Origin of the sequence: Shewanella submarina (genome assembly GCF_042646185.1) — a bacterium.
GTDB classification, from domain to species: Bacteria; Pseudomonadota; Gammaproteobacteria; order Enterobacterales; family Shewanellaceae; genus Shewanella; species Shewanella corallii.
In genome coordinates this window covers 1-57,671 of the sequence record NZ_JBHRTD010000014.1, presented here as the reverse complement: position 1 = coordinate 57,671, position 57,671 = coordinate 1, and the positions used below count along the sequence as shown (strand labels likewise).

54 protein-coding genes, 1 rRNA gene, 1 other RNA gene and 1 pseudogene (1 of these 57 running past the window's edge) are annotated in these 57,671 nt (G+C 50.5%); 32 read left to right on the top strand and 25 right to left on the bottom strand.

Going from position 1 to position 57,671, the window contains the following annotated elements; genetic code table 11:
- From ACFOE0_RS11605 to ACFOE0_RS11595, 3 genes are all read right to left on the bottom strand, one after another.
- Positions 1-417, bottom strand: the beginning of a protein-coding gene (locus tag ACFOE0_RS11605) for an HNH endonuclease (RefSeq protein WP_248937458.1). 432 nt of this gene lie to the left of the window's left edge; only the first 417 of its 849 coding nucleotides appear in the window; it begins with the start codon at positions 415-417; the stop codon falls past the left edge of the window.
- A 193-nt stretch (positions 418-610) separates the two neighbouring features.
- A complete protein-coding gene (locus tag ACFOE0_RS11600) occupies positions 611-1,069 on the bottom strand; it encodes a thermonuclease family protein (protein WP_248937457.1) in 459 nt (152 codons plus the stop codon).
- Positions 1,070-1,160: 91 nt separating this feature from the next.
- Entirely contained in the window at positions 1,161-1,409 is a 249-nt protein-coding gene (locus ACFOE0_RS11595) for a hypothetical protein (protein ID WP_248937456.1), read from the bottom strand.
- A gap of 182 nt (positions 1,410-1,591) precedes the next feature.
- Between ACFOE0_RS11595 and ACFOE0_RS11590 the strand changes: the two are divergent.
- Positions 1,592-3,025 (top strand): annotated as a pseudogene (locus ACFOE0_RS11590) (YifB family Mg chelatase-like AAA ATPase); the annotation flags it as partial.
- Positions 3,026-3,100: 75 nt separating this feature from the next.
- Positions 3,101-3,760: a uracil-DNA glycosylase gene (gene ung, locus ACFOE0_RS11585; RefSeq protein ID WP_248937455.1), complete on the top strand. Its 660-nt coding sequence runs from the start codon at positions 3,101-3,103 to the stop codon at positions 3,758-3,760.
- Positions 3,761-3,764: 4 nt separating this feature from the next.
- Here ung and ACFOE0_RS11580 read toward each other — a convergent pair whose 3' ends face one another.
- A complete protein-coding gene (locus ACFOE0_RS11580; protein WP_248937454.1) occupies positions 3,765-4,982 on the bottom strand; it encodes an HD-GYP domain-containing protein in 1,218 nt (405 codons plus the stop codon).
- A 392-nt stretch (positions 4,983-5,374) separates the two neighbouring features.
- Between ACFOE0_RS11580 and ACFOE0_RS11575 the strand changes: the two genes are divergently transcribed.
- The 5 genes from ACFOE0_RS11575 to ACFOE0_RS11555 all read left to right on the top strand — a co-directional run bounded on the left by ACFOE0_RS11575 (position 5,375) and on the right by ACFOE0_RS11555 (position 11,051).
- On the top strand, positions 5,375-6,061 hold the full coding sequence (locus ACFOE0_RS11575; RefSeq protein WP_248937453.1) for a DUF969 domain-containing protein: 687 nt from the start codon (positions 5,375-5,377) through the stop codon (positions 6,059-6,061).
- The gene (locus ACFOE0_RS11570) at positions 6,061-6,966 is read left to right on the top strand and encodes a DUF979 domain-containing protein (protein WP_248937452.1); all 906 of its coding nucleotides are present in this window, start codon (positions 6,061-6,063) and stop codon (positions 6,964-6,966) included. Before ACFOE0_RS11575 ends, ACFOE0_RS11570 begins: the two co-directional genes overlap by 1 nt.
- A 14-nt stretch (positions 6,967-6,980) precedes the next feature.
- The gene (pcp, locus tag ACFOE0_RS11565; protein ID WP_248937451.1) at positions 6,981-7,619 is read left to right on the top strand and encodes a pyroglutamyl-peptidase I; all 639 of its coding nucleotides are present in this window, start codon (positions 6,981-6,983) and stop codon (positions 7,617-7,619) included.
- 293 nt (positions 7,620-7,912) lie between these two features.
- Positions 7,913-10,054 (top strand): M3 family metallopeptidase, encoded by a 2,142-nt coding sequence (locus ACFOE0_RS11560; protein WP_248937450.1) that lies wholly within the window; start codon positions 7,913-7,915, stop codon positions 10,052-10,054.
- Between the two features lie 187 nt (positions 10,055-10,241).
- Entirely contained in the window at positions 10,242-11,051 is an 810-nt protein-coding gene (locus ACFOE0_RS11555) for a tetratricopeptide repeat protein (RefSeq protein WP_248937449.1), read from the top strand.
- A gap of 52 nt (positions 11,052-11,103) precedes the next feature.
- On the opposite strand, the gene ACFOE0_RS11550 is transcribed toward ACFOE0_RS11555, so the two are convergent.
- Positions 11,104-11,874, bottom strand: coding sequence for a complement resistance protein TraT (locus ACFOE0_RS11550; RefSeq protein WP_248937448.1), 771 nt, complete (start codon positions 11,872-11,874; stop codon positions 11,104-11,106).
- Between the two features lie 269 nt (positions 11,875-12,143).
- On the opposite strand from ACFOE0_RS11550, the gene ACFOE0_RS11545 reads away from it, so the two are divergent.
- From ACFOE0_RS11545 to ACFOE0_RS11525, 5 genes are all read left to right on the top strand, one after another.
- The gene (locus ACFOE0_RS11545) at positions 12,144-12,512 is read left to right on the top strand and encodes a tetratricopeptide repeat protein (protein WP_346347871.1); all 369 of its coding nucleotides are present in this window, start codon (positions 12,144-12,146) and stop codon (positions 12,510-12,512) included.
- A 171-nt stretch (positions 12,513-12,683) separates the two neighbouring features.
- Positions 12,684-13,166, top strand: a complete 483-nt coding sequence (locus ACFOE0_RS11540; RefSeq protein WP_248937446.1) for a glutathione peroxidase — start codon at positions 12,684-12,686, stop codon at positions 13,164-13,166.
- A gap of 10 nt (positions 13,167-13,176) precedes the next feature.
- Entirely contained in the window at positions 13,177-13,638 is a 462-nt protein-coding gene (locus ACFOE0_RS11535; protein ID WP_248937445.1) for a MarR family winged helix-turn-helix transcriptional regulator, read from the top strand.
- A 182-nt stretch (positions 13,639-13,820) separates the two neighbouring features.
- On the top strand, positions 13,821-14,702 hold the full coding sequence (locus ACFOE0_RS11530; protein ID WP_248937444.1) for an acyltransferase: 882 nt from the start codon (positions 13,821-13,823) through the stop codon (positions 14,700-14,702).
- A gap of 24 nt (positions 14,703-14,726) precedes the next feature.
- Complete coding sequence (locus tag ACFOE0_RS11525; protein WP_248937443.1) at positions 14,727-15,674, top strand: acyltransferase; 948 nt, start codon at positions 14,727-14,729, stop codon at positions 15,672-15,674.
- Between the two features lie 68 nt (positions 15,675-15,742).
- Here the strand turns inward: ACFOE0_RS11525 and ACFOE0_RS11520 are convergent, their stop codons facing one another.
- Positions 15,743-16,204: a DUF523 domain-containing protein gene (locus tag ACFOE0_RS11520; protein ID WP_248937442.1), complete on the bottom strand. Its 462-nt coding sequence runs from the start codon at positions 16,202-16,204 to the stop codon at positions 15,743-15,745.
- Positions 16,205-16,494: 290 nt separating this feature from the next.
- On the opposite strand from ACFOE0_RS11520, the gene ACFOE0_RS11515 reads away from it, so the two are divergent.
- From ACFOE0_RS11515 to ACFOE0_RS11490, 6 genes are all read left to right on the top strand, one after another.
- Positions 16,495-17,223, top strand: coding sequence for a GntR family transcriptional regulator (locus ACFOE0_RS11515; protein ID WP_248937441.1), 729 nt, complete (start codon positions 16,495-16,497; stop codon positions 17,221-17,223).
- Between the two features lie 10 nt (positions 17,224-17,233).
- Entirely contained in the window at positions 17,234-18,106 is an 873-nt protein-coding gene (gene prpB / locus ACFOE0_RS11510) for a methylisocitrate lyase (RefSeq protein WP_248937440.1), read from the top strand.
- 151 nt (positions 18,107-18,257) lie between these two features.
- Positions 18,258-19,385 carry a bifunctional 2-methylcitrate synthase/citrate synthase gene (gene prpC / locus ACFOE0_RS11505; RefSeq protein WP_248937439.1) on the top strand — a complete coding sequence of 376 codons (1,128 nt, stop codon included), beginning with the start codon at positions 18,258-18,260 and terminating at the stop codon, positions 19,383-19,385.
- A 100-nt stretch (positions 19,386-19,485) separates the two neighbouring features.
- Complete coding sequence (gene acnD / locus ACFOE0_RS11500) at positions 19,486-22,086, top strand: Fe/S-dependent 2-methylisocitrate dehydratase AcnD (RefSeq protein ID WP_248937489.1); 2,601 nt, start codon at positions 19,486-19,488, stop codon at positions 22,084-22,086.
- 181 nt (positions 22,087-22,267) lie between these two features.
- Entirely contained in the window at positions 22,268-23,452 is a 1,185-nt protein-coding gene (prpF, locus tag ACFOE0_RS11495; protein ID WP_248937438.1) for a 2-methylaconitate cis-trans isomerase PrpF, read from the top strand.
- A 379-nt stretch (positions 23,453-23,831) separates the two neighbouring features.
- Positions 23,832-24,236, top strand: a complete 405-nt coding sequence (locus ACFOE0_RS11490; protein ID WP_248937437.1) for an energy transducer TonB — start codon at positions 23,832-23,834, stop codon at positions 24,234-24,236.
- Positions 24,237-24,307: 71 nt separating this feature from the next.
- Here the strand turns inward: ACFOE0_RS11490 and ACFOE0_RS11485 are convergent, their stop codons facing one another.
- Positions 24,308-25,399, bottom strand: a complete 1,092-nt coding sequence (locus ACFOE0_RS11485) for a branched-chain amino acid aminotransferase (RefSeq protein WP_248937436.1) — start codon at positions 25,397-25,399, stop codon at positions 24,308-24,310.
- An 85-nt stretch (positions 25,400-25,484) separates the two neighbouring features.
- A complete protein-coding gene (locus ACFOE0_RS11480; RefSeq protein WP_248937435.1) occupies positions 25,485-26,276 on the bottom strand; it encodes a TetR/AcrR family transcriptional regulator in 792 nt (263 codons plus the stop codon).
- Positions 26,277-26,555: 279 nt separating this feature from the next.
- Here ACFOE0_RS11480 and ACFOE0_RS11475 point away from each other — a divergent pair, with 279 nt between their 5' ends.
- From ACFOE0_RS11475 to ACFOE0_RS11460, 4 genes are all read left to right on the top strand, one after another.
- Positions 26,556-28,067, top strand: a complete 1,512-nt coding sequence (locus ACFOE0_RS11475) for a flavocytochrome c (RefSeq protein WP_248937434.1) — start codon at positions 26,556-26,558, stop codon at positions 28,065-28,067.
- Positions 28,068-28,081: 14 nt separating this feature from the next.
- Positions 28,082-28,447, top strand: coding sequence for a cytochrome c3 family protein (locus ACFOE0_RS11470; protein WP_115138650.1), 366 nt, complete (start codon positions 28,082-28,084; stop codon positions 28,445-28,447).
- A 686-nt stretch (positions 28,448-29,133) separates the two neighbouring features.
- Positions 29,134-30,264 carry a hypothetical protein gene (locus ACFOE0_RS11465; protein WP_248937433.1) on the top strand — a complete coding sequence of 377 codons (1,131 nt, stop codon included), beginning with the start codon at positions 29,134-29,136 and terminating at the stop codon, positions 30,262-30,264.
- 564 nt (positions 30,265-30,828) lie between these two features.
- Positions 30,829-31,572 carry a cupin domain-containing protein gene (locus ACFOE0_RS11460; protein WP_115138651.1) on the top strand — a complete coding sequence of 248 codons (744 nt, stop codon included), beginning with the start codon at positions 30,829-30,831 and terminating at the stop codon, positions 31,570-31,572.
- Between the two features lie 81 nt (positions 31,573-31,653).
- Here ACFOE0_RS11460 and ACFOE0_RS11455 read toward each other — a convergent pair whose 3' ends face one another.
- Entirely contained in the window at positions 31,654-32,388 is a 735-nt protein-coding gene (locus ACFOE0_RS11455; protein WP_248937432.1) for a DUF1223 domain-containing protein, read from the bottom strand.
- A gap of 137 nt (positions 32,389-32,525) precedes the next feature.
- Here ACFOE0_RS11455 and ACFOE0_RS11450 point away from each other — a divergent pair, with 137 nt between their 5' ends.
- The gene (locus ACFOE0_RS11450; RefSeq protein ID WP_248937431.1) at positions 32,526-32,813 is read left to right on the top strand and encodes a Rho-binding antiterminator; all 288 of its coding nucleotides are present in this window, start codon (positions 32,526-32,528) and stop codon (positions 32,811-32,813) included.
- Here the strand turns inward: ACFOE0_RS11450 and ACFOE0_RS11445 are convergent.
- Positions 32,810-34,282 (bottom strand): Na+/H+ antiporter NhaC family protein, encoded by a 1,473-nt coding sequence (locus tag ACFOE0_RS11445; protein WP_248937430.1) that lies wholly within the window; start codon positions 34,280-34,282, stop codon positions 32,810-32,812. The genes ACFOE0_RS11450 and ACFOE0_RS11445 overlap by 4 nt on opposite strands.
- Positions 34,283-34,547: 265 nt before the next feature.
- Between ACFOE0_RS11445 and ACFOE0_RS11440 the strand changes: the two genes are divergently transcribed.
- On the top strand, positions 34,548-34,751 hold the full coding sequence (locus tag ACFOE0_RS11440) for a cell division protein ZapB (protein ID WP_248937429.1): 204 nt from the start codon (positions 34,548-34,550) through the stop codon (positions 34,749-34,751).
- A 61-nt stretch (positions 34,752-34,812) separates the two neighbouring features.
- On the opposite strand, the gene ACFOE0_RS11435 is transcribed toward ACFOE0_RS11440, so the two are convergent.
- The 7 genes from ACFOE0_RS11435 to ACFOE0_RS11405 all read right to left on the bottom strand — a co-directional run bounded on the left by ACFOE0_RS11435 (position 34,813) and on the right by ACFOE0_RS11405 (position 40,283).
- Entirely contained in the window at positions 34,813-35,025 is a 213-nt protein-coding gene (locus ACFOE0_RS11435) for a DUF1107 family protein (protein WP_115138656.1), read from the bottom strand.
- 482 nt (positions 35,026-35,507) lie between these two features.
- Positions 35,508-36,122 (bottom strand): thiol:disulfide interchange protein DsbA/DsbL, encoded by a 615-nt coding sequence (locus ACFOE0_RS11430; protein WP_115138657.1) that lies wholly within the window; start codon positions 36,120-36,122, stop codon positions 35,508-35,510.
- Between the two features lie 149 nt (positions 36,123-36,271).
- Positions 36,272-37,267 (bottom strand): serine/threonine protein kinase, encoded by a 996-nt coding sequence (locus tag ACFOE0_RS11425; protein WP_380712004.1) that lies wholly within the window; start codon positions 37,265-37,267, stop codon positions 36,272-36,274.
- 1 nt (position 37,268) lies between these two features.
- Entirely contained in the window at positions 37,269-37,583 is a 315-nt protein-coding gene (locus ACFOE0_RS11420; RefSeq protein WP_248937427.1) for a DUF3630 family protein, read from the bottom strand.
- A 49-nt stretch (positions 37,584-37,632) separates the two neighbouring features.
- On the bottom strand, positions 37,633-39,069 hold the full coding sequence (locus ACFOE0_RS11415; RefSeq protein ID WP_248937426.1) for a protein adenylyltransferase SelO: 1,437 nt from the start codon (positions 39,067-39,069) through the stop codon (positions 37,633-37,635).
- A gap of 25 nt (positions 39,070-39,094) precedes the next feature.
- Positions 39,095-39,385, bottom strand: coding sequence for a hypothetical protein (locus ACFOE0_RS11410; protein WP_248937425.1), 291 nt, complete (start codon positions 39,383-39,385; stop codon positions 39,095-39,097).
- A gap of 115 nt (positions 39,386-39,500) precedes the next feature.
- Positions 39,501-40,283 (bottom strand): hypothetical protein, encoded by a 783-nt coding sequence (locus ACFOE0_RS11405; protein WP_248937424.1) that lies wholly within the window; start codon positions 40,281-40,283, stop codon positions 39,501-39,503.
- Positions 40,284-40,563: 280 nt separating this feature from the next.
- Here ACFOE0_RS11405 and ACFOE0_RS11400 point away from each other — a divergent pair, with 280 nt between their 5' ends.
- Both ACFOE0_RS11400 and ACFOE0_RS11395 read left to right on the top strand, forming a co-directional pair.
- Entirely contained in the window at positions 40,564-40,947 is a 384-nt protein-coding gene (locus tag ACFOE0_RS11400; RefSeq protein ID WP_248937423.1) for a nitrous oxide-stimulated promoter family protein, read from the top strand.
- Between the two features lie 106 nt (positions 40,948-41,053).
- On the top strand, positions 41,054-41,932 hold the full coding sequence (locus tag ACFOE0_RS11395; protein ID WP_248937422.1) for a hypothetical protein: 879 nt from the start codon (positions 41,054-41,056) through the stop codon (positions 41,930-41,932).
- Positions 41,933-41,982: 50 nt separating this feature from the next.
- Here ACFOE0_RS11395 and ACFOE0_RS11390 read toward each other — a convergent pair whose 3' ends face one another.
- The 4 genes from ACFOE0_RS11390 to ACFOE0_RS11375 all read right to left on the bottom strand — a co-directional run bounded on the left by ACFOE0_RS11390 (position 41,983) and on the right by ACFOE0_RS11375 (position 45,963).
- A complete protein-coding gene (locus ACFOE0_RS11390; RefSeq protein WP_248937421.1) occupies positions 41,983-42,558 on the bottom strand; it encodes a hypothetical protein in 576 nt (191 codons plus the stop codon).
- Positions 42,559-42,624: 66 nt separating this feature from the next.
- Positions 42,625-42,954 (bottom strand): YkvA family protein, encoded by a 330-nt coding sequence (locus tag ACFOE0_RS11385; RefSeq protein WP_115138666.1) that lies wholly within the window; start codon positions 42,952-42,954, stop codon positions 42,625-42,627.
- Between the two features lie 164 nt (positions 42,955-43,118).
- Entirely contained in the window at positions 43,119-45,425 is a 2,307-nt protein-coding gene (locus ACFOE0_RS11380) for a YgiQ family radical SAM protein (RefSeq protein WP_248937487.1), read from the bottom strand.
- 133 nt (positions 45,426-45,558) lie between these two features.
- Entirely contained in the window at positions 45,559-45,963 is a 405-nt protein-coding gene (locus ACFOE0_RS11375) for an MAPEG family protein (protein WP_248937420.1), read from the bottom strand.
- Positions 45,964-46,128: 165 nt separating this feature from the next.
- On the opposite strand from ACFOE0_RS11375, the gene ACFOE0_RS11370 reads away from it, so the two are divergent.
- On the top strand, positions 46,129-47,349 hold the full coding sequence (locus ACFOE0_RS11370; RefSeq protein WP_248937419.1) for a threonine/serine exporter family protein: 1,221 nt from the start codon (positions 46,129-46,131) through the stop codon (positions 47,347-47,349).
- Positions 47,350-47,521: 172 nt separating this feature from the next.
- Complete coding sequence (locus ACFOE0_RS11365; RefSeq protein WP_248937418.1) at positions 47,522-49,132, top strand: ShlB/FhaC/HecB family hemolysin secretion/activation protein; 1,611 nt, start codon at positions 47,522-47,524, stop codon at positions 49,130-49,132.
- Between the two features lie 457 nt (positions 49,133-49,589).
- Here ACFOE0_RS11365 and ACFOE0_RS11360 read toward each other — a convergent pair whose 3' ends face one another.
- The 3 genes from ACFOE0_RS11360 to rsmI all read right to left on the bottom strand — a co-directional run bounded on the left by ACFOE0_RS11360 (position 49,590) and on the right by rsmI (position 52,846).
- On the bottom strand, positions 49,590-51,059 hold the full coding sequence (locus tag ACFOE0_RS11360) for a S8 family serine peptidase (RefSeq protein WP_283106545.1): 1,470 nt from the start codon (positions 51,057-51,059) through the stop codon (positions 49,590-49,592).
- Positions 51,060-51,575: 516 nt separating this feature from the next.
- Positions 51,576-51,939, bottom strand: an RNA gene (rnpB, locus tag ACFOE0_RS11355) — RNase P RNA component class A.
- A gap of 64 nt (positions 51,940-52,003) precedes the next feature.
- Positions 52,004-52,846 carry a 16S rRNA (cytidine(1402)-2'-O)-methyltransferase gene (gene rsmI / locus ACFOE0_RS11350; RefSeq protein ID WP_248937416.1) on the bottom strand — a complete coding sequence of 281 codons (843 nt, stop codon included), beginning with the start codon at positions 52,844-52,846 and terminating at the stop codon, positions 52,004-52,006.
- 193 nt (positions 52,847-53,039) lie between these two features.
- On the opposite strand from rsmI, the gene ACFOE0_RS11345 reads away from it, so the two are divergent.
- The 4 genes from ACFOE0_RS11345 (at position 53,040) to ACFOE0_RS11330 (ending at position 56,465) form a co-directional block, all read left to right on the top strand.
- The gene (locus ACFOE0_RS11345) at positions 53,040-54,878 is read left to right on the top strand and encodes a penicillin-binding protein activator (RefSeq protein WP_248937415.1); all 1,839 of its coding nucleotides are present in this window, start codon (positions 53,040-53,042) and stop codon (positions 54,876-54,878) included.
- The gene (locus tag ACFOE0_RS11340) at positions 54,875-55,201 is read left to right on the top strand and encodes a YraN family protein (protein ID WP_248937414.1); all 327 of its coding nucleotides are present in this window, start codon (positions 54,875-54,877) and stop codon (positions 55,199-55,201) included. Before ACFOE0_RS11345 ends, ACFOE0_RS11340 begins: the two co-directional genes overlap by 4 nt.
- 107 nt (positions 55,202-55,308) lie before the next feature.
- Positions 55,309-55,902, top strand: coding sequence for a phosphoheptose isomerase (locus ACFOE0_RS11335; RefSeq protein ID WP_115138679.1), 594 nt, complete (start codon positions 55,309-55,311; stop codon positions 55,900-55,902).
- Positions 55,899-56,465 (top strand): BON domain-containing protein, encoded by a 567-nt coding sequence (locus ACFOE0_RS11330; protein WP_248937413.1) that lies wholly within the window; start codon positions 55,899-55,901, stop codon positions 56,463-56,465. The genes ACFOE0_RS11335 and ACFOE0_RS11330 overlap by 4 nt, the downstream gene beginning before the upstream one ends.
- Positions 56,466-57,431: 966 nt before the next feature.
- Here ACFOE0_RS11330 and rrf read toward each other — a convergent pair.
- A 5S ribosomal RNA gene (rrf, locus tag ACFOE0_RS11325) occupies positions 57,432-57,547 on the bottom strand.
- Between the last annotated feature and the right edge of the window lie 124 nt (positions 57,548-57,671).

Genomic DNA, 57,671 nt, shown 5'->3' with positions numbered 1-57,671 from the left:
AAATATGTCTGGTCTGCGTTCATCATTGATTAGAGAAAAAATGAACTGACTTGGGGATGTAGTGTGAATCTGATGCGTTTTTAGGAGTACCTGTCCGTAGTAGGTAAACGGGGTATGGTGTATATCGCGGTAGAAAAGGTGGATCTCTTCGTTTGCGGCTTTGGCGTTAACTATACGGCTATCAGACGAGTGCTTTTCCTCGCCTTCCCAATGGAGCAAATCACCATTTAGATAATCGTTGTACTGGGTCAATGCTGATTGCTTTTGCTTTGTTACGAACAAGACGATGAAGTTAGTTCCAGCAGGTGTGACTACTCCCCTAGAAATGGCCTGGAACCCTTTGTAACCCCATAAGTCAGACAAATAAGGTCTTTCATACTTCTCACCAATAATCAGTTTTTCAAAGCTAACTGGCACAGCGCCCCCTTGGATGACCAATAAACCATCAGTAACAAGTCCCTGCAGCTTAGTTGCTCAACTAGCTTCTCAGGAATTCAATTGCACATAGTAGCGCTCGGAATTAGTGTCTCACAAGGACAATAGGCTAGTAGGTAGTTAGAGGGTAATCCTTTGAAAAATAGAGCCTGATAGAAGAAAGAGCTTGCCTTACTCACTTACACCAATCAGGTTTCTTCTCACCATTGTAGGGAATCGCCAAGCCAGCATTCAAAAGCAGGTCACCAAGGTCTACACCATCCAGGCTCACATCTGCGATAACCCTAAAATACTTACCTCTCTCGATACCTGACAGAGTGATGATATTGGCGTTTCGGACCTTACTAACGGTGAACTGTTTAGCCATTCTCGCTTGTTGAATTTCCATATCACATTTTCCTCGAAGCTCAGGAGTATCAATCCCCTTCACTCTGACCGTAATCTTTTCTCCTAAGAAAGGAGGCCATTCATCAACATTGACTGTAATACTGTCACCATCATAGATGCTCACTACCTGGGATACAGTGACATGAGGTTGAGTTACTGCGAGGGATTGTGACGAAATAGAAAAGAGTTGAAGAACCCAGATACAAGCAATGGGCGAAAGCAGGCTCGTTGAGGCTGAACTCATCATTAGACTTCCTTGTTCAATAGGGAACGCAATCCACCACTAAGTCTAGAGCATCCTTGCTCCAATGAATTTAGTTCAGAATATGGGTTCGACCTTACCGCTTCTTATTCGACTGCGACACAACTGATGCCGCAAGCGTCTTGGTGCCATCACTATATTTTTCACTTTTTAAGACTTTAGCAGCGAACTCTTCCATCTCTGAACCTGTCTGCTTATCTGAAGAGCTTTGAGACAGTGCAGATGCGGCTAGTTTCTTAGCTGTCTTTGAAGCTGCAGGGTCTTGTAAAGTCTTAGCAGCATGAGAAGCCACTTTTGGTGAGGTCTTCTTGGTATTCTTGGGCATTATAGATTCCTTATTTAACGTGAGAAGTAGGGTGTAGCCATCAAGAACTGGGGGTAATCTCTACTTTTTCAACAGCAAATAAAGAAATAGGATTTAAACACCAAAACTCTTTAACTTATTGAAATTAAAAACTAATAAGCAAGAGCCTTTCGGGGTTACATTTCCGGTCTTATTGACACACATTCAGTCTCGTAGGACTTCCCGAAACATCGGTCAAAGAGTCCCGGGAACGGGTTCGCAGTGCCATCATCAATTCTGGCTTTGAGTTTCCCATGCGCCGGATAACTGTGAACCTGGCACCGGCCGAGTTACCCAAACAAGGGGGCCGATATGACCTGCCCATTGCGATAGGGATCCTGGCCGCATCGGGTCAAATTCCTCTGCAGTCACTTAAAGATACTGAATTTGCCGGAGAGCTGGCGCTGTCCGGAGAGGTACGGGAATGCCCCGGAATGCTACCTATGGTGATTCAGTCTCAGGCTGCCAGTCGTAAGCTTATTCTGCCCGTTGGTAATAGAGCCGAAGCTGAGTTGGTAGGCTATCCCAAAGTCAGGTTTGCCACTCATCTGCAGCAACTATCCGCTGCACTGCATGGTCAACAGGAGTTTGCCGGTATCAGCCAGGATACCCAATGGATATCTGCTACACCGGCTCCAGCCGTCAACTGTCTGAGTGATGTGATAGGCCAGTACCAGGCTAAACAGGCACTGGAAATTGCAGCGGCCGGCAATCACAATCTGCTTTTTCTGGGCCCTCCCGGAACCGGTAAGACCATGCTGGCCAGCCGGATTATGGGACTGCTTCCTCAACTGGATTATGAGGAAGCTCTTGATGTTGCGGCCATTCATTCAGTAGCGGGAATGAACACAGATCCCGGACTGTTCTACCAAAGGCCCTTTCGGGCTCCTCACCACACTTCATCTTCCATATCGCTGGTAGGCGGGGGCGCTATTCCCAAGCCGGGAGAGATCTCCCTGGCCCACAGAGGTGTACTGTTTCTGGATGAACTGACAGAGTTTCCCAGAAAAGTGCTGGATTGTTTGCGGGAGCCTATGGAAACCGGTGAAGTCGTGATCTCCAGAGCTGCAGCCAAGCTGACCTTTGCCAGTGACTTTCAACTGATTGCCGCCATGAATCCCAGCCCCTGTGGCGATGCAGGCCCCCAAAGCCGGGCAACGCCTGAGCAGATTAGCCGTTACCTCTCCCGTCTGTCAGGACCTTTCCTGGACAGGTTCGATCTCAGTATCGATGTACCACGTCTGCCAGCGGGCACATTGAGTGAAGCCAGAGAAAGCGGCGAAACCAGTGAGCAGGTTCGTGCCAGAGTACTGGCCGCCAGAGACAAACAGCTCGCCAGAGCCGGTGTGCTCAACTCTGCACTCAGTGGTAAGCAGCTGGAACAAACAACCGGATTGAGCCAACAGGATTTAAGATTTCTGGAGCAAAGTGTGGAGAAATTAGGTCTGTCAGTGCGCAGTTTTCACCGCCTGCAACGGGTGGCCCGCACCATAGCCGATCTGGATGGTGATGACAGAGTAGAGCGCAAACACCTGGCAAGAGCTCTGGGATTCCGGGCCATGGACAGGTTACTCGCCAGTCTGGCTCAAACCCGCTAACTGTTAGCCCGGATGACCTTACCTGAGTTCCATGGCATGCTGAAAGCAGATAAATAGCAAATGGAATTCGAACAGATGACAACCTGGACGGATGTGCTGGCAGCAGAGAAAAGTCAGCCCTATTTTATGGATACGCTGAAATATGTGGCAGCCAGAAGAGCTGAGGGTATTACGGTCTACCCTCCCAAAGAGGAAGTATTCAGTGCCTTCGCCGTCACACCTTTTGACAAAGTAAAAGTCGTGATTCTGGGGCAGGATCCTTACCACGGACCAGGACAGGCCCACGGTCTGTGTTTTTCAGTCAAACACGGTATTCAAGCTCCACCCTCGCTGCAAAATATCTATCAGGAGCTGGCCAGTGATATTCCCGGCTTTCAAGTTCCAAACCATGGTTACCTGCAATCATGGGCCGAGCAAGGTGTACTCCTACTCAACACAGTGCTGACGGTCGAGGGTGGACAGGCGCACTCCCATAAGCATCTTGGGTGGGAGCAGTTTACTGACAGAGTCATTCAGCAGATTAACGACCACAGACAAGGAGTCATTTTCATGCTCTGGGGGTCACATGCTCAGAAGAAGGGTCAGGTAATCAATTCACAAAAGCATATAGTGCTCACGGCACCTCACCCATCTCCTTTGTCAGCTCACAGAGGTTTTTTCGGCTGTAGACATTTTTCCACAGCCAACCAAATTCTGGCAGAAAGGGGAGAGCCTCAAATTCATTGGCAGCTATAGTGCCCTAATAGAAAGGCGAAGGGTCTACCTCGAGCGCTCCGGGAGTGACACCGCGCTCTATCTCAAGCTCAGATTTAAGCAGATCCACATAAGTCACCTGGGTGTAGCGTTTGAGTTTAAGAGAATAGAAACACTTCACTATGGGTTGACGTACCTCACGCCCATTGGTTTCCCATACAATCCCTACCCTGCCATCGGATAACTCCACCAAGGAGCCGACAGGATACACACCTACGCAGCGGATAAACTCGTAAACCAGCTTCTGATCCAGATGATGAGGCGTCAGACTCAGAAGTATTTTGAAGGCCGATGCTGGGCTCATCGCCTCTTTATAACAACGGGTCGCGGTCAAAGCATCATAGATATCGCAAATCCCACTCATCCGGCCGTGCAGAGGAATCTCATCTCCCTTCAAGCCGTTGGGATAGCCCCGTCCATCTAGCTTTTCATGGTGCATCAGGCACACATCCTTACTCACCTGATGCAAGTCCGGAGCTTCTGCAAGCGCATCTATGGCATACACCTGATGCAGCTTCATATGCTCAAACTCTTCTTCGCTCAGTTTGCCGGGCTTATGCAGGATCTGGTTATCCACTTTGATTTTACCGATATCATGCAAAATCCCCCCAACCGCCAACTGCTTTAATGTTGTGGCATCAAAGCCCAGGTGACGCCCAAATGTCACCAGTAAAACAGCTACATTCACAGAATGCTCAAGCAGATAAGCGTCTTTACTCCTCAGTGCAGAGGCAAACTGCATCGCCCCGGCATCAGACATAACAGACTCGATAAGGTTATCAGCCAGAGCTTCAAAGGGAGCGACTTCGATAGCTTTCCCTTCAAACACTTCACCCAATACCTTGCGGATTAAGCCTTTAGCCTCAAACAGCAGGTTTTTGGCCTTTTGCTGGCGCATCTGATTGGGTGCCAGCCCTAACTTCGTTTTAGCTCCGGCGCCAAATTTGACCTTGTCCTTTCCTCGCAAAGAAGCCGCTGAATCAGCTTTCTTCAGGCCACTGCCGGGCAAAGACTTTTCTGCATCGACCCAGACAAATCGAATACCGCTTTTGACCAGATGAGTGATGGCATCCTTGTGCTTCAGCAAACCGGCGTTCACCACTGTCACCTTACCCTGTTGATCGATCGCGGTGACGTACATACCCAATGCCAGGCGGGACACAGGTAATTTTATCAAATCCGGGGATTCGGCAACTGCGGTCATTTAGTTCTCCATTTTATGCTGACCCTATCTCAACCAACTTCCATAGTTCCAGGTCGAAAAGCGGCAGCCATTGTACGAATCATCAATGACTTAAGCACCGCTGCAAGTGTTACTTTGTGTATCTGGTATTCAACAGGCCATACCAGCCAAACTTAAGAATACAAATGGCAACATTTATATCAGCATGCCACTTATTCAATCCAATTTCCGACATTCGTGTTAGTAAAAAGTACCGAATTCATTACGTTATTCCAGAAAGCAACAAAATTACCGGAAGTAAAAGAGATTTATTCTGTTCCAGCCCAACTTTTGTCTTGAAGACTGTTTCCGCGCCATGGTATTCAGCAGTACAAACTAATTTACTCACCACTGAGACACTTCAGGTATTCACTATGATCGACTTCTGGCCGCTAATCGGCGTTGTCATTATCACTCTGGGTTTGGCGTTTAAGCTCAACACCCTGCTGGTGATCCTTACTGCCGGTGTTGTCACCGGGCTGGTGGCTGATATCAGTCCCATGCAGATCCTCTCAATTCTTGGAGAGTCATTCACCAATAACCGATATATGTCCCTGTTTATTCTGGTTCTGCCCATGATTGGTGTACTGGAGCGTTTTGGCTTGCGGGAGCGAGCAGAACAATTGATTGGCTCTATCAAGAACGCTTCTGCCGCCAGAGTACTGATGACCTACCTGCTGCTGCGCAAGGTGACCAATGCCATGGGACTTAACCTGGGCGGCCATCCCTCCATGATCCGCCCATTGGTAGCACCCATGGCAGAAGCCGCAGCAGAGAAGGGCCGTCAGCCCCTCGCCGAAGATGAAAGCCAGAAGGTGAAAGCCCTGTCTGCCGCAAGTGAGAACTTTGGCAACTTCTTCAGCCAACTTTTGTTCATCGGTACCGGTGGCCTGTTGCTGATTAAAGGCGTACTGGATGACAACGGCTTTCCGGTGCAACTGGAAGATATGTATATCTGGGCACTGCCAACGGCCATCGGCTCTGTGATTATCTTTGGCCTGTTTGCCTGGCGCGCCGATCGTCGCCTTAAGCAAGTGGCAAAACAGCAGGAAAACCAATAATGCTGGAATATATTTATCAGGCGACTGGCCTGCTGCTCATCGCCTTCGCGCTGCAAACCTTTGCTGACAAACACAATGCCAAGCGACTGGGTACCGGCTTGTTCTGGCTGGTTTATGGCTTGTCATTCTGTCTTGGTCCATTTATTCCCAACTGGGTGACCGGCCTGATGGTATTGGCGCTGACGCTGTTGGCTGCCGGCGGCTTTATGAGCACGGGCCAATATGGCCAAAGCAGTGCAGAGTTCCGCAAAGCCGGTGCTGAATCGCTGAAAAACAAACTCTTTATACCTGCCATCCTGGTGCCCGTAGGGACGATTGCGTGGAGCCAGCTGACCTCTGAAAGTGCGCTGGTCGGTTTGGGGTTGAGCTCAGTGCTGGCTCTGGGCGTAGCCTTGTGGATCACCAAAGGCGAAGCCAAACAGAGCCTGCATGAAGGGCGCCGCCTGATTGATGCCATTGGCTGGGCAGCGATATTGTCCCAATTCCTGGCCGCTTTGGGCTTTCTGTTCAGTCAGGCCGGCGTAGGTGAAACTGTTTCGCAAATCGTCAAAGTGATAGTGCCGGACAACAATCTGCTGGCTTACGTAATGGCCTACACCCTGGGGATGGCGCTGTTCACCATAGTGATGGGTAACGCCTTTGCCGCTTTCGCCGTAATTACGGCCGGCGTGGGTATTCCTTTGTTGATGGTCGATCAGGGCGGTAACCCTGCCATTATCGGCGTGCTGGGTATGTTGTCCGGCTATTGTGGCACCCTGATGACGCCCATGGCCGCCAACTTCAATATGGTGCCCGCAGCCCTGCTGGAGCTGAAAAACAAAAATCAGGTGATATATACCCAGGTTGCACCAGGCCTGTGCATGCTGGCACTGAATACTGCCCTGATGTATTTCCTGGCCTTCTGAGAAAAGAGAGCAATATGAAAAAGATTCTGATCACTGGCTTTGAACCCTTTGGTGGCGCCAGCATTAATCCTGCGCTGGAAGCGGTAAAACGTTTAGAAGGACGAGCACTAAATGGTGGCACTATCGTGACCTGCCAGGTGCCAGTCGTCCGCTTTAAAGCTGTGGATGCGGTCATTAAAGCCATTGAAACCCACCAGCCTGACTGTGTGATCACTGTAGGTCAGGCAGCAGGCCGTGCCGGTATTACTCCGGAACGGGTTGCCATCAATGTGGATGATTTTCGCATTCCCGACAATGAGGGTATTCAGGTTGTGGACCAACCGATTGTGGAAGGCGGCCCTGACGCCTACTTCAGCACCCTGCCCATTAAAGCCATGACCAAGGCCATGCAGGACCGCGGCATTCCGGCTCAGGTCTCCAACACTGCAGGCACCTTTGTGTGCAACCACCTGTTTTACGGTGTTCAGCACTATCTGGGTGACAGTGGTATCCGCCACGGCTTCGTGCATATTCCACTGCTGCCAGAGCAAGCCACAGACGGCAACCAGCCTGCCATGTCACTGCAAATGATCACTGAAGGCCTGGCCATCGCCGCCCAGGCCGTTATCGACCATGAAGTGGATATCACCCAGGGCGCTGGCACCATTTGCTAGTCTGGCAGCAGTGACTGCCCGAATCAGTTAACAATTATAAAAGGCTGCCAGTGGCAGCCTTTTATTTCCGCGTTTGAAAACCTGCTTCAAAATTAAGCAAACACTCAAGTAAATCAATTGATATATTGAAATCAAGTTTTCCTGCTTTTGTTTAAATTATGCTTGTATGGTGCTAATGAATTGGACACAATCCAATAGCTTAACCCTAAAAGCAACAAGGTTTTCACCAGACATTAATCCCGTCTGAACCGTGAACCTCCTCAAGCATTACAATAACAATCAGGAAATCAAACATGCATAAGAGCCTACTCGCCCTGGCTGTGGGAAGCGTTTTGCTTCTCGGCGGCTGCGCTCAGTACAATCAGATCTCGGAAACTGCCAAACAGGCACAAACCTTGACTGCAAATAACCCTTTCTATGCTCCAAGTGCATTGCAATATCAGGCTCCTGATTTTGCCGCAATCCAGAACGAGCATTTTGAACCCGCCCTGCTGCAAGGCATGGCTGAACAGAAGGCCGAAGTACTGGCTATCGCCAACAACCCGGACGCCCCAACTTTTGCCAACACTATCGTCGCCCTGGAAACCAGTGGCGAACTACTGGGCCGGGCTTCCCGGGTGTTCTATAACCTGACTGGCTCCAACTCCAATCCTGAACTGCGCACACTGCAGGGTAAAATGGCGCCTCTGATGTCTGCCCATTCAGACGATATCAACCTCAATGCCAACTTGTTTGAGCGGGTCGATACCCTGTATGACAACCGCCATGAGCTGGACCTGTCTGCTGAGGAAGTCCGCCTGGTAGAGGTTTACCATCAGCGCATGGTGCTGGCCGGAGCCAAATTAACCGAAGCTCAGAAAGCAGAGATCCGCAAGCTCAACAAAGAACACTCTCAGCTGACCGATGAGTTCCAACAGCGTTTACTGCGCATGACCAAAGAGATTGCAGTAGTGGTGGATACCGAAGCCGAGCTGGCCGGTATGTCTGATACGGCTATTCGCATGGCTGCCGATGATGCAGAGGCTGCTGGTCACAAAGGCAAATACCTACTGAGCATTACCAATACCACACGTCAGCCTGTGCTGTCTGTGCTGGAAAACCGCGAACTGCGCCAGAAGGTGTGGGAAGCCTCAGCCAACCGAGGCCTGGAAGGCGACAATGAAACCGCCTCTCTGGTCGCCCGTCTGGCACAGCTGCGAGCCGAACGCGCAGCACTGCTGGGCTTTGATAACTGGGCCAGCTACCGTCTTGCTCCACAAATGGCGGAAACACCTGAGGCGGTATATAAGCTGTTTGGCACCATGGTCCCCAAGGTTGTCGCCAACGCCAACAAAGAAGCTGCTGATATCCAGACGATGATCGACAAGACAGGTGGCGATTTCGAGCTGAAGCCTTGGGACTGGGCCTTCTACGCCGAGCAGGTGCGCGCCGAGAAGTATGCGCTGGATGAAGAGATGACCAAGCCATACTTCGAGTTCGAACGTGTACTGGAAGACGGCGTGTTCTACACCATTAAAGAGCTGTATGGCGTGACCATGAAGCCTCGTCCGGATCTGCCGGTTTATCACCCTGATGTGAAAGCCTATGAGATGTTCGACGAAGACGGTACCAGCATGGCTATTTTCTACGCTGACTACTTTGCCCGTGAAGGCAAACGTGGTGGCGCATGGATGAGCTCTTTCGTCGGCCAGTCTACACTGACAGGTGAAAAGCCTGTGGTAGTGAACGTGATGAACATCAAGAAGGCACCGGACGGCGAGCCGACCTTTGTCAGCTATGACGAAGTGACTACCATGTTCCACGAAATGGGCCATGGTACCCACGGCATGTTCTCCAAGGTGAAGTATCCAAGCCTGGCCGGTACCTCAGTATCCCGTGACTTTGTTGAGTTCCCTTCCACCTTTGAAGAGGACTGGGCCGCTCATCCGCAGGTGCTGGCAAACTATGCCCGTCACTATGAGACAGGTGAGCCTCTGCCAAAAGAGTTGCTGGACAAATTGCTGAAGTCACGCAGCTTCAATCAGGGCTTCGACACTCTGGAATATATGTCGGCAGCTCTGGTGGATCTGGAATGGCACTCCCTCAAGTCAGGCACACCACTGCAGGATGTAGAGAGCTTTGAAACCAAAGCACTGGAAAAGCACGGCGTGAATATCGAGGCTATTCCGCCACGTTATCGCTCAACCTACTTCGCTCACGCTTTCCCGGGTGGTTACAGTGCCAGCTACTACGCCTACATGTGGTCTGAGATTCTGGCAGCTGATGCCTACGCCTATGTACAAACACAGGGTGGCCTGAACCGCGAGATCGGCATGAAGTTCCGTAAGACGATCCGTGAAGTGGGTAATTCAGTGCCACCGATGGAAGCTTATAAAAACTTCCGAGGTCAGGAACCAACCACTGACGGCCTGCTGGAGCGTCGCGGTCTGAAATAGCCCCTGCCCACAGAACATAATCAATATAAAAAGGTTGGCTGCTGCCAACCTTTTTTATTTTCCCGCCTTAACAAACGAGGTATCTGCCAAAACTGGATGTCGTGACGCATTTCGCCGCAGAAGCCAATGATAAAATCATGACAAACAATTACTTAGAATCAACTAATACAGAGTAACCGCAACTGCTATGAAAAGAACATTAACCGCTCTTGCGGCGCTGTGTCTGTCAGCTGCCGCCTCCGCCGACTCCCTGCAAACCGCCATGGACAAAATCGCCAAAGGCGAATACCAACAGGCTTATCAGGAGCTGCAACCTCTGGCAAAAGCCGGTGATGCCGAAGCCCAATATCAATTGGCTATCTTGTATGCCCGCAGTCGTGGCGTCGCCATGAACAACGGCGAAGCTGCGCAGTGGTTTGAAAAGGCCGCCGAGCAAGGCCATGCCGAAGCTCAGTACAATCTGGGAATGAGCTATACCCTGGGCCGTGGTGTAACTCAGAGTAATGAAACAGCGGTTGAATGGTTTGAAAAAGCCGCCAAGCAAGAGCAACCCGGTGCCCTGTTCCGTCTGGGCAACATGTACGAAAACGGTGTCACCCTGACTCAGAATGATAAGCAGGCGCTGGACTTCTATCAAAAAGCCGCCAAACAGGGCCATTCCGAAGCGCAGCTTAATCTTGGCATGATGCTCACCAACGGCAAGGGCACTGATGTAAACCATGAACAGGCGGTCAACTGGTTCCAGCAATCCGCAGAGCAAGGTAACGCCATCGCGCAAAACAATCTGGCCATTATGTATGCGCTGGGTAAAGGCACCACCAAAAATGAAAAGCTGGCTTACATGTGGGCGAATCTGTCTTACTACAATGGTGGCGAAGGTGATGAGATTGTCGAAATCCTCAACCACACCATGAAGTTCGGCGACATCCGTCAGGCACAGAAGATGACTGAAGAGTGCCTGGAAAAGAACTTCCGCGGCTGTGAAAGTATAAAGTAAATAGAGAACCTACAGTCTTATTAAATTAAGGGAGGTTTCCCTCCCTTATCCATTAAAGCATCAATGCAGATAAACTCGATGCAGTTCTTTTCTGAACTGCAGGAATAGCTTCATTAATGTCCAAATTCATTTTATTTGCAGTAGTAACAATACGTGTTTCATAAATCAGCCAGTTATAGTTGTCACCACGAGTAACAGTGCTCACACTTTTATTATTAGTCGTACGCCCAACTGAAGCCTGTCCTTGAGAAGTTCGATTATCTTTTTCATTTAATACGATGTCACCATCAAGAGGGCGCTCACGTAATTGGACATCAAGTACAAATGTGTAATACACATCTTCTACTAATTGATCAGCTAAAAATCCCAAAGCTGCCCCCCCCAGAGCAACAGCACCTGTTGTACGTCCACTTCCACCAGAAATTGCGGCGATACTACCAGCTAAGACGGCTCCTTCAGCTCCGCCTTTATAACCTGACGATAATGCTCTACTAGCTTCTGCGGCTGTCGTCTTATCAGCTTTCATCACAGTTGCATCTAACATCAAATTTGCTTCTTTGGGGTTTCTAGTGATTACAAAACCTTCTTGTTGAAGGTTTTGTGTTAAAGCCCCCAGCATACCTGCACGCATATTATTACCACTTACATCCCTCACCCGCACATATACAATTCTTTCAGATGGAGCAACTGGTTCCAAAACCACAGAATGCGAAAGTTGTGATTCTATAACTAAATCTTGTTTCTTCATCGCGGTTGATACAGCAGAACAACCTGACAGTGTTATCACAGCAATTACCGATATCCAGAGCTTAATCGTTTTCATTAGTACACTTCCATTTGCTATACAAGGTAAACGGCAAAAATTACCTTAAAAACACTTAAAAACAACAGCCCATCAATCTCACACAAAAAACACAATCGACCGCAAAAAAAGTAACGCCACAAACAAAAAACCAGCAACCACACACAAAGACAAAGCATCGCTAAAAGCAATGCTAAAACCAAAGCATCACCAACCAACACACCTGTTAGCGAATTTCGCAAAAATCATACTAAAGTAACAACGAATAAGCAGATACTCCTCACTCGAGTATAGAAATTACAGCCATATGCCAAGAAGGTCATTCCGAAGCGCAGCTTAATCTTGGCATGATGCTCACCAACGGCAAGGGCACTGATGTAAACCATGAACAGGCGGTCAACTGGTTCCAGCAATCAGCGGAACAGGGTAATGCTATAGCTCAGAACAACCTGGCTATTATGTATGCTCTGGGTAAAGGCACCACCAAAAATGAAAAGCTGGCTTACATGTGGGCCAACCTGTCTTACTACAATGGTGGCGATGGTGATGAGATTGTCGAAATCCTCAACCACACCATGAAGTTCGGCGACATCCGTCAGGCACAGAAGATGACTGAAGAGTGCCTGGAAAAGAACTTCCGCGGCTGTAGTCAGAGCTAACACCTTTAAAATAACAGCGCCTTTTTCGAAGGCGCTGTTATTTTCTGTACAAACTTCAACTTCCTTTGAATCGATTATTTCAATTGCAGTGACTTAAAAAATTAAATTGCACACAACTTAATTTTTCGCAATCATCTAAAGACAAATAACCCGCTATCCAAAGGAATGTCCATGAGCAGCATTTACGACTTCAGTGCCAACACAATTACCGGCGACAGCAAAAGCCTGAGCGACTATCAGGGTAAAGTGCTGTTGATTGTTAACACCGCCAGTAAGTGTGGGCTGACACCTCAATTCAAAGGGTTGGAAGAGCTGTACAAGGCATATAAAGACAATGGGCTGGAGATACTTGGCTTTCCCTGTAACCAGTTTGCCAGTCAGGATCCCGGCAGTGAGTCTGAGATCGCCGAATTCTGTCAGCTGAACTATGGCGTCAGCTTCCCCATGTTCGCCAAGATAGAGGTTAATGGCGATAACACCCACCCTCTTTACCAATATCTGAAACAAGAGGCACCCGGGTTAATGGGTTCCAAGTCTATTAAGTGGAACTTCACCAAGTTCCTGGTTAATAGCGAAGGAAAAGTGCTTAGACGATTTGCTCCTACTGATGCACCGGAAAAGTTGACCGCAGACATTCAAAAACTGTTGAGCTGAGGCAATCCCCTTGAAATCAGTCAATACAGCGACGGGAACAAACGCCCCCAGACTTGATGACCAGCTATGTTTCCTGCTGTATACCGCATCACGCGAAGTAACGAGGCAGTATCAGCCCGTGTTAAAAGCATTGGATCTGACCTATCCGCAGTATCTGGTGATGTTGGTACTGTGGGAGCAGTCAAAGCCGATCAGCGTCAGTGAAATAGGTAAGCGGCTTCATCTCGACTCAGGAACTTTGACTCCCCTGCTGAAACGCCTTGAGCAGAAGGCAATTATCACCCGACGCAGGAATGACAGGGATGAGCGTCAGGTCGATATTCAGTTGCAATCAAAAGGCCTGGAAATGAAGCGTCATGCCGAAGAGGTTCCCGGAAAACTGCTTTGCCGGTTTGATGATGCACAACTGAAGCGGCTCCAGGAGTTACGGGAAGAGCTGAAGTCGGTACTGAGCCTGCTGACTAATAAGTAAACCTCAGACAGCCAGGGGCTATTGACCTTTAAAGATGGTTTTTGCTGATTTTAAGCAACTGACTAACTTTGTTGTGATTACGCCCCGAAAATCCGGGTTTGGCCACTAAAATCCTTTCTTGATTTGAGGAAAAACCCGCCAGCGAGTAACATAATGCTCCCTAATTTGTCAGGAGATAGCGGATGTCGAAGCTGTTGTCACAGCTCAGGGGATGCATTGTTTTTGTGGGCTATGTGGTAAATACACTCTTTTGGGCCACCCCTCTGTTGCTGGTTAGCTTATTCAAATTGCTGCCAATTAAACCGCTGAGAAATCTCTGCAGCCGGGTGCTGGACTGGCTGGCAAGCTGCTGGATCTGTGGGAATAGCTTTATGGAGAAGCACTTCCACCCGGTAAAGCTGACCGTCACCGGCGACGCCCAATTAAGCAAAGACCAATGGTATATGGTGATTGCCAACCATCAGTCCTGGGTGGATATTCTTATCCTTCAGCGCGTTTTTAACGGCAAGATTCCATTTCTTAAATTTTTCCTCAAACAGGAGCTGATCTATGTTCCTGTATTGGGTCTTGCCTGGTGGGCGCTGGACTTCCCCTTTATGCGCCGCTACTCCACCGCTCAATTAAGGAAAAACCCCAAGCTCAAAGGCAAAGATATTGAGATTACCCGTAAAGCCTGCGCCAAATTCAAGCATCAGCCTGTCAGCGTGATGAACTTTGTCGAAGGCACTCGCTTTAAACCGGTAAAACATGACAAGCAAAACTCTCCTTACCAACATCTGTTACGTCCCAAAGCCGGAGGCATGGCGTTTGCTTTGTCTGCCATGGCTGAAATCGATAAACTGGTCGATGTGACTATTTGTTACAATGATGGCGTTCCCAGTTTCTGGGACTACATATGCGGCAATGGTGGTGAAATCCGTATCAATATCGAGTTACGTGAAATTGGTGACAGCATGCGGGGAGACTACCAAAACGATAAGGAATTCAAGAAACTGTTTCAGCAACAGCTGAACCAGATTTGGCAGCACAAGGATGAAGTGCTCAGTCAGCTGCAAGCTGGCTGAAACTGAGCGAGGTTATTACTAAATATGCTGAACTTTCTACCGGGACCTATTCTATTTGCACTCAGCAGTACGCTATTGGTCATTAATACCTTTGTTTGGGGTGGCCTCATCTCCATAGGCGGTATCCTCAAACTATTTGTTCCCTGGCAGGGTGGCCGTCTGGCTATGTCCAACTTGATGAATCGCTTCATGTGGGCCTGGGCTACCGGCAATGGCGGCATTCTCAAGCTAATCGCAAAAATTGACTGGGACGTTCAGGGACTGGAGCAACTGAGCAAAGACTCCTGGTATCTGGTGATCAGTAACCACCTGAGTGGTTTTGATATCGCTGCACAATCCTATGTCTTGCGTAACCACATTCCTATGCTTAAGTTCTTCCTGAAAAAGGAACTCCTCTATGTACCTGTTCTGGGGCTGGGCTGCTGGGCACTGGATATGCCCTTTATGAACCGCACCAGTGCGGCCAAACTCAAAAAGAACCCCAAGCTCAAGGGTAAAGACCTCGAATCAACCCGCAAAGCCTGTGAGAAGTTCCGCCATATTCCCACCAGCATCATGAACTATGTGGAAGGCAGCCGCTTCACTGAAGAAAAACGTCGTCGTCAAAACTCGCCTTATCGCTATCTGCTGAAACCCAAAGCTGGCGGTATCGCCTTTGCACTTTCAGCCATGGGACCTCAGTTTACCAACCTGTTGAATGTGACTGTGGTGTATCCGGATGCGCCCCGGGACATCCTGGCTGGTGCCATGCAAGGTAAGGTGCAAAAAGTAGTGGTACGGGTAGAAGCCATGCCGGTTCCTGAAGTGGATGCCGATCAATACTTCAGCGATGCGGCCTATCGTGCCAACTTCCAGCGCTGGCTCAATGGTGTGTGGGCCGATAAGGATGAGCTTATCCACCAGCTGTTACTGGAATATGATGCCGATACTGACAGCTATCCTCAGCTTGTAGAGCAAAGCCCATCGCACTGATAGCACCTCTACAGAGATAATAAAGCCAGAACCCAGTTCTGGCTTTATTCTTCATTTAGAACTGCAGGTCACCCTTCCAACTGCCGCAGGAAAGCCTGCGCCTGATCCAACTCAAGCTCAGTAAACACCTTAATACCCGCTTGCTTGAGTCTGGCAGCAGTTAAACCATTCCCCTCAATCAAAGTCCGGCTGAAACCGCCGTCATAAACCTGATTACTTCCACATGAGGGGCTGTGGGCTTTCAATATTGCCAGTTTCACGCCATGCTCACTGGCAAGCTTAAGCGCCAATTCAGCTCCAAGGCGGAATTCCCGCGTTACATCCACACCTTCATGGGTTATCACTCTGTCACCTTGCTGCTCAGCAGGGGCTCTAGGCGTTACTAAGCCACCGGCCATTTCCGGACAGAAGACCAATAGCCTACCCTGAGACAGCCACTGGCTGATACAGGCGTCGGTCAGACCATTATCTTTACCGTCGTAACGTACCGGATTGCCCATCAGGCAGCTGCTGATCAATATCTTTTCCATTTCAGTGTTATCTCATTGCCCTTACCAATACCGCGCCTTGGTGACTACCACCATATTACCTCGCGATATATCCTCCAAACAGAGGATTGTCTTCTTTGCTGCTTATGGCAGGAAACCCGCCATCATTGTCAACAATAGAAGCCCGAAAAACTCAAACCAATACCATCAAAACATTATTTATCAGCACCTTAATTTTAAATTCACACACCAAAGGTTACCTTTTGGTTAATTCATTGTTGACAATGAGCGCGATAAAGCCTAGTTTTTAAGCACCAACATCAGGGGGTGATATGGATTCGGTCACACTACACAGGGAACAGGACAAAGATGCTGACAAACAGGCCAAGCCGGGCCGTTTGGTCGATCAGGTGCTGGGTGAACTGCAGACCGATATTATCAGGGGCGAACTGGCTCCTGGCAGTAAGATAAACGAACAGGATATCGCCCAGCGTTTTGGTATCAGCCGGGGCCCTGCCAGAGAAGCGCTGCAGGCTCTTGAGCGACAACGCCTGGTTGTTCGCGCCCCCCATATAGGTGCCAGAGTCGCGCATCTCACCATAGAAGAGCTCAATGAGCTTTATCAATTACGCAGCGTGCTTGAAGCCATGGCCTGTGAACTGGCCGCCAAAAACATCACCCCGGAACAATTAGCCAAACTCAAATCCCTGATAAAAAGCCAGCAGGCAGCTCTTGCCAGCGACGACCCCTATTTTCAACAACAGGGGGATGTGGATTTTCACTATCAGATTATTCAGGCCAGTGGTAACCGCCATCTGCAGGAAACCCTGGTGGGTGGTCTGTACCATCTGCTGCGTATGTACCGATTTCAAACTTCCAACCGTAACCGCCCTGTAGAAGCCATTGCAGAGCACAAGGCCATAGTAGAAGCCATTGCCGGGGGTGATGGCGAATTGGCCGCCCTGTTGATGCGCCGTCATATCGAACGTGGCCGCATCAGCACAGAAAACAAACTTAAAGCTATGCAACAGGCTGAAGGCCTGTCGTCACTCAATCAATAAGGAAACGCAAATGAGCGCAGGATTAAGATTCCGTCAGGCGCTGGCCAATGCCAGACCACTGCAGATTATCGGCACCATGAATGCCTACTTCGCCAAAATGGCTGAGCAAACTGGTGCCCAGGCACTGTATCTGTCAGGCGCAGGCGTAGCCAATGCCTCTTATGGTCTGCCGGATCTGGGTATGACCTCGATGAATGATGTGCTGATCGATGCCGGTCGTATCACCTCTGCCACCGACGTACCATTGCTGGTCGATATCGATACAGGTTGGGGTGGCGCATTCAACATCGCCCGCACTATCAAAGAGTTCGAAAAAGCCGGTGTTGCTGCTGTGCATATGGAAGATCAGGTCGCTCAAAAACGCTGTGGTCACAGACCCAACAAAGCCGTAGTCAGTACCGAAGAGATGGTAGACCGTATCAAAGCTGCAGTTGATGCCCGCACCGACGACAACTTCGTGATTATGGCCCGCACAGATGCAGTAGCCGTAGAAGGTCTGGATGCAGGAATTGAACGTGCTCAGGCGTATCTGGAAGCCGGCGCCGACATGATTTTTGCCGAAGCCCTGACCGAGCTGGATCAGTACACCCGTTTCCGCGAAGCGGTAAAAGCCCCAATTCTGGCCAATATGACTGAGTTCGGTAAAACAGAGCTGTTCTCTACCACTCAACTGGCAGATGCCGGTGCAGATATGGTGTTGTATCCACTGAGCACCTTCCGCGCCGCCAACAAAGCGGGACTGGAAGTGATGCAGGCACTGCTCAATGACGGTCATCAGCGTGCCGTTGTGGATAAGATGCAAACCCGCGCCGAGCTGTATCAGTTCCTGGGTTATCACGACTTTGAAAACAAGCTGGATCAGCTGTTTAGCGAAGGCAAGTAAGTAAGCAAACTAAATTCAAACACTGAGCCGGACCCATACCCTATATGGCAACCCGGCCACAGCAGCATGGGCAAGATGCCTGAAGTCGTTGCTGATATTGCCCCGGAGATAACCGGGGCGACATAAGAACGAACGCAAGAGGGAAAGAGCAATGGTCGACAAGAAATTAGGTGGCGCGGGTCTGCGTGGACAATCAGCCGGTGAAACAGCACTGAGTACTGTGGGTAAATCGGGTTCAGGCCTGACCTATCGCGGTTATGATATCAAGGATCTGGCAGCGAATACCCGCTTCGAAGAAGTGGCTTACCTGATCCTGTACGGTGAGCTGCCAACTCAGGCTCAGCTGGATGCTTACCGCCAGAAGCTGAAAGGTCTGCGCGGTCTGCCACAGGCTCTGAAAGACGTACTGGAGCGCATTCCTGCCGATGCTCACCCTATGGATGTGATGCGTACAGGCTGCTCTATGCTGGGTAACCTGGAGATGGAAAATGACTTCTCCGAGCAAAGCGATATCACCGACCGTCTGCTGGCCGCTTTCCCATCCATCATCTGCTACTGGTACCGCTTCAGCCATGATGGCGTACGCATTGAAACTGAGACTGATGATGAAGAGATTGGGGCTCACTTCCTGCATCTGCTGCACGGCAAGAAGCCATCACAGCTGCACGCCGATGTAATGAGCTCGTCGCTGATCCTGTACGCCGAGCATGAGTTCAATGCCTCGACCTTTACCGCTCGAGTATGTGCGTCCACCCTGTCTGATATGCACTCATGTGTCACAGGTGCTATTGGCTCTCTGCGCGGTCCACTGCACGGCGGTGCCAACGAAGCAGCCATGGAGCTGATCCAGGATATGAAAGATCCGATCGACGCCAAGACCACACTGAAAGGCATGCTGGATCGTAAAGAGAAGATCATGGGCTTCGGTCACGCCATCTACCGTGAGTCAGATCCACGCAATGCCATCATCAAAGAGTGGTCTGCCAAGCTGGCCGATGAGTTTGGTGACAGCCGTCTGTACGATGTATCTGTCGCCTGTGAAGAGCTGATGTGGGATGAGAAGAAACTCTTCTGTAACGCCGACTTCTTCCACGCCAGCGCCTATCACTATATGGGCATTCCAACCAAGCTGTTTACTCCTATCTTTGTGTGCTCACGGGTCACCGGCTGGGCTGCCCACGTGATGGAGCAACGAGCCAACAACCGTATCATCCGCCCAAGTGCCGACTATGTGGGTGAAGAGCCAAGAGAAGTGATGCCAATAGCCGAGCGTGGTTAACCGCCGGATACGGCTAATCACTCTCTGCCATGGCAGGCGCGGCTTATTAATAGGCAGCGCCTGCCCTTTTCGATCCTGAAGTATGGATGATGCCATGACAATCAACAGCCTTTATCGCAAGCCCTTGCCGGGTACAAACTTAAGCTACTTCGACACCCGTGAAGCCGTCGACGCTATCAGCCCCGGCGCTTATGACAAACTGCCCTACACATCCCGGGTGCTGGCAGAAAACCTGGTTCGCCGCTGCGATCCCAATACCCTGACTGACTCGCTGAAGCAAATTATCGAACGTAAGCGCGAAATGGACTTCCCCTGGTTCCCTGCCCGCGTGGTGTGCCACGACATTCTGGGACAAACCGCATTGGTGGATCTGGCCGGTTTGCGTGACGCCATCGCCGACAAAGGTGGCGACCCTGCCAAGGTTAACCCAGTGGTTCCAACACAGCTGATCGTCGATCACTCACTGGCAGTGGAACATGCAGGTTTCGAAGCCGATGCCTTTGAGAAAAACCGCGCCATCGAAGACAGACGTAACGACGATCGCTTCCACTTTATCAACTGGACCAAAACCGCATTCCGCAATGTGGATGTGATCCCGCCGGGTAACGGCATCATGCACCAGATTAACCTGGAGAAGATGTCTCCTGTGATTCAGGTGAGAGATGGCATCGCCTTTCCGGATACCTGTGTCGGTACCGACAGCCATACCCCGCATGTGGATGCGCTGGGCGTGATCGCAATCGGTGTTGGCGGCCTGGAAGCCGAAAGCGTCATGCTGGGTCGCGCTTCCTGGATGCGTTTACCGGATATCGTCGGGGTTGAACTGACAGGTAAGCCAAAGCCGGGGATAACCGCTACGGATATCGTACTGGCCCTGACCGAATTCCTGCGTAAAGAGCGTGTAGTAGGAGCTTATCTGGAGTTCTTCGGCGAAGGTGCTGCCGCCCTGACCCTGGGCGATCGTGCCACCATCTCCAATATGACCCCTGAGTATGGCGCGACAGCAGCCATGTTCTATATCGATGGCGCGACCATAGATTATTTGAAACTGACCGGCCGCGACGATAAGCAGGTCGCGTTGGTTGAGCAATATGCCAAACAAACCGGTCTGTGGGCAGATGCCCTGCAGAATGCCGAATATGAGCGAGTGCTCAGCTTTGATCTCTCCCGCGTGGTACGCAACGTAGCAGGTCCTTCCAATCCTCATGCCCGCGTTGCCACCAGCACCCTGGCGGAAAAAGGCATTGCTGCAGACTATCAGGAAGCGGACGGTCAGATGCCGGATGGCGCCGTTATCATTGCTGCTATCACCAGCTGTACCAACACCAGTAACCCACGCAATGTGATTGCCGCCGGTCTGCTGGCCCGCAACGCGGTGGAAAAAGGCATGGTTCGCAAGCCGTGGGTGAAAACCTCTCTGGCCCCCGGCTCCAAGGCCGTTGAGCTGTACCTGAAAGAAGCCGGCCTGCTGCCACATCTGGAAGCCCTGGGCTTCGGTATCGTGGCTTTTGCCTGTACCACCTGTAACGGTATGAGCGGCGCACTGGATCCCAGGATCCAGCAGGAAGTTATCGACAGAGATCTCTACTCAACCGCGGTACTGTCAGGTAACCGTAACTTCGATGGTCGTATTCATCCCTACGCCAAGCAGGCATTCCTGGCATCCCCACCTCTGGTGGTCGCATACGCCATCGCAGGCAGTGTGCGTTTCGACATAGAGAAAGACGTGCTGGGCAATGATGCCAATGGCAACCCTGTGACACTGAAAGATCTGTGGCCATCTGATGAAGAGATCGATGCGGTAATCAAGGAGTGCGTTAAGCCGGAGCAATTCCGTCAGGTGTACGAGCCTATGTTCGACTTAAGCGTGGACTATGGCGAGCAGAACGATCCTCTGTATCAGTGGCGTCCGCAGAGCACCTATATCCGCCGTCCACCCTACTGGGAAGGGGCACTGGCAGGCAAACGCAGCCTTAAGGGTATGCGCCCACTGGCGGTGCTGGGTGACAATATCACCACAGATCATCTGTCTCCTTCCAACGCCATTCTGGCCAGCTCGGCCGCCGGTGAATATCTGGCGAAAATGGGTCTGCCGGAAGAGGACTTTAACTCTTACGCCACCCACAGGGGCGATCACCTGACCGCCCAGCGCGCGACCTTCGCCAACCCCAAGCTGTTCAATGAGATGGTGCTGGAGAATGGACCCGATGGCACGGCGCAGGTTAAGCAGGGCTCACTGGCACGGGTTGAGCCGGAAGGCAAAGTCACCCGCATGTGGGAAGCGATTGAAACCTACATGGATCGTAAACAGCCCCTGTGCATTATCGCAGGCGCAGACTATGGTCAGGGCTCGAGCCGTGACTGGGCCGCTAAAGGGGTGCGTTTGGCCGGTGTTGAAGCCATTGTCGCAGAAGGTTTTGAGCGCATTCACCGCACAAATCTGATCGGCATGGGCGTACTGCCACTGGAGTTCCAGCCGGGCACCACCCGCAAGACTCTGGGGATAGACGGCACTGAAACCTTCGATGTGGTTGGCGAGCGGGTACCGGGTACCACTCTGACTCTACTGGTACACAAGGCCGACGGTCAGACATTGGAAGTGCCGGTGAAATGCCGTCTGGATACCGCTGAAGAGGTCTCTATCTACGAGGCAGGTGGTGTACTGCAGCGCTTTGCCCAGGACTTCCTGGCTAACGCTTAATATGAATAACCTCTTTGCGCGATCCTGAATTTCAGGCCCGACATCGCGCAAAGATTTTTATTCATCCGTTTTTAAGACAGATAAGGCAGTGTCAGTCACTGCCTGAAACTTTCCAAATTCATCCTGAATTCCGTAAGACAGGCCCTGTGTTGCCAGGTAGTCAGGACGTAAGGAACTGATAATGACGTTCAAACCTCAAATTAAAGTCCCGGCGACCTATATGCGCGGTGGCACCAGTAAGGGCGTATTCTTCCGCTTAGGCGATCTGCCACAGGCGGCACAAACGCCGGGGCAAGCCCGTGATGCCTTGCTGATGCGAGTGATCGGCAGCCCGGATCCCTACGCCAAGCATACCGATGGTATGGGGGGCGCCACCTCAAGTACCAGCAAATGCGTCATCATGAACACAAGCGCGGTGCAGGATCATGATGTGGACTACCTCTATGGACAGGTGGCCATTGGAGAGGCCTTTGTCGACTGGAGTGGCAACTGCGGTAACCTGTCGACAGCAGCAGGTGCCTTTGCCATACACGCAGGTCTGATTGACCCATCCCGGGTACCGGAGAACGGCATCTGTGAAGTACGTATCTGGCAGGCCAATATAGGCAAAACCATTATCGCCAGAGTGCCTGTGACCAATGGTGAGGTTCAGGAAACCGGTGATTTTGAGCTGGATGGCGTCACCTTCCCCTCAGCTGAGATTGTGCTGGAATTTGTTGACCCTGCCGATGGTGAAGGGGCGATTTTCCCAACCGGTAACCTGGTCGATAAGCTTGAAGTGCCAGAGGAATTAGTCACTGGCGGCGTACTCAATGCCACCCTGATCAATGCGGGCATCCCCACTATCTTCCTTAATGCCGATGAGCTGGGATACACAGGTGCAGAGCTGCAGGACGCGATTAATGGTGATGCCAGGGCGCTGGAGCGATTTGAAGCCCTGCGCGCCCACGGTGCTATCAAGATGGGACTGATTAACTCATTGGAAGAAGCCAAAACCCGTCAGCATACTCCCAAGATTGCCTTTGTCTCCCCCGCCAAAGACTATGCGTCTTCAGCGGGTAAACAGATAAAAGCGGCAGATGTGGATCTGCTGGTTCGTGCTTTATCTATGGGTAAACTGCACCACGCCATGATGGGTACCTGCGCCGTCGCCATAGGTACAGCGGCCGCAATTCCGGGCACTTTGGTGAATCAGGCTGCAGGTGGCAGTGAGCGTCAGGCCGTGACGTTCGGACACCCCTCAGGCACTCTGAAAGTCGGCGCCGAGGCCAGCTTGGTTGATGGTCAGTGGCAGGTCACCAAGGCGATTATGAGTCGCAGTGCCCGCATACTGATGGAAGGCGACGTACGTATTCCTCAGGAGTAATCCCTTCACGTAACCCCGGCCTATTCACAAGATTTGGATAGGCCCCAAGGCTGAACAGAAGCAGCGCAAGTGCTCGGTTCAGCCTTTTTTCGTTGAACGATGAAAGCTAATACTCAAAAAAGTAGTCAAGCTCACATCAAGTTGAATAATTCTAAATTTCATGCCTTAACAGCACCAATATCCAGTACAAAACACCACTAAAGCACACCCACCCAAAAATATTTAAGCAACTGACATATAAACACTTTACTTAGCTACTCAGTGTTCTGCGTCAGTTAACACATTTACCCCACAACACATGTATCACCCTTGACACAAATGTTAATTAGGATAAAAGTCATACCAATAATAAGCATAATAATCCTGCCAAGGCTCAAGTATGAAAATAACAAAGATAAAGAGTGTGCCTTTACTGATGATACTGCTGGCGACCTGGGTGCTTAACGGCTGCAGTACTACCGAACCCCAAATCAATGCCAATGAGATAAACAGCCGCTTATGGATCCCCGCTGCCGGTCCTCTGGATTTTGGACAACTGTTTGCTTCTGACAATGTCAGCTTTACGGTCAGCTACAGAATTGAGGAAAGTGGGGAAATCGCAAATATTGAACTGACCAATATTGAACCTGCCACCCAGATGGACAAAACGGCGCTGGCTCGACTGGAGCAAACCCGGTTTATCGCCACTCAGGAAAATCCGCAACGCATCCCGGTAAGCATTACCAACCGGATTGAAATCCGAACAGCTATGGCCCCTGTGTTAATGAGCAGCAAACCTCACTGACACAAGAGCGCAGAGTGAACAAAACAAAAAAGCCACCTCAGGGTGGCTTTTTTACTCCAGGCTAATCAGAGTTAAGCGTGCAGATGTGGCACCTGCACAACCCAGCCTTCAGGGCCTTGTACTTTTCCATTCTGGATATCGGTAAACAGTTGATAGATACGCTTCACTTTGGGTCCTACTTCGCCATCACCCACGGTAACAGTGCGACCATCTTCAAAGATGTATGAACCCACGGGCGATACCACTGCAGCAGTACCAAATCCACCGGCTTCGACAATCTCACCAGCTTCAATATCAGCAATAAACTTATCCAGCATGACAGTTTCCTGTCGAACCTCGCAGCCCAGCATCTCGCTAAGCTCCATGATGGAAAGAGAGGTAATGGACTTGAGAATTGTGTCAGTAAACTTAGGAATAATCACGGTGCCATCTTTAAGCACATGGAAGTGGTTCATGGCCCCCACTTCTTCAATTTGCTGATTATTCGCATCCAGATACAACACCTGTGCAGCGCCCATATCTGCTGCCGCTTTGGCCGCCCGCAGGGAAGCCGCGTAGTTACCCGCAGCTTTGGAAGCGCCGGTACCACCGGAAACAGCTCTGTGGTATTTGGTGCTGATCAGCAGGCGAATGGCATTGCTGAAGCCGGACTTATAGTAAGCACCACTTGGGCTCAGCATCACGCAGAAGGTGTAACGATTACTGGGGCTGACAGACAACCTGTCTTCAGTGGCGAAGATAAAGGGGCGGATATACAGACAGGCGCCCGGCTGGCGTGGGAACCACAAACGATCCACATCGATCAGTGCCTGAATCGCCTTAACCTGCATATCTTCCGGCAGATGGGGAATACAGACAATCTCACCACTGCGGTTCATACGCTCGGCATTTTTGTTTATGCGGAAGGTATAGATTTCGCCATCGTCATGCATAAAGGCTTTGGCACCTTCAAAAATAGCCTGGCCATAATGCAAAGACATGGTACCCGGCATAAGTTCAAACGGGCCATAAGGTTCGATCCGGGGATCACGCCACTCGCCGTCATAAAAATCCATGACGAACATATGATCGGTGCGATGTACGCCAAAGCCGACATCCCCTTCCGGCACGAAAGGTTCCGAGCGGCGTTGCGATGAGGGTTTTAAATTATATTTTATTTCCATGGCATACCACCTTGTTGATTGTTTGAGCAGACTAGGGAGAGGCTCAGGCAAAGTCAAGTTGGTGGCATGGCTATCGTAAAATTACTCAGCTGCAGCCTGTCTGCTCACGGGTACAGCCTATAGTTTCCCCCGGTTTGACCATGGCCAATTGGTTGCAGGCTGCACAGGTCATATGGGCCCGGTAGTGTTTATCGAAAAAGACCTTGGTTTGATATTCAAGGGCATCAAACTTCTCACGGGTCAGCGGCAGACTCCAGTTATATTGAGCCATCAGACGCGCCAAATGACGGTAACAGGTCTCCCGGCGCTCCCCGAGAAATTCAGGATTAATCAGCTGACTCTCGAACTGGGTCAGCGAGCCGGTCAAATAGAAGGCAATACCCTGTGCCAACTCGCTCTGCTGAAGCGGTGTCGCCTGTAATTCGCCACGGGCAACGGCCTCCTCCAATGAGCTGCGGATAAAGGTCCAGAAAGTGTTGATACGTTTTTTGAAGCGCTCAATCTTATCGGCACTGGCCAACTGCCACACCATGGTGTTGACCGAGACAGACCTCAGGGTAAAGAAGCTCTTCGAACGCTTAATCGTCTCAAAGGTGAATAATACTGGCAGTAAAGCCTTTTCCTGAGCTGTCAGCTCGGGATTCTGACCAATGAAAATCGGCAGGTTGTTACTGGTAGCATTACGCATAAACAGGCATACCAGAATATCTTCTTTACCCTCAAAGAATTTGTACAGAGTACCGGTAGAGCACCCCACCTCCTTGGCCAGTTGTGAGAACTTAAAAGACACTATGCCCTGAGTTTCAATCAGGTACTCGGCAGCGTCCAGAATTTGGTTGCATCTCAATGTAGTCAGCGGCTCGGATGGGCACTTCATATTTGTATCACCTTAGGGTTAGTGGCGACGGCGAGTATGTGTAAACTTCAGGCAAAACAACAGCAGCCCCTCATTAAAGCTGAAGCTGATTCACATTTCCCTTCAGTTAATATAATCAATCCGTGAATTACCTCATGCCACGGGGCCTGGCGGGGAGAAAACTTGTTCGTGATATTAATCATGAAGAAAGTTTCCACTCGATTCCGGCCGTGAGCCAGTTCACTTCCTGACCTTCCAAGCACAGATATCTTGATGCCATCATTTAGTGAGGTCATCAAAATGCAAAACAGACGTAACTTCCTCAAGCTCGGTGCCAGTGCGGCATTGGGTGGTCTGGCAGCCAGCTTCCCTGCAGCAGCTGCTTCTTCCTGCGGTAAAGAAATCAAGTGGGATGAAACCCATGACGTAGTTATCATTGGTTCTGGTTTTGCGGGTCTGTCCGCAGCGCACAACGCCAAGAAACAAGATCTGGGGTCAGTACTGGTACTGGAAAAGATGCAGGTTATCGGTGGTAACTCTGCAATCAACGGTGGTTGGTTCGCCGTTCCTCGCAACCCAATCCAGCTGGCTCAGGGCATCAATGATGATAGCCCGGAAGAGCTGGTAAAAGACCAGATGATCTCCGGTCGTGGTATGGCCAGCCGTCCTCACCTGATGCGTATTGCTGAGCACGCCCTGGAATCTTTCGAGCAGTGTGTGGCTAACGGTGTGACCTTCCGTGAAGGCTTCAACATGCAGGTTGGTGGTCACAACAAGGCCCGTGCCGTTCGTACTACCTATGGTACCGGTGGTGAAATCACTCAGAATTACTATGAAACCTGTGTGAAGCAGGGCGTTGACTTCCGTAAGCAGGCTTACGTTGAAGACTTCATTATGGATGGCACCACTATTGTTGGTGTGAAAGTTCGCTTTAACTATCAGTTCCCGAATACCAAATCAGGCCAGGTTAAGTTCATCAAAGCCAACAAGGGCGTGGTGATCGCGACCGGTGGTTTTGCACAGAACATGACTCTGCGTAACCTGTTCGACCCATCTATCGACCCAACTTACGATTGTACCAATGCCAAAGGTGCAACCGGTGAAGTGACCATGACTGCTATGTCTCACGGCGCTCTGTCAGTTCATATGAACATGATTCAGTCTGGCCACTGGGGCAGCCCGGACGAAGGCGGTTTCGGTTGGTCCAACGCTCTGCTGTCTATCACCTGGCACGAAGGTATGGTAGTGAGCGTACTGGACGGCAAGCGCTTTATGGACGAGCGTCGTGACCGTAAGTACTGCTCTGAGCGTATCAGCGCCAACCGCTACCCGGACAACAGCCCTGCGTACCCAATCGCCTTCTTTAACTACAACGATCATCCAAACGATGACCGTGTAACCCGTGCAGTACGCGACAAGATGGCCTGGGTGATGAACTCTGTAGAAGAGATGGCTGAGCGTTTCAACATCGACCCTAAAGCGCTGCAGGAGAATATTGACCTGCACAACAAGCACGTTGCTGAGCGTCATGACCCTCTGTTCGGTCGTAAGATGGACACTGCCCGTCACCTGGAAGCGCCTTTCGTGGTATCCCGCGTATGGCCAAAAGTTCACTACTGTATGGGTGGTCTGAAGACTGACACCGAAGGTCGTGTACTGGCATCCAAAGATCTGGGCGTAATGAAAAACCTGTATGCCATCGGTGAAGCGACCGGTGGTACTCACGGTGAAACCCGTCTGAGCTCCTGTGCCTGTCTGGAAGGCCTGGCCATGGGTATCGTAGTTTCTAAAACCATCAAAGCTGACGCTTAATTAAGGAGCGCATAATGAAGAAGTTATTAACCGCTCTGGTAGTAGGCATGGCATTGAGTGGCGCTGCTCAGGCTGGCGACATGGTTAAGATGATGGGCAAACTGGAAGGCCGCGCCAACCACGAAATGCTGCATGATGATTGCGCTAACTGTCACGTAGACAAGAATAAGAAAGCGATCGACGACAGCAGCTGTATCGCCTGTCACGGTAAGCCATCAGAGATCGCCATTGACGAAAGCATCCTGCCGGTTCACGAAGCCAACCCGCACAAGTCAGTACACTTCGGTGATGGCGCAAGCTGTCTGGCATGTCACGCTGAGCACAAGCAAAAAGCCCCAATCTGTACCGACTGTCACCGCACCTGGTTCGAGGTGATGTAACAGTCATGCATTCAGGGTTATTCGCCAGCTGCGAATAATCCTGTGCACGGATTGCAATATTTAGTCGGCCTTTACCACGGTAAGGGCTGACTTTCTGCGTTTCAAAAACACCCACACAACATAACCATCTCACAAAGCCACACCAGCAAGCATAAGCTTCGACACAGACACAACATTCATCAGATTTTTCACCACCAGTTTGAACCTGCAAAGCCAATTCAACACATTGCCGCTACACCAGAGTTTCAAGCTGGCGTCACAAATAAATAAGTTGGTAACCGAATTAACGTTAACTGCATCACTAATTGGCAATGCGCTGGCTGGTGAATTGATTCAGGTGAAAGGTAAACTCCTTGGTCGCGAAAATCATAGTTTTAGCTATGAAGATGGCTGTCAGGCTTGCCACCAGGGATCCGGCAAGAAAACGCAATCTATGTTGCAGTCATGAACTTCACGACACCAAGCAACATCGAAATGGACCAAAGCGATCTGGCTGTACCGAAAGCCCATCCGCGCAAGTCCATCCACTTCGGTTAAGGCGCAACCTACCCGGCCTGTTTCACTGAGCACAACGAGAAGGCTCAGCGGCTGTATCAGTGTCAGCGCACCAGGCTCGAAGAGATGTAATTAAAAATAAGGGGAGGTGTCCAACACAGACAACCTCCTCTGTGTACCTAGGAATAAGAATGATGAACACTAAGTTTATGTTGTCCTTAGTGGCTGCTGCCGTAACCGCGAGCACTTTCTCTGCTCAGGCAGCTCAGGAAGATGGAGTTAACTTCGGCGGCTCTGTTCGCGCCAACTACCACTGGGTTGATGACAAGGACACCAGTGCCGACAAAGGCGGTGAATTCAAGTTTGACGTAGTAACCGCTAAAGTCAGCGCCAAGCAGGGTAACTTTGGTCTGGAAGCCGAATACCGTTTTACCGGTAGCGACGACTTCCTGAAGTACGGCTACGGCTACTACAACATCAACCCTGACATGCAACTGCAACTGGGTGTAGCCATGGTACCGTTTGGTAATCCAAACGTTGCGTCCAATTCATGGTGGATGAGCATCGGTTACTACATGGGCTTCGAAGAAGACTATGACACTGGTGTGAAACTGGTTTACAAGAAAAACGGCTGGGCTACCGATATCGCTTACTTCAACGGTGCTGAATACAGCGCGAACGTTTACAAGAAGTACGCCGGTGATATCGCTACTGGCACCATTGATGGTCGCGAATACAACAACGAAGAGCGTAACCAGTTCAACCTGCGCCAGACCTATACTGTTGAGCACCACGGCGGCTCCACCACTTTCGGTGGTTCTGTTCAGTACGGCCAGCTTTATAACAGCCTGACCAACAACAGCGGTGACCGTCACGCGTTCGCGCTGCACATGAGCACCAACTACCAGGGCTGGAACTTCACCGCTCAGGCGATCAGCTATGAGTTTGATGCTGCTGATGCGCAGAAAGGTACCGAGCACATGATCGCCTTCGCTCAAGGTGGTTCTTTGCTGGAAACTGCTGACAAGGGTCAGCTGTACACCTTTAACGTTGCCAAGACTATCGCCACTGATTTCGGTAGCGTGAAGCTGTACAATGACTTCAACGTGATGACTCCTGATGTTGAAGACGAAAGCTTCAAGAACAGCTACCAGAACGTTACCGGCGCAGCTATCACTGCTGGCCCAACCTACTCCTCTATCGACCTGTCTTTCGGCAAAAACATGTGGGGCAGCTCTCTGGCCGCTTCCGGCATCGGCCTGAACGATGGTGTTAACGAGTGGGATGCCCGCATCAACGTTAACGTTGGCTACTACTTCTAAGTCGCCCATCCAAACAGCAATCAAATGCTGAATTGATGACCCAAAGGCCTGCAATCGCAGGCCTTTTTGCTGTTTGTCACAAAGCCATGCCATGATTTGAAGTTAGGGTCTGTTGACCTTTGAAGATGGTTTTTGCAGCTTTTTGTCGTTGTTTTATACAAAGCAACGCGATTGTGGTGTAGTTGTTCTACATAAATGAGCGTTAATGCAGTAGAAAGCGACGACAAACGCTGCCCGAAGGGCTCGGCTATACGCGCTTTACTCTTTGTTGCAAGGTATTTGCTTAGGCCCCTAGGCGGCACACCTTGCGTCGCGATTAAAGCGCGTCTATCTCGAGCAAAATTCAACCATGAAAGGTCACCAGACCCTAGTCACTGAAATTCAAAATTTCACCAGAGCAAAAATATTCGCGACATGGTTCACGAATAAGTTTCTCAGTGCCAATTGGCCGTGATCAAATTCACCGTTAGCACATTTCAGGCGTTCTATTCTTGTTGCATCCAGAGCACAATGCGCCCGCTTTAGAGGCCTGTGCCCTATATACGAAAAAGTGAGATGATGACGATGAAACTGAAAATGATCTGCGCCCTGGTGGCTGCCGTGACCTCTTCCGCCGCTATGGCCTCTGGCCCTCAGTGCAACCACGCTCAACTGCCATATCAGCAGATGACACCAGTTCCATACGACAGCTCTCCACACGTTCCTCAGGACACCATCCCTGAGCAGTGCCGCGACCCACAGGTTGAAGCCTACATCGCTGACTGGGAAGCCGGTAAGATTGACTTCAACACTATCGAACCCAACGACAGCATCGCGAAAGATCAGCGCTTCTGTAAGGGCCTGGACGACAATGGTAACGTTCTGGAAGTTAAAAACTGCGACCTGAAAAACGCACCAGTAGGCTACATGTGGAAAGATCTGGCTGACGCGCCAATGGTTATCGGTATCACCAATGGTGGTAAATCAGACCATGAGCCACACTTCCACGGCCAGCCTGAGTGTTACTACGTAGTAAACGGCGAAAGCCCGACTCTGGCTGACAACAAGTTCCGTCCACTGAAGAAGGGGCAGTACTTCTACATTCCTGGTAACCACATCCACAACACCCCAATCATGAACGAAGAAGGTCTGGGTGTAATGTACTGGTATCCAAACAACGCCCACTTCAACGGCTTCAAGTACTACTGGCGTAAAGATGTGAAGAACCTGCGCGTTGCTGAAGAAGCATTCGACCGCGTAGACGAAATCCGTAAGCGTGACCTGGGCCTTGGTCCATACGGCACCAACGAAGCTTTCTTCAAGAAGTGATCACTTCTGAATAATTGCTCCCCTTTCGAGGGATAAAAATGGCCGCAACTGCGGCCATTTTTATTTATCTCCCGTCAGAGCTCAGGGAGCACCACGCCCCCCAACGGCCTGAACAGGCTGGCCCTGCTCTTCAAGCCAAAGCACCCAAGCAAGTGCCTCATCATCTATGTCAGGACTCGCAGGCAAATCGCCAACAAACTCCTGTCCAGTTCCGGGTATGTCTGTGACAGAGAGCACCACAAACGGATTGTTGAGCGTCCTGCCCTGGTTCTCCCCCCGCTTCACAACCACCTTTGCAGTGGGTAGCACCCAGGCAAACCTGAGCCGGGCATCTTTTTGTAATGGCCTTGAAAATCCCGCCTGAAGCAATCCTTTGTCAATCTGAGCAGTCAGCACTCCAGCCTCTGTTTCAGACAACTCAGGTACTGGCGTCAGCGACCAGCCAAGTAAGGTCCAACGTCTGATCTCATCACCGTTAATCATCAGCTGTGGTGTATACACCTGGGAGCTTAAATCACCGCGATAGTAGGCGTACTGACGATCGGTGAACTCTCCCTGTGACCAGGTATCCTCCCAGCCAAGGTTGTTCCAGTAGGTAACATGAAAAGAGAGGGGGAATACCCGCTGCCAAAGTTGAGGATGTGTATCCAAATCGGCCAACCAGTTGTCTGCCGGAGGGCAGGAACTACAGCCCTGTGAAGTGAACAGTTCAATAACAAGGGGGCTCAGCTTACTGCTGTGATACTCCCTCACCTCTGCACTGACGGCAGGCGCCAGCATCAGTGACACCAGTGCAATGGATATTTTGAAGCCCATATCACCCCCGGATTTCGATTAGTACTGCAAAACAGACCCGAAAAAATCAACCTTGATTTCATACGGGCTTGAACTTGAACTCATACTGTGTCGTTCTAGTGTTAAAGCATGAACTAAAAAAATTGAATGGTGGCAATATGAATACCTATCAGGCAATTCCCTGTGCCAGATATGACTATCTGGAGTTGGCGTGTATTCGTCACTATCCACTTGCCCTTGAACTTCGCAGCGGTGAAGTGTTGCATGGTAAGGCTGTCACTACTGAGACCCGGGCAGACAAGAGCGAATGGCTTGTGGTGGAAACGCCGGTAAAAACCCGATCTATCAGATTGGATCAGATTATGGCAATCACCCCCCAGCAAGAGGGGGCGGATTTTGGTCGGGTCAGTATCGCGGACGAACAACCCAGCTCAGAGTCCGGTTAACTCTCTGCACGTCTGCTCATCCACCACTGCAATCCTCCCACCAGCAAAATGCAGCTGACAATGGCAAGACTCCAGCTGCCAAGCTTGCCAAACCCGGCATTCAGCATTTGAAAGCCTACCAAAGAGCTGGCGGCCACAGTTAAGGCGAAAGGCAACTGAGTTAATACATGGGCTCGTGGCTCACAACCACTTGAGGTGGCACTCAGCACACTGGTATCCGAAATTGGCGAACAGTGATCGCCAAACACTGAACCAGCCAGGACCGCGCTCAAAGCCGGCAGCAGGAGTTCAGGAGCTACCTGAGAAGCGATCTCCGCACCAATGGGGATCATAATGGCAAAGGTTCCCCAACTGGAACCAGTGGCAAATGCCATCACAGCGCAAAGCAAAAACATTCCGGCCACCAACAAAGATGGATTCAGATAGAGCTCTGCCAGATGAGCCAACATACCGGCAATCTTCAGATCTTTAATAACTGAACCTATCATCCAGGTGAACAGCAAAATACCTATGGCCAGGCCCATACTGCGGGTGCCATGGAGAAGATCTGCCAGTAGTTCGCGCAGACTGCGACCGGTCGCCCTCATCATCACCAGGCATACTGCAACAGCCAACATTGCGGCATTACGCATGGCAGCGCCTATATCTGCTGCGGCCAACCAGGCCATAACTCCGGGCGCCTGCGCATTGCTGGCACCTGACCACAGGGTTAACCCTACAGATGCCACCAAGAGTGTCAGCATCGGCAGCAATAGCAGCCAGGGGTTTCCTTTGGAGACAGTAGCGGACAAAGGCGCTTGTGGTAACTCACGTCCAAAACCAAACCCCTGCCAGGCAACATACAGGGACACAGCAATAGTCAGCACGGCATAAAAGTTCATTTGGCCCAGTTCAACAAATGCCGACAACGGAGATACAGGCAGGAAACTAATTCCGGCTAACAAGGCAATCAGATAAGGTCCCCAGCTGGAGAAAGGCAGCAGAGCGCAGAGAGGAGAAGCATTTGAGTCGACAAAGTAGGCCAGCTGTTCCCGACGAATTTGATAACGTTCGCTCAATGGCTGACATACGTGCCCTACGGCCAGACAGCTGAAGATGCCATCGATAAACACCAGCCAGCCTAACAATATTACCCCGAGTCGGGCCTGTCTGCGGGTACGAATGCGGGTATAAAGCCAGTCACCGAAGGCGGTCACAGCCCCACCCCGGGCAAATAACTGGGTCATCACTCCCAGCAGTATCATGGCGGCCAGTACATCAAGGTGCCAGCTTTGCCATTGACCATCCCGGTACAGCTGACGGCTGGCGATATCCAGCAGGTATTCCAGAGATTGCAACGGCTGCAGCTGAGTGTAAACCAAAGCGCCGGCAAGAATACCGGCCCCAAGCGCCAACAAGGTATGACGGAAGATAAGCGCCAATACCAGGGTCAGCACCAAGGGCAAAAAAGCCGGTAAATATACATCCATTGCCAGTAACTCCACTCGCTGCGATGCCGTTTTAAGATGACTTTGGCACTAACCGGCTGCGCGGCAATGCCTGAAATGAGACGATTCAGCCAGAGAGTATCACTGTTTTTAGTGTCGACTTAACCACAAAATGCTAAAAATCTTTAAACATCATCTAATTAATGAACGAAATTTGTGCACTTGAGTGACTCAGCTATTCCTCTGGCCCTGCGCACTGCTAGAATCAGAGCCTCATCATTGCATCCTTAATACAGGAAGGACTCCCATGAGCCTTGAATTACTGTCCAAACTGGAAACCAAAATCCAGGCGGCACTGGAAACCATCGAACTTCAGAAGATGGAACTGGAAGAAGAAAAGCAGAAGTCTGCTCAACTGCAACAGCATAACGAGCAACTGCAGCAGGAACTGAACAGCTGGAACGAGAAAGTTACCGGTTTGGTAGGTTTGCTGAACAACGAAGTCGAATAAGGCTTGGTTCATGATTCGCGGCCTCAAGTCATTATTTGAGGCCGGAATATCAGGAGCAGGCTCAGGCGCTTTTTGCGGCTTCGACCTGCTGATTGATCATCTGATTTAGCTCACTGACAACCTGCTTAACCTCTGGCTCGCTTTTACGGGGAAGCAGAAACCGCCCTTTCTCAAACTCCAATCTACCCAGGTCTTTTACCCAGATAACACCGTTCAGTACGATGCGGGCGTGTTTTACTATCAATTTAGGTGCATATACGGGAAAAACTCTCACATGACCTCCTTCTTAAAGACGGCAAGTCCAATACCAGCGCGTCAATTCTTGTTATGGTCTGTTGGCTCTACCCTGTCACCGGGACAAGTACTGCACTGAATCAAGTCGTGTCTCAGGGCCGGCGCAAAGTTTACATTCTTTTGACCTCTTGTCAGCTCCGCAAGTTTCATTCGGCAACAATTATTTTTGTAAATAAATCCTTCCAACCATACCCTCATCAGGACTCAGCCAAGCTCAAATGTTGCGCAAATGATAACTTGTCAAAAGTTTGACGCTCTGTTAGGTTTGTCTCGTTACTCAGGGTAAAACTGAGCCTTCTGGCTCAATGTCACCGCGTTTCTTGCGACCAGGGAGCGCGGTTTTTTTTGCACTTTTTTCGTGCATCCTACCTGTGTAAATGCGCTAATCCAGTGCAAAAACAATTGGTTCAGACACAAAAAAGGCACCCTAAGGTGCCTTTGCAAGAATGTCGCCAATAATGCTTATGGCTTGTTTTGCGCCAGGTAGTAAGCGATGTCCAACATTTCCTGATAGCTCTTGATATTCTCAGTCATCACCAGGTACTTGTCGTTCACTACCAGAGAAGGTACGCCGCGGATACCTGCGTTCTTGGTATCTTTACGCATCTTGGCAACCTGAGAGTTCACCATAAAGGAGTTGGCTGCAGCATCGAAATCCTTGCCGGATACGCCATTGGCAATAAACAGATTACGAATATCATCGATGCCCGCAAAGCGCTGACGCTTTTCATGGATAGCGGCGAACATGGCTGGCTCAACCTTATCAGTCACGCCCAGTTGTTTGGCAATCGCAAAAGCACGGGACATCTGCTCACCCATTGGGCCGCCGATAAATTCAACGTGAGCCTGCTCAAAACCTACACCCTGAGGCAGCGTCTTTTTAATGGTTGGTACTACAGACTTGGCAAAGTTATAGCAGTGACCACAGTAGAATGAGAAAAACTCAGTAATCTCAGGCTTGGCACTGCCAGGTCCCTGGTTGATCACCTTGTAGTGGACGTTTTCTTTAAAGTCAGCGGCATTGGCCATCAACGGTGCCATCAGCAAAGCAGCAACCATTAAGATTGTTTTTTTCATCTGTTTTCCCTATTTCAATGTGTCTGCCAACTTATACCCAAGGGTATTCAGCTTGTGGGGCAGACTAACACAATTGTTTTTTTGAGTGTAGTAACCCCAAAAAGTTCACCAATCTCTTGATTTACTTATTTACTGGTTAGTCTATCTACTCAATATGACTGCAAACTTAATGCAGGCTCTGCCAACAGCTGCAACTGTTCCCGGTAGGCACCAATCTGTTGCTGCCAATAGGTATCTTCCGCAAACCAAGGGAAGTACATAGGAAACGCAGGATCTTCCCAACGACGGCTAATCCAGCCACAGTGATACAACATGCGCATGCCTCGCAGCGCCTCAACCAAAGCCAGTTGTTTGTGGTCAAAGGAGCAAAACTCCTCATAGCCCTCCAGCAGGATATCAAGCTGCATCAGTTGAGTGGGCCTGTCTCCGGATAACATCATCCACAAATCCTGCACTGCGGGCCCCATACAGGCATCGTCCAAATCAACAAATCCCGGGCCATCCGGCGTCCACAGAATGTTGCCTGGGTGCAGATCACCGTGCAAACGAATATTCTTGTGGGAATGAGCCTGCCAGATTTGGTCTATACCCGATGCCAATGCCTCAGCAGCATCGAAAAAATCAGTCTCCAGATGAGCAGGTACATGCAAATTCTGGCGCAGCCCTTTGATGGCATCATGACACCAGATGTTCGGCGACAGCTGAACCCTGTGAGCAAAAGGCCTGGCACTGCCAAGTTGATGGATACGGCCAATAAAGCGGCCTATCTGTTCGAGGTGGTCAAAGTTATCCACCTCAAATGGACGCCCGCCGATTGAGGGAAACAGGGTAAATCGGTAACCCTGAAAATGATGCAGTGTTACGCCATCCACCGCCAGAGGCTCAGCCACAGGGACTTCCTGCTGGGCAAGCTCATGGGTAAAGCTATGCTCTTCCTGTATCTGCTCATCACTCCAGCGACCGGGACGATAGAACTTCACTACGTACCGGTTTCCCCTGTCACAGCGGAACTGGTACACCCGGTTTTCATAGCTGTTCAGTGCCAGCAAGCCTGTTTCCGGGTAGATCCCCAGACTTTCTATCGCAGTCAGGATTACATCAGGCGTTAATCCATGATAATCAGTTGCCAAAGGCATTTGCGGCATCTCAGTGTCTCTCAATTGCGGCGACCGGCAGTAACCGACTCAAATAATCCAGTACTTCCAGCTCATCCTGGCGTTCAACGCTCAGCCAGCAGATATCGCCATAAAATTCATAGTGGAGCCACAGGCGGGTTCCTTCAAAATCCAGTAACCATTGGTGCCTGTCTGCGCCCCATTGCTTTTCCAATACCCGGCAATCCAGTGCTGTTGTCAGAGGCAGAGCAAAATCATCAAACTGTTCAAAGTCCACCTGAGCATGAATTTGCAGGCTTAAATTTGTCGGGTCCAGTTGAAACCCGGCAACCTTGATCTGTTCCATTGGAGCTTCTCCCAATCCTTTACGTGGCACGAGTCCACGACTTCATGAACTAACTGCTGCATGAGCAGATAAGTCCTTCTCCCCAATCCGGTGGTCGGCGGGCATACTGCGCCATATCGGCTTGCTCGTCAAATGGATTACGAAGCAGCTGATAAAGGGTCTCCAAAGGCTGATTATCTCCAGCTTCAGCGGCCTCAATCGCCTGCTGTGCGAGATAATTACGCAATATATATTTGGGATTTGCCGCAGCTCTTTGACGCTGCCAATCCCCGGCATCTGCAACGCCGTTAACTCTGTCTCGGTATGCAGAAAACCAATCATCAAACTCCGCGGTATCCCGACACTCGTCTCGCAGGGCAAACTCCATAGCCCCCGGTTCAAATCCGGCAAAGGCTCTCATGCTGTTGGTGTAGTCGAGATGATTATTCTTCATCAGCTTCATCAGCCCGCCGACCAGAGCCAAATCTGTCCCTTCATCAGCGGCGACTATTCCCAGTCGATTACGCATCAGTTGCAGATACTTGTCCACCAGCGCCTGCTGGTAACCATTTAACCCAGCCATAAGGTCATCTGATGGGATAAGCGGTACCAGTGCCTGCGCCAGCCGTTGCAGATTCCAAAGGCCAATACCAGGCTGCTGATCGAAGGCATAGCGTCCATGGGGGTCTGAATGGTTGCAGATAAAGCCTTCCTGATAGGTATCCAGAAATGAAAATGGTCCGAAATCGAAGGTGTCCCCCAGAATCGACATATTGTCAGTATTCATTACGCCATGGGCAAAACCGCTGGCTTGCCAGTGGGCGATCATCTCAGCGGTTAACCGAACGACTTCGGCGAACCAGGCTTTGTAGCCACTGGCATTGGCTTCCAGATGGGGAAAGTGGTGAGCAATGGTAAAGTTTACCAGTTCACGAAGGCGACCCCTGTCCTGCTCACCATGAGTGATATATTCAAAATGGCCAAAGCGGATATGACTACGGGCAAGGCGCACAGTAATCGCACCGGTTTCCTGGGTTTCCCGCCACACGGGCGTATCTGAGCCAACCACGGCCAGCGCTCTGGTTGTGGGGATCCCCAGATGATACAGAGCTTCAGAGGCCAGAAACTCGCGCACGGCCGATCTCAGTACCGCCTTGCCATCACCATGCCTTGAATAGGGCGTTTTGCCGGCGCCTTTGAGTGCGATATCCCAGAATTCACCATGAATATCTTTAGCCTCGCCCAATATCATGGCGCGACCGTCACCCAACCTTGGCGAATAGCCACCAAACTGATGTCCGGCATATACCTGAGCATAGTAGCTGGCATCCTGCATTCTGGCGTTACCGGAAAACACTGCCAGCGCATTGGCATCCGGCTCTGCCAAATTCAGCATATGGGCAGCATCCTGGCTCCACATCAGCCAGCGGGGATTATCCAGACCTTCGGGCTCAACCAGGGAGTAGGCTCCCGGTAATTGGTTTACAAAGTCCTGTCTCAGTTCCATCCGCACTCCCTTATTACATGCTCAATCAGCGACTGAGGTCCTCACAATGAAGCAGTCCCTGTTCATCAGTCTTACACTGGAAACCACATACGTAATCGCCCTTGTCTCCGGCCAGTTTTCTGAGTCCCTGACCTTTAAGGCGGCATTGGTCCAGGGTGTCGTAATAGCCGTTGATGGCATCCATCTTCAGGCTGGAGATCTGGATAAGCTGCTCACCGGATTGCACATCAGGCTGATAAATCAAACTCCACTTGGCACTCTGGGTACAGGCTGACAGTGCCAGCAAACCAATAAAAACAAATGACAGGCGTTTCACTTCACACTCCACTAACAGGCGCTGCCTGCACCGACAAAAAGAAAAAGCGAACCATTGGCTCGCTTTCATTGTACACAGCACAGGGGCTGCTAATAACCATGATTATCTTAGCGGTTTATCCCGCTGCTTTTTGTTGGGCCCGCCGGATACGGGTAATTCGACCGGCAAAACCTGTCACAGTGCCATCTTCCAGTCCCAGAGACTCGGCCTGTTCGCACAGGGCAATCGCCTCATTATAAAAACCTGAGTCAGTCAGCAAAGTGGACATCTGCATATGGCCGGTACCTGTCAATGCACCTTTGGCGCTTTGTTCCACAAAGGCGACCTCATCAGCGAACCTGGGCAACAGTTTGGCTCCCCAGGCCAACATGTCCGCCTGCTTACGCTGCTTATAACACTGATTGACCAATGCCAGCAGTAGCGCGTAGCCTTCAGCCGAATTCGCTTTTGCCAGATACTGGGTGATCTCCTCGGTTGTCACGGCTGCTGGAACCGGTAATGGCATGGCAGGCGTTGCCTCCAGATCGTCAAGATCATCAATTGGCTCTGGCTCTGGCTCTGGCTCTGGCTCTGGCTCTGGCTCTGGCTCTGGCACAGATTGAGCGCTGACATCTGACTCTGAAACCAGTACAGGCTCTGTCTCTGGCGGAGAAACAGCTTGGTTGCCAGATTCCACCTCCGGCTGCGGTTTGGACTCAGCTTGCGCTTCAGCTTCAGGTGCTGCAGTCTCCGTCTCGCTGGCTTCTGTGGCCTGTGCTTCATGCTCCATTCTGGCGTCAAACTCTGCATCCCGGTTTAACTCAGACTGCTCCAGTTCCTCTTTAGCGAGTCGCTGCGCCCGCATATATAAAAACACGCCAATGGCCACCAGCACGACAATCGCAAGAAATTTCATCATTTCATCACCTTATTCATTTCCGGTAAGCCAGTGCATTGCAAAAGCGGGCATTAACCAGTGAACAGAAACTCACCGCTATTATTAAGGGATAAGTTCATCACAGATCAACCCAAATGGCGGATATTTCACCTTTTTAAAGTTAAAAGCCGCCATTTACCGAATAACAGCTGACGATATAAGATGCATTGTGTGCGCAGCTTCAAGAAACAGCACATGGATTTTGCGCCATCAAGACACCGAACATAAGATGTCATCAGGCACTGCAGGAATACTCATTAAGATGACACAACCAATAATTCTGGGTCCCAGGCTCACTCGTGAATACGACACCATGGCGCTGATGGTCGGCTTGTACTGCCGCGATCATCATGGCTCAGAATCTCCCTGCCCTGAATGTAGTGAATTCCTTGAATATGCCCGCATGCGTCTCGATCGTTGTCCCTATGGCGAAGACAAACCAACCTGCAGCCGATGCCCGGTTCATTGCTATAAGCCGGAACCCAAAGCCCTGGCCAAGACTGTGATGCGTTATGCCGGACCAAGGATGATATGGCGTCATCCAATTATCGCTATCCGTCACCTGTTACACGAACGCGGAGAGATGGCAGGTAAGCCACCAAGGGATATGTCCAACCGGCGGCAAAGGCAAAAAAAAGACGATTAGAGAGAAACCTCTTAAACCAGGCAACACCTGTTATCGGCAGATATTTTTTACACTGCTGGTTTAGCCCTGGCCCGCTAGCGAGTACAATTGCCGGCGAGGTAAGCATATGAACGGTTTTGGCCATTTTTTTCTTGAAGCATATTGGTGGTTATCACTGCTGGGCGGTATTCACTGTCTGCTGTTGAGCCTCTATATCCGCTACATCTACAAAGAGAGTCAGGATAACCATAAACTTTTGGCTGGCATATTCAGTCTGGTATCCCTCTACTTCTTTACCGGCCTTATTAACTATCAGAACAGTCCCGCCCCGCTGCATATGCTGTTCGTCCTGATTATCCCTGTCTATTTCCTGCTGATGCCCATGCTTTATCTCTACTGTAAACGTGGCCTGTCTCAGGAAGTGATGGATGTAAGGTATTCGTGGCATTACGCACCGGCACTGATCATGTGTATTGTCGCCGTAACGACCGTGGTGTGGGGCTGGTACCATGCCTCTGATGGCTGGCAGCTGGCATTCGACAGTATGGGGCGGCTGGAACACCTTGGCGTGGTCGGTACTTTATTGCCAGCACTGCTCAGCATTCAAGCCTGTGTATACTTTGTGCTTCTGCTGAAGTTGCTTCGTCGGTATCGTGGGCGCAGCCACAGAGCGCACACTGAAAGCCTCAGAGATATCAAGTTTCGTTGGCTGCTGGCACTGACCACAGCTTTGCTTGGCAACTGGGTTATTCGTATGTTTCTGTTGATCCTGCCCTTCTATCTCGGTGGTGAAATATCCCCTGTAGAAAAGGCGTTGCCACGGCTGCTGTTACTGCTGACCGTTTATGGGCTGGCGATATTTGGCCTCAAACAGATCACCCGTGCGGCATACTTGCGGGGAACTCTGGCAACCAAGCCGACCGTGTCGCAGCGCTCATCCAGCCAGTTGCTGGATTCTGAAGAGCTCAGCTTTCTGCAGAAAATTCTCAACGAAGATAAAGACTAAACAAACAAAAGCCCGGCATTGCCGGGCTTTTCTGTCAAATGACTTAGCCTTTATTCATGGCCCCAGGGCGCTGGCGGCAGAGCAACTGGCCTGGTCAGGTCAAAATCGACTCTGAAATCGCGATTTTCCCGGGTCAGGCGATAGGTAAAGGTCTCCGGATAAACATACATGTGCCAGACATTGGTCACTGACTGGGACAGGCCATTTTGTTTAAAATTATCAATGGAGAAGTCATCCACAGGGAATGACTGCTCATTGGCCGTCCCGGTAGAAGCGGTGTGACCGCCGTACATGGTGACCTTATCCTCACTGCCATCTTCATGTCTGTGATCATGCTTAAGCAACAGGCCACCACCGGTTCGGGTAATCACCCAGGTACGGGATCTGTCTTCACCTACGTGGAAAGGGACCTTAAGTTCAATATCGCTGCATTCACGAACATGCATTACCAGACGCTGGCTTGCAAAGTTGGCATCCGCTTCATTGCCGGAGGTCACTTTACCTTCAAATGCCTGACCACAATGGGCACGCAGGGCATCAAAAAAAACATCTTGAGAAGCAGGGGTATCGGCCATTGCCGACGCAGACAGGCCACAGAGGGCCAGGGTATACAGGCTTGCTTTCATTATCGTTATTCTTCCTTGTATGACTGCCTGAATGCGCTAAGCCTATGATTGACTCAGCGTGCCGATTCAGTCACCAAACCAGCGGGTCATGGTTGCATTTGATTTGGTTTTGACTTCCTCATCAATAAACAAGCTGACCATACCAATGGCGGCCGCCAATGCTCCCAGATCATCGGTAAAACCCATCATGGGCGTGAGATCAGGAATCGCATCCAGCGGCATAATAAAGTAACCCAGAGCACCAAATATCACTCCTTTTGCCCAGGTGGGCGTATCAGGACGCTGAGCGGCGTAATACAGCCACAAAGCTTTCTCGACCACTTCCTTACCCGCTGTACGGGCATAGTCAGTCAGTTTTTGCCAAAAACCCTGTTCAGTAAATTCTTGCTCAGACATAAGTGTTCCCCGGTTACTTCTCCCGAATATAACTCAAACCTGTGTAAATGCAGAAGCAGGGAAACCCTGAAAGTGCCAGCCATTGCTCTTTGCGACACACATCAAAAGCCAGAAAACAAAAAACGCCACATTAAGTGGCGTTTTCGGGTGAGTCTCTTACCGGCTTACTTTTTACCGGTCGGGCGCTTACCAAATACTGGTTTGGCACCCGGCCTTGGCGATCCGCCTTTGCGATTACTGTTATGTCCCTTTTGATCAGCCTGACCGCCTTTATGCTGATTCCCGCCTTTGCCAGCCTTACCATTACCTGAGCCGGACTTTGGCTTACGGGAGTCGTGCTGGTTATCGCTGAAGCGGGTCGCAGCCTGCTGGCCTTTACCTGCTGGCTTTGGCTTACCCTGATGTTTCTGTCCCCAGCCCTTACCTTCATTGCGGCTTTCAGCCGGAACCAGGCAGTCAGGGCCATTACCAATCAGATATTTTTTGCCCATGGCTTCCAGAGCTTCTCTGATCAGTGGCCAACCTGCGCTGTCGTGGTAACGCAGCAATGCCTTGTGCAGACGGCGCTGACGCCCCTTCTTGGGGACAGGCACCTGCTCACTGCCATGCTTCACATTCTTCAGCGAGTTCAGCTCGGTATGATAAATCGCAGTGGCATTGGCCATAGGCGATGGATAAAAGTTCTGAACCTGATCCAGTTTGAACTGATGACGCTTGAGCCACAAAGCCAGATTGACCATATCCTCATCGGTAGTGCCCGGGTGGGCGGCGATAAAGTAAGGGATCAGATACTGCTTCTTGCCCGCCTCTTTGGAGTAGTGGTCAAACAGCTCTTTAAATTTGTCATAGGTGCCCATGCCCGGCTTGAGCATCTTGGACAGAGGGCCCTCTTCGGTATGCTCAGGCGCAATTTTCAGGTAGCCGCCCACATGGTGTTTGGCCAGCTCTTTCACATAGCGCGGGTCCTCAATCGCCAGGTCATAGCGCACACCTGACGCGATCAGAACCTTCTTGATACCCGGCACATCGCGGGCAGCACGATACAGGTCGATCGTATGCTTATGGTCTGTGTTCAAATGGCCGCATATTGACGGGTAAACGCAGGAGAGACGACGGCAGGTTTTCTCTGCCTTTTCACTGCTGCAACCCAGTCGGTACATATTGGCGGTTGGGCCACCCAGATCTGAAATCACCCCGGTAAAGCCAGGCACCTTCTCCTGGATATCTTTGATCTCACGGACAATAGACTCCTGTGAACGGCTCTGAATAATGCGACCTTCGTGCTCGGTAATGGAGCAGAAGGAGCAGCCGCCGAAGCAACCACGCATAATATTGATCGAGGTTTTGATCATGTCATAGGCAGGGATCTTCGCCTTGCCATACACAGGGTGAGGAATACGCTGATAAGGCAGATCAAACACCGCATCCATCTCATCGGTATTCAATGGCCAGGCGGGTGGATTAATCCACACTGCACGATCGCCGTGAGATTGATACAGAGCGCGGGCACAACCCGGGTTGGTTTCCTGATGCATCACCCGGGAAGCGTGGGCATACAGATACCTGTCCTGAGACACCTTTTCATAGGCTGGCAGCATCACATAGCACTGCTCCCATGGCTTGGGCTTGGGAGGCTGGACTGTAATCGCCTTGGGAGACTCATTGTCGAAAACCTTGGCATCAGAGGGGCCTGACAGGTTCTGACAGCCAACATCATCAGCACCATATGGGTTCGGAATAGGATCTATCTTGTGCAACTGGTCGATCTTGCGCGAGTCCATACCCCGCCACTCAGGCAAAGGCTGCTTGACGATGACCGCAGTGCCACGAATATCTGTCAGTTCGGCAGCGGACTCGCCTCCCGCCAAACGATGAGCCACTTCCACCAGCGGACGCTCGGCATTACCGTAGATCAGAATGTCGGCTTTGGCATCGAAAATAACGCTGCGGCGAACCTTATCGGACCAATAGTCATAGTGCGCCAGACGACGCAAACTGGCCTCAATACCACCGATAACAACCGGCACCTCTTTAAAGGCTTCTTTGCAGCGCTGGGTATACACAGTCACGGCACGATCCGGACGCTTACCACCTTCATTGCCAGGCGTGTACGCATCATCATGACGCAACTTACGATCAGCCGTATAACGGTTGATCATGGAATCCATATTACCTGCGGTAACACCAAAGAAGAGGTTGGGCTTGCCCAGCTTCATAAAATCTTGTTTGCTGGACCAATCAGGCTGAGAAATAATGCCGACGCGGAAACCCTGAGCTTCCAACATGCGGCCAATCACCGCCATACCAAAGCTGGGGTGGTCCACATAAGCGTCACCGGTGACGATAATGATATCGCAGCTGTCCCAGCCCAGCTTATCCATCTCTTTACGGGACATGGGCAAAAAGGGCGCTGTACCGTAGCATTCAGCCCAATACCTAGGATATGTAAATAACGTCGATTCAACCTGCATGACTGTTAACCCTTTGAAAAGCGGCGATGGAATACCACTTTTACTTTGCACCAATATCCCGCCAACCTGAGGTTTGACGGCCTTTTAAAGGGGGCGGAGTATACCAGTCAGCACAGTGTTAGGCGAATAAAAATCAGGCTGCCAGTGCCATCAAAGCAAGATACAGATTGGCCCCCGCAAGGAACAGAATAACACCCCAGGTCAGCAGCACACCCCAGAACCTCCCCGGATGAATACCACCACGCCCCTGAGTCAATCCCACCGCATGCAACAAGCGTGCGAACAGCCAGGTTCCGCCTGCCAGATTGAGCAGCAAAGAGGACAGCCCGCCCAGTTCCGCCAGCAACATCAGGATCAGCACTATAGGCGCATTTTCCAACAGATTGCCATGTACCCGATTGGCCAGTTGCAACGATTCATTGCCACCATCCCCCAGCCCGGTTTTGGTCGCCCGTCGCTCTTTAATCACACGCCAGGTGAACACCACTATCATCAGGGCCGTTAAAGAGGCATATATTGCTGTTATCGCCACTGTCATCTTTACTCTCCATAGTGTTATCTGATTTACAGCATTCAGGTTGACCACTGTCAATGCAACCAAAAAACTCAATTTAGATATATTTATTAACTTAATACAGATGGTATGGGTTAAAATCCGCGCAACTTTTTTTACCCTCATTTAACGCTACGGGACGCAAGGAAATTGGATACTCAGGAGTTTCTCAAAAAGCGAAAGTTCATTATTCAATTGGGCAAGGCACTGCATAAATTCGGTACGCCCGCGTACCGGCTTGAGGCCCATTTGCGCAGAGTCGCATCAACTTTGGGTATCGAGGGTTACTTTCTTATTACCCCGACTACCATGACCTTTGTGCTGCAGCATGATGCGGACCAGGAATATAACCATATGGCCAGGGTGAATCCCGGCGATCTGGATCTTGGCTCGCTGGCGCGCACCGATGAGCTGGTCAATCAGCTGCTTGAGGGCGAACGCACTTTAGACGATGCCATTGAACGTTTGCAGGAGATTGCTGATAAACCTGCTCCCTACGGGCGGCTGATGACAGGCCTGTCGTTTATGCTCAGCCCTGCAGCTTTTGCCATGTTGATGGGAACCAGTTGGCAGGATGTGTTCTGGTCAGGAATACTGGGGTTGCCGGTTTATCTGTTGGTTATCGCAGCGGAAAAATCCAGGCGTATGGCAGAAATGCTGGAGCCGCTGGCCGCCATTCTTTGCGCAATAGGGGCTTGTGCCATTGCCCATATTTCCCCTCAGCTAAATATTCCCGTGGTGGTGCTTTCCGCCATCATTATCTTTATTCCCGGTCTGGCACTGACCCTTGGTCTTGCAGAGCTGGCCGCGAGAGATCTCATGTCCGGCACGGCGCGCATCATGGATGCCATGATGTTGATGTGCAAACTCTACTTTGGCGGCATGTTGGGACTGGTGATAGGCCATGCGATATTCGGGGATGTCCCTCAAGTCACTCCTGTCCCACTGGAACGCTGGCACAGTTGGCTGGCGGTGCCTATCCTGTCCGCGACTCTGGTAATACTGTTTAAAGCCCGCAGTAAAGATGCACCATGGGGAATCATCGCCGGTATCATCGCCTTTATTGCTGCGCAAATTGGCGGCATCTACCTGGGTGAGTCCATGGGTATTTTTGTCGGTGCTTTTGCAGTGGGTATTTATGCCAACCTCTACAGTCGGTGGCAAAAGGCTCCTGCCAGCATAGCTCTGCTGCAGGGCATAGTGATCCTGGTGCCGGGCAGTAAAACCTATATAGGTCTTAACGCACTCATCTCAGGCGAGGTCATGCTGAATCAGGCCCAAATTGGCGCTCAGGTATTTCTGATATTTATGTCCCTTGTGGCGGGGCTGATTTTTTCAAATGTTGCCGTCACCCCTCGCTCAACCCTCTAGCCCTGTGTCGGCGGGCATTTGCCCGCCGGATTGACAAGTTATGCTGGCCAATGTCAGTGTTTGTGTGAAAGCTCATTGATTTAATTGAACTACAATTCAAACTCTGACATAGACAAATATACCTGCGCTGACCCTGACCCCAAGGCAGGCATCTTCCATCCAAGGAGGGCCTATGACCCCACCCCGGGTGTTGCTGTTATCCCTGTTAATGCTGCCAGTCCAACCCGGATTGCTGGCTGAAGAGTCGCAGCCGGGGGAAAACCAAATCAAGGTCAGCAAAATAGTGGTGGTCAGTCACCCCATCTTTGATGAGTCAGCAGAAGACGCATTCTTTATCCATAACTGGGCCAACTTTCTTCACATCAATACCCGGGAGCAAACCGTTCTCGACCATCTGAGCTTTGCTCCCGGCGATATCATAGATAACAAAGATATTGCTGAGGCGCAGCGTCTGCTCAGGGCTGAACCTTTCCTCAGAGACAGTAAAATCACACTGCCGAAGCCTGACCCTGCCGCCACTGTTGCAAACCGGGATGTGGTGTTGGTGGAAACCTGGGATAACTGGTCACTGCTGCCAACCCTGAGCTTCAGTCGCAGTGGCGGGGAAAATCGCTACTCAATAGGGATCAAAGAAGACAACCTGATGGGACGGGGCATCAGTACCCGCCTCAAATATCAGTCCAGCGAAGACAGAACGGGTTACAAGCTGGCGATCGATGCCCCGGTAAACTGGTTGCCACACGCCAGCGTCAGTGCAGAGATTTATGACAACAGTGATGGCCAGGCCTACAAGTTTGCCTTTATCAAGCCCTTCTTTACGCTGGATGGCATCAATCAATATGGTCTGGAGACCCTTGAAGACCTACGTGAAGACACCTTGAGACAAAACGGTGAAGATGTTTCCGGATTTGAGCACGAGATTAGCTATACCAATGTCAACTATGGCCATCGCCTTGACTGGGATGACAGCACGGCACTCAGGTTGCTGTTGGGAATAACCCACGACCACCACAGATTCAACCTCTGGGAGGACTACCCTGATGCCAGGCTCCCCGAAGACAGAGAGTTTCTCTACCCCTGGGTAGCGCTGGAGAGCATTGAAGATGAGTATAAAGTGTTCCAGAACATCAGGCTGATCAACACCAACGAAGACATTAATCTGGGTTGGTACCATTTCTTTAAACTGGGCGTCGAAACCCGCACAGACAACAGCGATCCTGGTTTTCATCTCTGGTGGCGTTCCAGCCGGGGCTTCAAACAGGCCGATTCACTCTGGTTGCTTTCCGCCAATGGCAAGGCTGTACTCAACACCAGAATCCCAGATCACTACCAACTGGCTCTGCAGGGGGAGTGGTACTACAACTTCAGCGAAAGCTGGAAGCTTTACCACAGGCTGCGATTACTGAGCAGTAAAAACAACTATCTGGATCAACCAGCCACACTTGGCGACAACACTGGAGTACGTGGCTACCCGGATGATTATCAATGGGGGGACCAACAGTGGCAATTTACCAGCGAACTCAGGTATTACCCCAATATTTCTCTATACCAACTCGCTGAATTGGGATGGGCCCTGTTTGCCGATGCCGGTGAAGCATTTGGTGAAAATGATGACAACAACCTGCTTTCAGGACCGATGGCCAGCGTTGGCCTGGGTGCGCGTATTTACTCCTCTCGCTCTAGCTATGGCAACGTTGCCCATGTGGATTTCAGCCTGCCATTAAACCGTGCTCCCGGCCTCGACAGCTGGGAGTGGCGCTTCCAGGTCAGGAGTCATTTCTGATTTTTCATTCACATCAAGTGGATACAAATTGACACCAAAAAAGCGTGACACGCATCACATTTTATTCTAGGGTGATTAACAGGAAGTGAGGTTTTTGCCTTGATGACGGGGCGTAGAACTCAACCCACTGTGACTCCGACAACAGCCAGTATTTATACCGGCCGAGTTGAAGATACAGCGCTGAGGAGACGCCCAATAGAGGCTCTGACCAAACTCCCTTTTCGGTCCGATTCTTCCACCTCTATCGGACATAACCAAGCCGCCCGAGGGCGGCTTTGTTATACCTTGAGTTTCCCCATTCTCCTGCAAATATATCTGTGTACCTTGGTCAGCTACAGCCTGACTTTTGTAGTAATCCGCATCGGAATTCAGTCACTCATCGAGAATAAAAAACCATAGACAAAGCCCCAAGTAAAAAAGCTCGCGATTAACGCGAGCTTTATTCGGTAATGGCTTATCAGTAGCTGGCTGTCAGGGACACACCGCTGTAGCTGCTGAACCAGCCGCTGGTCAATTGGATATGATAGGTGGCTGCCTGAGTATTGCTCACACTACAGGTTTTCGGGTTTCCACTGCTCGACGTTTTGCAATCATAAACCGAGCTGGTTGGGGTGCTGCCGGCATTGGCATAAGCAACTGCTCTGCTGGAGTTACCATCAACTGTGATAGTGAGAGTTTTCCCTGCTGGCACATCAATACGATAATTGTGTGTTGCGCCAAAGAAACCGGCGCTTAACCCAGTTTTAGGTACGCCATTTTCCATACAGGTATCGCCACAAACCGGCTCGCCACCCGGACCACCACTGTCTGACAGTGAATAGGCCAGTTTATTAACCGACAGTGGCCCCGGATCTGCCACTGTATCCTTGGTGGAGCGATCAGCCAGCATGGTTTCAATTTGGGCTGGACTGAGCGTACTGTCTTCGCCCAGGTAGAGTGCAGCAATACCCGCTACGTGTGGCGATGCCATGGAAGTACCGCTAATGGTATTAGTGCCACCATTGATCCAGGTAGAAGTGATGTTGCGTCCCGGAGCGAAAATGTCCAGACACTCACCAAAATTGGAGAAACTGGAGCGCGAGTCATTGTCATCTGTAGAGCCAACGGTGATAGCACTGGCAGCCCTTGCAGGTGAGTAATTACAGGCATCTTTATTATCATTACCTGCAGCAACGACAAAGGTGATGCCTGCCGCAACGGCATTACTTACCGCGGTATCCAGCGCCTGTGAAGCGCCTCCCCCGAGACTCATATTGGCAACTGAAGGCCCTGTTGCATTCTGCGCGACCCAGTCAACGCCGGAAATCACGCCCGAATTGGTTCCGGAACCCTGACAATCAAGCACTCTTACGCCGACTATGCTGGAATTCTTGGCAACACCATAGGTTGAGGCACCGATAGTCCCGGCTACATGGGTACCGTGCCCATGACAATCTGTGGCATCAGCGTCATTATCGATAAAATCCCATCCGTGAGATTGCCGACCGCTGAATTCCGCATGACTTGAAACACCGGTATCAATAACGTATGCGGTAACACCGGAACCATCATAGTTATAGTTATAGTCACCGCTTAAAGGTAATGACCGCTGATCAACTCTATCCAAGCCCCATGTAGCACCAGCCTGATTGTTTGTGGCCGATGATAAAGGAGACACAGACATTATTTGGTCTTGTTCAATAAAATCAATATTGGGATTATTCAGTAACTGAGCTAACTGTTCAGAATTGGCATTAACCAATACACCATTAAGTGCACCGCCAAAGCCTTTCTTTATTTGAATGCCAAACTCATTCTCTATAGATTGAGCGGCAACCTTCGCATAGTCAGCAATCGCATTTCGGCTTGACAGGTCAAGTATGCTTGGCGTTTTAAAAACAACTATATAGCTGTTCTTAATCGCCTTACTTTTATCGACACTTGCCAAATATGCTTGTTCGTTTGCCTGAGAGTTAGATATTGAAAGCGCAGATGCTACTGCGATCGATACTAATAGTTTATTTTGCACGTAAAACCTCCATTGTTCTACTTTGCAATTAAAAGATTACAGCAATTCGCAAAAGCACAAGATAAGGCCGCCTCAGAAAAAGTAAAGCAAATACATGAGATTAATAAAACATCATATTTTTAATCCACTGACTTAATACCTAAGCGTGACATATGCATTAATAGTGTGAACATTTTAAATATTTTATACAGTCAACAATAAAGTAAGGCACCAATATAAATACCGCATTATATATCAATCTATAAAATGTTGTATATTTCAGAATTAAAAACTATTGATTATTTCCATAATAAATAACCAATATTAAGTGTCGCACCCAATATTAAATAATGAATGACACCAGATGCCATTTCAGGTGATATTTTCCACCACTCTTTCCAGCATTAAGCAGACATAAAAAAACCGCATCCCTTTCGGAATGCGGTTTCTCTGAATTTAGCGAGTTGGCCGATAAGCCGGGTCCTGTCTTGGACAGCCATTCATCTAGGCCTGCAATCACTCACAGGCTCGAGCGATCTACCCGGTTCCAACGCGAGCCACGCATTAACTTACCGAGGTAAGTAGTGGAACCCTATTTGATCTTGCTCCGGGTGGAGTTTACCGTGCCACGAACTGTTACCAGCCGCGCGGTGCGCTCTTACCGCACCCTTTCACCCTTACCGGCCCTAAGGCAGGCGGTCTACTCTCTGTTGCACTGGTCGTCGGCTCACGCCGCCCAGGCGTTACCTGGCACCCTGCTCTGTGGAGCCCGGACTTTCCTCCCCGTTCTTACGAACGCGGCGACTGTCTGGCCAACTCGGCGGCGATTATACCCAAGCAATCTGGGCAAACCAACCACTATTTCAGCGAAAAACAGCAATTGCTTAAAGCCCGGCCTCAAGGCCCGCTTTATACAGGGCATTTTTCTTCAAACCGTGGATTTGTGCAGCAATGGCTGCCGCTTTTTTCAGCGGTAACTCTTCACTCAGCAGCTTAAGGGTTTCCATGGCAACCGCCGGAATTCCCTCTTCATCGGTCGCGGTAAAACCGTGACACATCAGCACGATTTCCCCTTTCTGCTGATTGTCGTCAGCCTTCACCCTCTCCAGTACCTCAGCAGCAGCGCCAGTCAGGAAGGTTTCGAAGGTCTTGGTCACCTCGCGAGCCATTACAATTTGTCTGTCTTCACCCAATACCCTGGCAATAGCTTCCAGGCTATAGACGATACGGTGTGGGGACTCATAGAAAATCAAAGTGTGGGGATCTTCTTTCAGCTCGGTCAATTTATCCAAACGAGCCTTTTCCTTCGATGGTAAAAAGCCTTCAAAGGAGAAACGGTCTGACGGCAACCCGGAAGCGCTCAGAGCGGTAATGGCAGCACATGGGCCCGGCAGAGGCACCACGTTATAACCCTCGGCACGAACATGAGTCACCAGGTGATAGCCGGGATCTGAGATCAGCGGCGTACCCGCATCGGAAATCAGAGCCACCGCATTACCACTGGCCAATTGCTCCACAATCCACTGTGCCCGGGCACGCTCGTTATGGTCATGCAGCGCCGTGGTTCGGGTGCTGATACCAAAATGCTTAAGCAACTTGCCGCTGTGGCGGGTATCTTCACAGGCAATCAGAGCAACCTGCTCAAGTACTTCAACAGCTCTGGGGCTCATATCCTGCAAATTACCGATTGGAGTTGGAACAATATATAGCGCGACCGGCAGGGTCATAGTTACCTCGGCGTAGACGATGACAAGAGCCGACTTTGCACCATGCAATCAGCTCTCAAAATATTCAGTGTGTTTATCAACCAGTTCAAGCGACAGATTCTGTAGCAACAGCAAGGTGCAACAGGTTGAACTAGTCACATTCTTATGCAGATTGGTATAAACTACAGCCAGCATTTTATCAGAGTGAAGCCAAGTGTTGAAAAGCATCAAGACAACAAAGTTAATTCCCCTGGTGGTTTCTGCTGTCATTCTGGGCGGCTGTGCCAGCACCCAGCAATCGACACAGCCAGCAGTGGAAGTCGTATCACTGGAAAATGTAACCAACACCCCAGCCTGGTATCTGGCTAAGATCCAACCAGGTCAGAGCCAACAGATTAAGCAAAGGTATACCTTACTGGCGGCTCAGGCTTACCTCAATCAGGGAGATTACAACAGTGCCGATAAGCTGTTGTTATCAATAGGAAACACTCAGGGAGCTCTGTCTGAAATAAAAGCGCAGCATAACTACCTTCAGGCACTGTCGTTGAGACTTCAGGACAAGCCTGCTGAAGCACTGAACATGCTGAGTTACCGCCCAGACTGGTCACTGCCCGATTGGCAGTGGCGTGAATACTATCTCCTTAAAGCCAAACTCTACCAACAACTGCAACAACCCGTAGAGCAGGTTCGTCAACTCAGCATGCTGGAGCAGTACCTGGCGCCGGCAGATCGCGCTCAGATTAATGATCAGATCTGGCAGGCATTGCAGCCATTGAATGACCAACAGCTGGCTCAATTTACCGAAGATCAAAGCAACCCGATCTTTGCAGGCTGGATGCAATTGGCGTATCTGGCGAAGCACTATGCCGTCGCCCCCAATAAATTGGTCCGCTACTTAGGTCAATGGCAGCAGAAAAACCCTAGCCATCCAGGCGCATTCAAGCTGCCTACCGACCTTGAAAAAGCGTTGAATACCAAGCCCTATCGTCCACAGAAGATTGCCGTACTCTTGCCTCTGACTGGAGCTCGGGCCGGCGTCGCCAACCCGGTTAAACAGGGTATTCTCAGCAACTATGTCAATCAGGGTGACGCTAACGTCGAAGTGCTCTTTTACGATACTGCCGCTGATGTCGTAACCGCGTATCAAAAGGCACAGGCTGATGGCGTTGAGTTTGTTATTGGCCCTCTGTTACCTGACAACGTCAATAAGCTGCAAACCTTCCTGGCACAGCCGGACCAACAGGCGACAGCCGTTCCGCAGCTGTACCTGAACCAACCCAGCCAGCTAAGCGGCGATACAGAAGACCAGTACTTTTTTGCTCTGTCTCCATCCCAGGAGGCCTCTGATGCTGCACTGCGCCTTTATCAGGATGGTATCCGCGTTCCCCTGTTATTGGTCAGCGGAGATGCTGCAGGCCGCCGTATGGCGGAAGCCTTTAAGCAGGAATGGATGCAGCTTACAGACAAAGAAGCTGAGGTTCATTACTATCCCAAAGGCGACAAAATGGGTGATGCCGTCAAGGCTGCACTGGGAGTTAAGGACTCTGAAGAGCGTATTGCCAGAATGAAGCAATTGATTGGCACTAGTCTCGAAGCAGATTTCCGCTCGCGCCGTGATATTGATGCCATTTATATGGTGGCCAACAGTGGCGAACTGACGCTGCTCAAACCTTTTATTGATGTCAGCTTCAGTGTCTTTGCCCAGCCGGTGCCCCTGTACACTTCAAGCCGGGCCAGACTGGATAAAGACACCAGCCAAACCGCCATTGAACTGAATAATATTACCTTCAGCGATATACCCTGGCTGATCCAACCGAACAATGAAACTGCAGAGGTAGCCAAGCTGTGGCCGACCTGGCGTAACAGCCAGAAGCGTTTATATATCATGGGATATGATTCACTGGATTTGGTCGGCCGACTGGCACAGATGCGTGCTTTCCCTGGCTTCCAATATCAGGGACGAAGTGGTGAACTGTCTGTTACCCCTGAAGGCGTGCTGGAACGTCATCTGAGCTGGGGTAAATACCAAAGAGGCAAGTTCAAGCCACTATGAATCAGGGCGAGATAGCGGAACAACAGGCTAAGGCCTATCTTGAGCAACAAGGGCTAAAGTGGGTTGAGTCAAATGTCCGCTATCCTTTTGGTGAACTTGATCTGGTCATGCGAGAAGGCCACAGTTGGGTGTTCGTTGAGGTAAAATATCGGGCATCTGCCAGCTTCGGCGGTGCACTCAGTGCCGTTGGCCCCAGGAAGCAACAAAGACTGCGCAAAGCTGCAAATCACTATCTGCAGCTAAACCGAATTCAGGCACCCTGCCGATTTGATTTGGTCGCCATTGAGGGCAAACATATTCAATGGCTCACCGACATCTTTTAAGTCGATTGCAATAATCTGCAGGACTTTAATAATTTTACAATTCTTGCCTCAACTCGGATTTCCGTTTGTGGCATGATAGCCACTCGATAGAGATTAAGGGTTCATCCATGTTAGAACGTATCAAAGACAGCTTTACTGAATCTATCCAAACCAAGATAGACGCAGCTGAAGCGCTTCCTGAATCCATTGCCACAGCAGCAGAAATGATGGTCCAGTGTCTACTGGGCGGCAATAAGATTCTGGCTTGTGGTAACGGCGGCAGTGCTGGTGATGCGCAGCATTTCTCTGCAGAGTTGTTGAATCGCTTTGAGGTGGAACGTCCACCATTACCGGCCATTGCGCTGACAACTGATACCTCAACCATTACCGCTATTGCCAACGACTATAGCTATGACGAGATCTTCTCCAAGCAGATCCTGGCTCTGGGTCAGCCCGGCGATATCCTGCTGGCAATTTCAACCAGTGGTAACTCAGGCAACGTCATCAAAGCGATGGAAGCAGCACTGAGCCGCGATATGACTATTGTTGCTTTGACTGGTAAAGATGGTGGCGCCATGGCAGGTCTGCTGGGCGGTGGAGATGTGGAAATCCGCGTACCTTCCAACGTCACAGCCCGTATCCAGGAAGTACACCTGTTGGTTATCCACTGCCTGTGCGACAACATAGACCGCACATTGTTCCCGCAGGACGAACAGGCATGATAAGACTCATCCCACTGCTGTTGGCAATGTCACTGCTGTCAGGCTGTGCCGGCGTCGTGGTAGTGGGTGCTGTTGGCGGAGCGGTAGTTGCCAATGACGAGCGCAGCTTCCGCACCCAACTCGATGACACCAATGCTGATTTTGAAATTGCTTCAGCTCTGTCCAAACACGAAGACCTGCAGAATCAGACCAACATCACTGGCGTGGTGATGAATGGCAACACTCTGCTGATTGGCCAGTCACCCAACTCCATGTTGCGTGACAAGGCTATCCGTGTGGTCAAAGAGCTGCAACTGGGCGGCAAGCTGTTCAACCAGATCCGGATAGGTAACCCTACCTCATTCACCACCCGCTCCAATGATGCCTGGATCACCACCAAGGTGAAAACCCGTATGCTGAATACCGACGACCTGGACGTTACCCGGGTTAAGGTGATTACCGAAAACGGTGAAGTGTTCTTGCTGGGACTTATCGACAAATCCCAGGCTAACCTGGCCGTCGATGTCGCCCGCAACACTGCTGGCGTACGCAAGGTGGTTAAAGTCTTCGAGTACACCAACTAAAGCCTGCCTCCTGCAGGCTTTTGTTTTATTTCCCACTCGCGTAACCATCTTCCTCAACACTTTATTCTCCATTGCTCCGACCAGAGTGACCTTCACATATCTGCACCTCCTAATCACCTTTGGCACAAAGACAGATGTACACAGGGCTCTACTTTGACATACCCACAGTCTATCTGCTCCTGTCATAACCCTCGCCAGAGAAGCACAGAGCAACCCTTACAGCTGGTTGATAGCAATGACGGCAGCCATAGCTTTAGAGTGAGAGACAGGGATGTCGAACTGGCTTTTGTACAGGAAAGTATCAAAGTGCGAATGTCGGTAACGTACGACTATATGAATATAGGAGGTAGAGCAACGCAGGAGCACTTACCAATCCTCAGCGTGGGAAGCGCCATGGCGAGAATGGCGCAAGCCATAAGCTTTGGAGCGAGAGGCAGGATGCCGAACTGGCCTTTATACATGGAAGTAGTTTGGCGTGAATGTCGAGATTGCCTGGAACATTTCTCGACCTGACATCGGGGGTAGATGCTTGGCAATGGCCAGCTTCGAGACAAGCTCTCCGCGTTCATCTGCCGCATCAAACTTCTTTGATTAGCGCAACAGCTTCACCCTACGATCAACATAGATGGCGGAAGTGACGATATTACACGACTATATGGATATAGGAGGTAGAGTAACGCAGGAGCAGTTACCGAGGAGCAAATATCGGTCTCTCACATGGGGGTTAAGCAAGTCTGCTCTGGAAGCGAAGCTTTCAGGACTTGATTAACGCGGAGCGAAGTATGAGCGTAGCCGGGAGCCCGCTCAGCGCGGGCTGACATCGAGGGTGGAGCATCGCCGCCTTCTTATAAGTGGATAAGTCACCTGAGCAGACATACTCAGCAGTTCAAAAACACACCAATAATTATTAAATCCCCCAAACGCAAAAAAGCCACCTTATTCAGGTGGCTTCTTCACTTATTAGGCGCTTGGCAATGACCTACTCTCACATGGGGAAGCCCCACACTACCATCGGCGCAGCTGCGTTTCACTTCTGAGTTCGGAATGGGTTCAGGTGGGACCACAGCGCTATTGTCACCAAGCAAATTCTGTACAATTTAGAAAGCTGTTTTTATTTGAGTTCGACTTCAATCAAGTCAGTATTCTATTCAAGGTTCTAACCAGTGTTACGAAACCCTTTTGGGTTGTATGGTTAAGCCTCTCGAG

What these genes read in the sequence shown, in the direction of transcription:
- ACFOE0_RS11600 (WP_248937457.1), bottom strand. Translation starts at nt 1,069, where the DNA reads ATGATGAGTTCAGCCTCAACGAGCCTGCTTTCGCCCATTGCTTGTATC.
- ACFOE0_RS11595 (WP_248937456.1), bottom strand. Translation starts at nt 1,409, where the DNA reads ATGCCCAAGAATACCAAGAAGACCTCACCAAAAGTGGCTTCTCATGCT.
- ung (WP_248937455.1), top strand. Translation starts at nt 3,101, where the DNA reads ATGACAACCTGGACGGATGTGCTGGCAGCAGAGAAAAGTCAGCCCTAT.
- ACFOE0_RS11580 (WP_248937454.1), bottom strand. Translation starts at nt 4,982, where the DNA reads ATGACCGCAGTTGCCGAATCCCCGGATTTGATAAAATTACCTGTGTCC.
- ACFOE0_RS11575 (WP_248937453.1), top strand. Translation starts at nt 5,375, where the DNA reads ATGATCGACTTCTGGCCGCTAATCGGCGTTGTCATTATCACTCTGGGT.
- ACFOE0_RS11570 (WP_248937452.1), top strand. Translation starts at nt 6,061, where the DNA reads ATGCTGGAATATATTTATCAGGCGACTGGCCTGCTGCTCATCGCCTTC.
- pcp (WP_248937451.1), top strand. Translation starts at nt 6,981, where the DNA reads ATGAAAAAGATTCTGATCACTGGCTTTGAACCCTTTGGTGGCGCCAGC.
- ACFOE0_RS11560 (WP_248937450.1), top strand. Translation starts at nt 7,913, where the DNA reads ATGCATAAGAGCCTACTCGCCCTGGCTGTGGGAAGCGTTTTGCTTCTC.
- ACFOE0_RS11555 (WP_248937449.1), top strand. Translation starts at nt 10,242, where the DNA reads ATGAAAAGAACATTAACCGCTCTTGCGGCGCTGTGTCTGTCAGCTGCC.
- ACFOE0_RS11550 (WP_248937448.1), bottom strand. Translation starts at nt 11,874, where the DNA reads ATGAAAACGATTAAGCTCTGGATATCGGTAATTGCTGTGATAACACTG.
- ACFOE0_RS11540 (WP_248937446.1), top strand. Translation starts at nt 12,684, where the DNA reads ATGAGCAGCATTTACGACTTCAGTGCCAACACAATTACCGGCGACAGC.
- ACFOE0_RS11530 (WP_248937444.1), top strand. Translation starts at nt 13,821, where the DNA reads ATGTCGAAGCTGTTGTCACAGCTCAGGGGATGCATTGTTTTTGTGGGC.
- ACFOE0_RS11525 (WP_248937443.1), top strand. Translation starts at nt 14,727, where the DNA reads ATGCTGAACTTTCTACCGGGACCTATTCTATTTGCACTCAGCAGTACG.
- ACFOE0_RS11520 (WP_248937442.1), bottom strand. Translation starts at nt 16,204, where the DNA reads ATGGAAAAGATATTGATCAGCAGCTGCCTGATGGGCAATCCGGTACGT.
- ACFOE0_RS11515 (WP_248937441.1), top strand. Translation starts at nt 16,495, where the DNA reads ATGGATTCGGTCACACTACACAGGGAACAGGACAAAGATGCTGACAAA.
- prpB (WP_248937440.1), top strand. Translation starts at nt 17,234, where the DNA reads ATGAGCGCAGGATTAAGATTCCGTCAGGCGCTGGCCAATGCCAGACCA.
- prpC (WP_248937439.1), top strand. Translation starts at nt 18,258, where the DNA reads ATGGTCGACAAGAAATTAGGTGGCGCGGGTCTGCGTGGACAATCAGCC.
- prpF (WP_248937438.1), top strand. Translation starts at nt 22,268, where the DNA reads ATGACGTTCAAACCTCAAATTAAAGTCCCGGCGACCTATATGCGCGGT.
- ACFOE0_RS11490 (WP_248937437.1), top strand. Translation starts at nt 23,832, where the DNA reads ATGAAAATAACAAAGATAAAGAGTGTGCCTTTACTGATGATACTGCTG.
- ACFOE0_RS11485 (WP_248937436.1), bottom strand. Translation starts at nt 25,399, where the DNA reads ATGGAAATAAAATATAATTTAAAACCCTCATCGCAACGCCGCTCGGAA.
- ACFOE0_RS11480 (WP_248937435.1), bottom strand. Translation starts at nt 26,276, where the DNA reads ATGAAGTGCCCATCCGAGCCGCTGACTACATTGAGATGCAACCAAATT.
- ACFOE0_RS11475 (WP_248937434.1), top strand. Translation starts at nt 26,556, where the DNA reads ATGCAAAACAGACGTAACTTCCTCAAGCTCGGTGCCAGTGCGGCATTG.
- ACFOE0_RS11470 (WP_115138650.1), top strand. Translation starts at nt 28,082, where the DNA reads ATGAAGAAGTTATTAACCGCTCTGGTAGTAGGCATGGCATTGAGTGGC.
- ACFOE0_RS11465 (WP_248937433.1), top strand. Translation starts at nt 29,134, where the DNA reads ATGATGAACACTAAGTTTATGTTGTCCTTAGTGGCTGCTGCCGTAACC.
- ACFOE0_RS11460 (WP_115138651.1), top strand. Translation starts at nt 30,829, where the DNA reads ATGAAACTGAAAATGATCTGCGCCCTGGTGGCTGCCGTGACCTCTTCC.
- ACFOE0_RS11455 (WP_248937432.1), bottom strand. Translation starts at nt 32,388, where the DNA reads ATGGGCTTCAAAATATCCATTGCACTGGTGTCACTGATGCTGGCGCCT.
- ACFOE0_RS11450 (WP_248937431.1), top strand. Translation starts at nt 32,526, where the DNA reads ATGAATACCTATCAGGCAATTCCCTGTGCCAGATATGACTATCTGGAG.
- ACFOE0_RS11445 (WP_248937430.1), bottom strand. Translation starts at nt 34,282, where the DNA reads ATGGATGTATATTTACCGGCTTTTTTGCCCTTGGTGCTGACCCTGGTA.
- ACFOE0_RS11440 (WP_248937429.1), top strand. Translation starts at nt 34,548, where the DNA reads ATGAGCCTTGAATTACTGTCCAAACTGGAAACCAAAATCCAGGCGGCA.
- ACFOE0_RS11430 (WP_115138657.1), bottom strand. Translation starts at nt 36,122, where the DNA reads ATGAAAAAAACAATCTTAATGGTTGCTGCTTTGCTGATGGCACCGTTG.
- ACFOE0_RS11425 (WP_380712004.1), bottom strand. Translation starts at nt 37,267, where the DNA reads ATGCCGCAAATGCCTTTGGCAACTGATTATCATGGATTAACGCCTGAT.
- ACFOE0_RS11420 (WP_248937427.1), bottom strand. Translation starts at nt 37,583, where the DNA reads ATGGAACAGATCAAGGTTGCCGGGTTTCAACTGGACCCGACAAATTTA.
- ACFOE0_RS11415 (WP_248937426.1), bottom strand. Translation starts at nt 39,069, where the DNA reads ATGGAACTGAGACAGGACTTTGTAAACCAATTACCGGGAGCCTACTCC.
- ACFOE0_RS11405 (WP_248937424.1), bottom strand. Translation starts at nt 40,283, where the DNA reads ATGATGAAATTTCTTGCGATTGTCGTGCTGGTGGCCATTGGCGTGTTT.
- ACFOE0_RS11400 (WP_248937423.1), top strand. Translation starts at nt 40,564, where the DNA reads ATGACACAACCAATAATTCTGGGTCCCAGGCTCACTCGTGAATACGAC.
- ACFOE0_RS11395 (WP_248937422.1), top strand. Translation starts at nt 41,054, where the DNA reads ATGAACGGTTTTGGCCATTTTTTTCTTGAAGCATATTGGTGGTTATCA.
- ACFOE0_RS11390 (WP_248937421.1), bottom strand. Translation starts at nt 42,558, where the DNA reads ATGAAAGCAAGCCTGTATACCCTGGCCCTCTGTGGCCTGTCTGCGTCG.
- ACFOE0_RS11385 (WP_115138666.1), bottom strand. Translation starts at nt 42,954, where the DNA reads ATGTCTGAGCAAGAATTTACTGAACAGGGTTTTTGGCAAAAACTGACT.
- ACFOE0_RS11380 (WP_248937487.1), bottom strand. Translation starts at nt 45,425, where the DNA reads ATGCAGGTTGAATCGACGTTATTTACATATCCTAGGTATTGGGCTGAA.
- ACFOE0_RS11375 (WP_248937420.1), bottom strand. Translation starts at nt 45,963, where the DNA reads ATGACAGTGGCGATAACAGCAATATATGCCTCTTTAACGGCCCTGATG.
- ACFOE0_RS11365 (WP_248937418.1), top strand. Translation starts at nt 47,522, where the DNA reads ATGACCCCACCCCGGGTGTTGCTGTTATCCCTGTTAATGCTGCCAGTC.
- rsmI (WP_248937416.1), bottom strand. Translation starts at nt 52,846, where the DNA reads ATGACCCTGCCGGTCGCGCTATATATTGTTCCAACTCCAATCGGTAAT.
- ACFOE0_RS11340 (WP_248937414.1), top strand. Translation starts at nt 54,875, where the DNA reads ATGAATCAGGGCGAGATAGCGGAACAACAGGCTAAGGCCTATCTTGAG.
- ACFOE0_RS11335 (WP_115138679.1), top strand. Translation starts at nt 55,309, where the DNA reads ATGTTAGAACGTATCAAAGACAGCTTTACTGAATCTATCCAAACCAAG.
- ACFOE0_RS11330 (WP_248937413.1), top strand. Translation starts at nt 55,899, where the DNA reads ATGATAAGACTCATCCCACTGCTGTTGGCAATGTCACTGCTGTCAGGC.